The organism is Cupriavidus sp. 05N40, assembly GCF_056397305.1.
The window spans coordinates 1-55294 of the sequence record NZ_JBFTND010000010.1 but is presented as its reverse complement, the minus strand read 5'-3'; the positions used below and the strand labels follow the sequence as shown (position 1 = coordinate 55294).

The 55294-nt window shown below is 67.7% G+C and carries 55 protein-coding genes and 1 pseudogene (1 of these 56 cut by a window edge); 25 read left to right on the top strand and 31 right to left on the bottom strand.

Annotation, left to right across the window (positions count from 1 at the left end):
- The 4 genes from AC1DO7_RS04095 to ubiA all read left to right on the top strand — a co-directional run.
- Window positions 1-823, top strand: partial view of a catalase gene (locus AC1DO7_RS04095; RefSeq protein WP_441618720.1) — the 3' portion only. 623 nt of this gene lie to the left of the window's left edge; only the last 823 of its 1446 coding nucleotides appear in the window; the start codon falls outside the window, past its left edge; it ends in the stop codon at window positions 821-823.
- A 68-nt stretch (window positions 824-891) separates the two neighbouring features.
- Window positions 892-1098 (top strand): hypothetical protein, encoded by a 207-nt coding sequence (locus AC1DO7_RS04090; protein WP_441618443.1) that lies wholly within the window; start codon window positions 892-894, stop codon window positions 1096-1098.
- A 77-nt stretch (window positions 1099-1175) separates the two neighbouring features.
- On the top strand, window positions 1176-1661 hold the full coding sequence (locus AC1DO7_RS04085) for a Dps family protein (protein ID WP_477115820.1): 486 nt from the start codon (window positions 1176-1178) through the stop codon (window positions 1659-1661).
- A gap of 160 nt (window positions 1662-1821) precedes the next feature.
- Window positions 1822-2679 carry a 4-hydroxybenzoate octaprenyltransferase gene (ubiA, locus tag AC1DO7_RS04080; RefSeq protein ID WP_441618447.1) on the top strand — a complete coding sequence of 286 codons (858 nt, stop codon included), beginning with the start codon at window positions 1822-1824 and terminating at the stop codon, window positions 2677-2679.
- A 183-nt stretch (window positions 2680-2862) separates the two neighbouring features.
- On the opposite strand, the gene proC is transcribed toward ubiA, so the two are convergent.
- Window positions 2863-3687: a pyrroline-5-carboxylate reductase gene (gene proC, locus AC1DO7_RS04075; protein WP_477115819.1), complete on the bottom strand. Its 825-nt coding sequence runs from the start codon at window positions 3685-3687 to the stop codon at window positions 2863-2865.
- Between the two features lie 46 nt (window positions 3688-3733).
- Window positions 3734-4471 carry a YggS family pyridoxal phosphate-dependent enzyme gene (locus AC1DO7_RS04070; protein ID WP_441618451.1) on the bottom strand — a complete coding sequence of 246 codons (738 nt, stop codon included), beginning with the start codon at window positions 4469-4471 and terminating at the stop codon, window positions 3734-3736.
- A gap of 63 nt (window positions 4472-4534) precedes the next feature.
- On the opposite strand from AC1DO7_RS04070, the gene AC1DO7_RS04065 reads away from it, so the two are divergent.
- From AC1DO7_RS04065 to AC1DO7_RS04055, 3 genes are read left to right on the top strand one after another with little or no spacing between them, the layout of a single operon-like run.
- On the top strand, window positions 4535-5578 hold the full coding sequence (locus AC1DO7_RS04065; RefSeq protein WP_441618453.1) for a type IV pilus twitching motility protein PilT: 1044 nt from the start codon (window positions 4535-4537) through the stop codon (window positions 5576-5578).
- 44 nt (window positions 5579-5622) lie between these two features.
- Window positions 5623-6762 carry a PilT/PilU family type 4a pilus ATPase gene (locus AC1DO7_RS04060; RefSeq protein WP_441618455.1) on the top strand — a complete coding sequence of 380 codons (1140 nt, stop codon included), beginning with the start codon at window positions 5623-5625 and terminating at the stop codon, window positions 6760-6762.
- 41 nt (window positions 6763-6803) lie between these two features.
- Window positions 6804-7295, top strand: coding sequence for a glutathione peroxidase (locus AC1DO7_RS04055; RefSeq protein ID WP_441618457.1), 492 nt, complete (start codon window positions 6804-6806; stop codon window positions 7293-7295).
- A gap of 99 nt (window positions 7296-7394) precedes the next feature.
- Here AC1DO7_RS04055 and AC1DO7_RS04050 read toward each other — a convergent pair whose 3' ends face one another.
- The 9 genes from AC1DO7_RS04050 to AC1DO7_RS04010 all read right to left on the bottom strand — a co-directional run bounded on the left by AC1DO7_RS04050 (window position 7395) and on the right by AC1DO7_RS04010 (window position 16518).
- On the bottom strand, window positions 7395-8081 hold the full coding sequence (locus AC1DO7_RS04050) for a helix-turn-helix transcriptional regulator (protein WP_441618459.1): 687 nt from the start codon (window positions 8079-8081) through the stop codon (window positions 7395-7397).
- Window positions 8082-8157: 76 nt separating this feature from the next.
- Window positions 8158-8523: a VOC family protein gene (locus AC1DO7_RS04045; protein ID WP_441618461.1), complete on the bottom strand. Its 366-nt coding sequence runs from the start codon at window positions 8521-8523 to the stop codon at window positions 8158-8160.
- Between the two features lie 84 nt (window positions 8524-8607).
- Window positions 8608-9333: an LrgB family protein gene (locus tag AC1DO7_RS04040; protein ID WP_477115818.1), complete on the bottom strand. Its 726-nt coding sequence runs from the start codon at window positions 9331-9333 to the stop codon at window positions 8608-8610.
- Entirely contained in the window at window positions 9330-9713 is a 384-nt protein-coding gene (locus AC1DO7_RS04035) for a CidA/LrgA family protein (RefSeq protein WP_441618465.1), read from the bottom strand. Before AC1DO7_RS04035 ends, AC1DO7_RS04040 begins: the two co-directional genes overlap by 4 nt.
- 171 nt (window positions 9714-9884) lie before the next feature.
- Window positions 9885-11132, bottom strand: a complete 1248-nt coding sequence (gene glcF / locus AC1DO7_RS04030; RefSeq protein WP_441618467.1) for a glycolate oxidase subunit GlcF — start codon at window positions 11130-11132, stop codon at window positions 9885-9887.
- A gap of 54 nt (window positions 11133-11186) precedes the next feature.
- Window positions 11187-12287: a glycolate oxidase subunit GlcE gene (gene glcE, locus AC1DO7_RS04025; RefSeq protein WP_441618469.1), complete on the bottom strand. Its 1101-nt coding sequence runs from the start codon at window positions 12285-12287 to the stop codon at window positions 11187-11189.
- A 159-nt stretch (window positions 12288-12446) separates the two neighbouring features.
- A complete protein-coding gene (locus AC1DO7_RS04020; RefSeq protein ID WP_441618471.1) occupies window positions 12447-13940 on the bottom strand; it encodes an FAD-linked oxidase C-terminal domain-containing protein in 1494 nt (497 codons plus the stop codon).
- A 259-nt stretch (window positions 13941-14199) separates the two neighbouring features.
- Window positions 14200-15090, bottom strand: coding sequence for a LysR substrate-binding domain-containing protein (locus AC1DO7_RS04015; RefSeq protein ID WP_477115817.1), 891 nt, complete (start codon window positions 15088-15090; stop codon window positions 14200-14202).
- A gap of 9 nt (window positions 15091-15099) precedes the next feature.
- Window positions 15100-16518, bottom strand: coding sequence for an FAD-binding oxidoreductase (locus AC1DO7_RS04010; protein WP_477115816.1), 1419 nt, complete (start codon window positions 16516-16518; stop codon window positions 15100-15102).
- 253 nt (window positions 16519-16771) lie between these two features.
- Between AC1DO7_RS04010 and AC1DO7_RS04005 the strand changes: the two genes are divergently transcribed.
- The 4 genes from AC1DO7_RS04005 (at window position 16772) to AC1DO7_RS03990 (ending at window position 22922) form a co-directional block, all read left to right on the top strand.
- The gene (locus tag AC1DO7_RS04005) at window positions 16772-17317 is read left to right on the top strand and encodes a cob(I)yrinic acid a,c-diamide adenosyltransferase (RefSeq protein ID WP_441618477.1); all 546 of its coding nucleotides are present in this window, start codon (window positions 16772-16774) and stop codon (window positions 17315-17317) included.
- 241 nt (window positions 17318-17558) lie between these two features.
- Complete coding sequence (gene dnaK, locus AC1DO7_RS04000; RefSeq protein WP_477115815.1) at window positions 17559-19517, top strand: molecular chaperone DnaK; 1959 nt, start codon at window positions 17559-17561, stop codon at window positions 19515-19517.
- 193 nt (window positions 19518-19710) lie between these two features.
- Entirely contained in the window at window positions 19711-20856 is a 1146-nt protein-coding gene (gene dnaJ / locus AC1DO7_RS03995; protein WP_441618481.1) for a molecular chaperone DnaJ, read from the top strand.
- A 143-nt stretch (window positions 20857-20999) separates the two neighbouring features.
- Window positions 21000-22922 (top strand): chorismate-binding protein, encoded by a 1923-nt coding sequence (locus AC1DO7_RS03990; protein ID WP_441618483.1) that lies wholly within the window; start codon window positions 21000-21002, stop codon window positions 22920-22922.
- Between the two features lie 61 nt (window positions 22923-22983).
- Here AC1DO7_RS03990 and panB read toward each other — a convergent pair whose 3' ends face one another.
- The 6 genes from panB to hda all read right to left on the bottom strand — a co-directional run bounded on the left by panB (window position 22984) and on the right by hda (window position 28316).
- Complete coding sequence (panB, locus tag AC1DO7_RS03985; protein WP_477115814.1) at window positions 22984-23805, bottom strand: 3-methyl-2-oxobutanoate hydroxymethyltransferase; 822 nt, start codon at window positions 23803-23805, stop codon at window positions 22984-22986.
- A 140-nt stretch (window positions 23806-23945) separates the two neighbouring features.
- Window positions 23946-24587 carry a deoxynucleoside kinase gene (locus AC1DO7_RS03980; protein WP_441618487.1) on the bottom strand — a complete coding sequence of 214 codons (642 nt, stop codon included), beginning with the start codon at window positions 24585-24587 and terminating at the stop codon, window positions 23946-23948.
- Between the two features lie 95 nt (window positions 24588-24682).
- Entirely contained in the window at window positions 24683-25201 is a 519-nt protein-coding gene (folK, locus tag AC1DO7_RS03975) for a 2-amino-4-hydroxy-6-hydroxymethyldihydropteridine diphosphokinase (RefSeq protein ID WP_441618489.1), read from the bottom strand.
- Window positions 25201-26817 (bottom strand): polynucleotide adenylyltransferase PcnB, encoded by a 1617-nt coding sequence (pcnB, locus tag AC1DO7_RS03970; RefSeq protein ID WP_477115813.1) that lies wholly within the window; start codon window positions 26815-26817, stop codon window positions 25201-25203. Before pcnB ends, folK begins: the two co-directional genes overlap by 1 nt.
- Before the next feature lies 1 nt (window position 26818).
- A complete protein-coding gene (locus tag AC1DO7_RS03965) occupies window positions 26819-27493 on the bottom strand; it encodes a histidinol-phosphatase (RefSeq protein WP_441618493.1) in 675 nt (224 codons plus the stop codon).
- Window positions 27494-27608: 115 nt separating this feature from the next.
- Window positions 27609-28316, bottom strand: a complete 708-nt coding sequence (hda, locus tag AC1DO7_RS03960; RefSeq protein WP_477115812.1) for a DnaA regulatory inactivator Hda — start codon at window positions 28314-28316, stop codon at window positions 27609-27611.
- A 19-nt stretch (window positions 28317-28335) separates the two neighbouring features.
- Here hda and AC1DO7_RS03955 point away from each other — a divergent pair, with 19 nt between their 5' ends.
- The gene (locus AC1DO7_RS03955; protein ID WP_441618497.1) at window positions 28336-28551 is read left to right on the top strand and encodes a hypothetical protein; all 216 of its coding nucleotides are present in this window, start codon (window positions 28336-28338) and stop codon (window positions 28549-28551) included.
- A 43-nt stretch (window positions 28552-28594) separates the two neighbouring features.
- Window positions 28595-29647 carry a phosphoribosylformylglycinamidine cyclo-ligase gene (gene purM, locus AC1DO7_RS03950; protein WP_477115811.1) on the top strand — a complete coding sequence of 351 codons (1053 nt, stop codon included), beginning with the start codon at window positions 28595-28597 and terminating at the stop codon, window positions 29645-29647.
- A 72-nt stretch (window positions 29648-29719) separates the two neighbouring features.
- Here the strand turns inward: purM and AC1DO7_RS03945 are convergent, their stop codons facing one another.
- The 3 genes and pseudogenes from AC1DO7_RS03945 to mutL all read right to left on the bottom strand — a co-directional run bounded on the left by AC1DO7_RS03945 (window position 29720) and on the right by mutL (window position 33236).
- Window positions 29720-30232: a GNAT family N-acetyltransferase gene (locus AC1DO7_RS03945; RefSeq protein WP_441618501.1), complete on the bottom strand. Its 513-nt coding sequence runs from the start codon at window positions 30230-30232 to the stop codon at window positions 29720-29722.
- Window positions 30233-30350: 118 nt separating this feature from the next.
- On the bottom strand, window positions 30351-31319 hold the full coding sequence (miaA, locus tag AC1DO7_RS03940; protein WP_441618503.1) for a tRNA (adenosine(37)-N6)-dimethylallyltransferase MiaA: 969 nt from the start codon (window positions 31317-31319) through the stop codon (window positions 30351-30353).
- A 34-nt stretch (window positions 31320-31353) separates the two neighbouring features.
- Window positions 31354-33236, bottom strand: a pseudogene (gene mutL / locus AC1DO7_RS03935) (DNA mismatch repair endonuclease MutL).
- A 159-nt stretch (window positions 33237-33395) separates the two neighbouring features.
- On the opposite strand from mutL, the gene AC1DO7_RS03930 reads away from it, so the two are divergent.
- Window positions 33396-34022, top strand: coding sequence for a VTT domain-containing protein (locus AC1DO7_RS03930; protein WP_441618722.1), 627 nt, complete (start codon window positions 33396-33398; stop codon window positions 34020-34022).
- A gap of 42 nt (window positions 34023-34064) precedes the next feature.
- Here AC1DO7_RS03930 and AC1DO7_RS03925 read toward each other — a convergent pair whose 3' ends face one another.
- The gene (locus tag AC1DO7_RS03925) at window positions 34065-34913 is read right to left on the bottom strand and encodes a SirB1 family protein (RefSeq protein WP_477115810.1); all 849 of its coding nucleotides are present in this window, start codon (window positions 34911-34913) and stop codon (window positions 34065-34067) included.
- 151 nt (window positions 34914-35064) lie between these two features.
- Window positions 35065-36618 carry a murein biosynthesis integral membrane protein MurJ gene (gene murJ, locus AC1DO7_RS03920; RefSeq protein WP_441618509.1) on the bottom strand — a complete coding sequence of 518 codons (1554 nt, stop codon included), beginning with the start codon at window positions 36616-36618 and terminating at the stop codon, window positions 35065-35067.
- Between the two features lie 362 nt (window positions 36619-36980).
- On the opposite strand from murJ, the gene rpsT reads away from it, so the two are divergent.
- Window positions 36981-37247: a 30S ribosomal protein S20 gene (gene rpsT, locus AC1DO7_RS03915; RefSeq protein WP_006157537.1), complete on the top strand. Its 267-nt coding sequence runs from the start codon at window positions 36981-36983 to the stop codon at window positions 37245-37247.
- 296 nt (window positions 37248-37543) lie between these two features.
- Here the strand turns inward: rpsT and AC1DO7_RS03910 are convergent, their stop codons facing one another.
- Window positions 37544-37843, bottom strand: a complete 300-nt coding sequence (locus AC1DO7_RS03910; protein WP_441618511.1) for a DUF3579 domain-containing protein — start codon at window positions 37841-37843, stop codon at window positions 37544-37546.
- Window positions 37844-38243: 400 nt separating this feature from the next.
- Here AC1DO7_RS03910 and argF point away from each other — a divergent pair, with 400 nt between their 5' ends.
- The 3 genes from argF to ppnP all read left to right on the top strand — a co-directional run bounded on the left by argF (window position 38244) and on the right by ppnP (window position 41042).
- Window positions 38244-39167, top strand: a complete 924-nt coding sequence (argF, locus tag AC1DO7_RS03905; protein ID WP_441618513.1) for an ornithine carbamoyltransferase — start codon at window positions 38244-38246, stop codon at window positions 39165-39167.
- Window positions 39168-39362: 195 nt separating this feature from the next.
- Window positions 39363-40592 (top strand): argininosuccinate synthase, encoded by a 1230-nt coding sequence (locus AC1DO7_RS03900; RefSeq protein ID WP_477115809.1) that lies wholly within the window; start codon window positions 39363-39365, stop codon window positions 40590-40592.
- 138 nt (window positions 40593-40730) lie between these two features.
- Window positions 40731-41042 (top strand): pyrimidine/purine nucleoside phosphorylase, encoded by a 312-nt coding sequence (gene ppnP / locus AC1DO7_RS03895; RefSeq protein ID WP_441618515.1) that lies wholly within the window; start codon window positions 40731-40733, stop codon window positions 41040-41042.
- Window positions 41043-41078: 36 nt separating this feature from the next.
- Here the strand turns inward: ppnP and murB are convergent, their stop codons facing one another.
- On the bottom strand, window positions 41079-42095 hold the full coding sequence (murB, locus tag AC1DO7_RS03890; RefSeq protein WP_441618517.1) for a UDP-N-acetylmuramate dehydrogenase: 1017 nt from the start codon (window positions 42093-42095) through the stop codon (window positions 41079-41081).
- A gap of 156 nt (window positions 42096-42251) precedes the next feature.
- Here murB and AC1DO7_RS03885 point away from each other — a divergent pair, with 156 nt between their 5' ends.
- Window positions 42252-42737, top strand: coding sequence for a YajQ family cyclic di-GMP-binding protein (locus tag AC1DO7_RS03885; protein WP_441618519.1), 486 nt, complete (start codon window positions 42252-42254; stop codon window positions 42735-42737).
- A gap of 44 nt (window positions 42738-42781) precedes the next feature.
- On the opposite strand, the gene AC1DO7_RS03880 is transcribed toward AC1DO7_RS03885, so the two are convergent.
- The 3 genes from AC1DO7_RS03880 to AC1DO7_RS03870 form a co-directional block, all read right to left on the bottom strand.
- The gene (locus tag AC1DO7_RS03880) at window positions 42782-43231 is read right to left on the bottom strand and encodes a DUF192 domain-containing protein (RefSeq protein ID WP_441618521.1); all 450 of its coding nucleotides are present in this window, start codon (window positions 43229-43231) and stop codon (window positions 42782-42784) included.
- 207 nt (window positions 43232-43438) lie between these two features.
- A complete protein-coding gene (locus AC1DO7_RS03875) occupies window positions 43439-43660 on the bottom strand; it encodes a hypothetical protein (protein WP_441618523.1) in 222 nt (73 codons plus the stop codon).
- A 104-nt stretch (window positions 43661-43764) separates the two neighbouring features.
- Window positions 43765-44421, bottom strand: a complete 657-nt coding sequence (locus AC1DO7_RS03870) for a pseudouridine synthase (protein ID WP_441618525.1) — start codon at window positions 44419-44421, stop codon at window positions 43765-43767.
- 350 nt (window positions 44422-44771) lie between these two features.
- On the opposite strand from AC1DO7_RS03870, the gene icd reads away from it, so the two are divergent.
- Window positions 44772-46022: an NADP-dependent isocitrate dehydrogenase gene (icd, locus tag AC1DO7_RS03865; RefSeq protein WP_441618527.1), complete on the top strand. Its 1251-nt coding sequence runs from the start codon at window positions 44772-44774 to the stop codon at window positions 46020-46022.
- A 168-nt stretch (window positions 46023-46190) separates the two neighbouring features.
- On the top strand, window positions 46191-46652 hold the full coding sequence (locus AC1DO7_RS03860; protein WP_441618724.1) for a VOC family protein: 462 nt from the start codon (window positions 46191-46193) through the stop codon (window positions 46650-46652).
- Window positions 46653-46877: 225 nt separating this feature from the next.
- On the opposite strand, the gene AC1DO7_RS03855 is transcribed toward AC1DO7_RS03860, so the two are convergent.
- On the bottom strand, window positions 46878-47084 hold the full coding sequence (locus tag AC1DO7_RS03855) for a cold-shock protein (RefSeq protein WP_441618726.1): 207 nt from the start codon (window positions 47082-47084) through the stop codon (window positions 46878-46880).
- 499 nt (window positions 47085-47583) lie between these two features.
- Between AC1DO7_RS03855 and clpS the strand changes: the two genes are divergently transcribed.
- The 4 genes from clpS (at window position 47584) to AC1DO7_RS03835 (ending at window position 52247) form a co-directional block, all read left to right on the top strand.
- Complete coding sequence (gene clpS, locus AC1DO7_RS03850) at window positions 47584-47910, top strand: ATP-dependent Clp protease adapter ClpS (RefSeq protein WP_006157525.1); 327 nt, start codon at window positions 47584-47586, stop codon at window positions 47908-47910.
- Window positions 47907-50210: an ATP-dependent Clp protease ATP-binding subunit ClpA gene (clpA, locus tag AC1DO7_RS03845; protein WP_477115808.1), complete on the top strand. Its 2304-nt coding sequence runs from the start codon at window positions 47907-47909 to the stop codon at window positions 50208-50210. Before clpS ends, clpA begins: the two co-directional genes overlap by 4 nt.
- 146 nt (window positions 50211-50356) lie before the next feature.
- A complete protein-coding gene (locus tag AC1DO7_RS03840; RefSeq protein ID WP_441618531.1) occupies window positions 50357-51370 on the top strand; it encodes a Bug family tripartite tricarboxylate transporter substrate binding protein in 1014 nt (337 codons plus the stop codon).
- A 34-nt stretch (window positions 51371-51404) separates the two neighbouring features.
- Entirely contained in the window at window positions 51405-52247 is an 843-nt protein-coding gene (locus tag AC1DO7_RS03835; RefSeq protein ID WP_441618533.1) for a VOC family protein, read from the top strand.
- 25 nt (window positions 52248-52272) lie between these two features.
- Here AC1DO7_RS03835 and dut read toward each other — a convergent pair whose 3' ends face one another.
- From dut to coaBC, 3 genes are all read right to left on the bottom strand, one after another.
- Complete coding sequence (gene dut / locus AC1DO7_RS03830; RefSeq protein ID WP_441618535.1) at window positions 52273-52773, bottom strand: dUTP diphosphatase; 501 nt, start codon at window positions 52771-52773, stop codon at window positions 52273-52275.
- Window positions 52774-52849: 76 nt separating this feature from the next.
- Window positions 52850-53872: an LLM class flavin-dependent oxidoreductase gene (locus tag AC1DO7_RS03825; RefSeq protein WP_477115807.1), complete on the bottom strand. Its 1023-nt coding sequence runs from the start codon at window positions 53870-53872 to the stop codon at window positions 52850-52852.
- 23 nt (window positions 53873-53895) lie between these two features.
- Window positions 53896-55092, bottom strand: coding sequence for a bifunctional phosphopantothenoylcysteine decarboxylase/phosphopantothenate--cysteine ligase CoaBC (coaBC, locus tag AC1DO7_RS03820; RefSeq protein ID WP_441618539.1), 1197 nt, complete (start codon window positions 55090-55092; stop codon window positions 53896-53898).
- Window positions 55093-55294 lie beyond the last annotated feature (202 nt).

The window sequence follows — 55294 nt, the reverse complement described above, 5'->3', positions numbered from 1 at the left end:
CGAGCGCTTCTGGGTCAAGTTCCACTTCAAGTCGGCGCAGGGCATCGCCAACTGGACCAATGAAGAGGCGGCCAAGGTAGTCGCGGGCGATCGCGAGAGCGCGCAGCGCGACCTGTTCGAGAACATCGAGCGCGGCAACTTCCCGCGCTGGAACGTGCGCGTGCAGGTCATGCCGGAGGCCGACGCCGCCAAGTACCACCTCAACCCGTTCGATCTCACCAAGGTGTGGCCGCACAAGGACTACCCGCTGATCGACGTCGGCGTGCTGGAGCTCAACCGCAACCCGGACAACTACTTCGCCGAAGTGGAGCAGGTGGCGATGAATCCCGCCAACGTGGTGCCCGGCATCAGCTTCTCGCCCGACAAGATGCTGCAGGGCCGGCTGTTCTCGTACGGTGACACGCAGCGCTATCGCCTGGGCGTGAACCACAACCAGATCCCGGTCAACGCGCCGCGCAACCCGTCGGTCAACAGCTTCCACCGCGACGGCGCGATGCGGGTGGACGGCAACCAGGGCGCCAAGATCAACTACGAGCCGAACCGCCAGGGCGCCTATGCCGCCAGCGAGCGCGCGGCCGAGCCGCCGCTGGCCGTGGGCGGGGACGCGGACCGCTTCGACCACCGCGAGGACAGCGACTACTACAGCCAGCCAGGTGCCCTGTTCCGCCTGTTCGACGAGGCGCAGCGCCAGCGCCTGTATTCGAATATCGCGGCCGCGATGCGGGGCGTGCCCGAAGAGATCGTGCGCGTGCAGCTGGAGCACTTCGCCAAGGCCGATCCGGCCTACGCGGAAGGCGTCAGGCGCGCACTCGACCTGAAGTAAACCGCGTCCGCGCCGGCGCCCCGGATGGCGCCGGCGCAGCGCGGCAACCCAAGGCAAGGAGGACCATCATGGCCATGATCGATATGTTCGTCAGCGAGCTGCAGCAACTGCGGCATGATGCGCACGACCGCGCCGGCCACGCCGATGCCGCGCGCCTGCAACGCAAGCTGTGGCGCAAGGAAATCGGCATGGCGGTGATCGCGCTGGGCGCGGCCGCGGTGCTCTTCAATGCCGCGCGGGGTTTGCTGGCCGGTTTGTCGGCCTTCGGCGGGTGATGCGATAATGTGCGGGTTGTGCCGCGTTGCATGGCGCGGCAGTTATCGTGGCCACCCCAGATTGGAGCGTACCTATCATGGCAAAGAAGAATGAGATGAGCGTGAACATCGGCATTTCCGACAAAGAGCGCAAGAAAATCGCGGAAGGCCTCTCGAAGCTGCTGGCGGATACCTACACGCTCTATCTCAAGACCCATAACTTTCACTGGAACGTGACGGGTCCGATGTTCAACACGCTGCACCTGATGTTCGAGGCGCAGTACACCGAGCTGGCGCTGGCCGTGGACTCCATCGCGGAGCGCATCCGCGCGCTGGGCTACCCGGCACCGGGCACCTACAAGGAGTACGCCCGCCTGTCGTCGATCGCCGAGGAAGAGGGCGTGYCCGAAGCCACCGACATGATCCGCAAGCTGGTCGAAGGCCAGGAAGCCGTGGTGCGCACCGCGCGCTCGCTGTTCCCGGTGATCGACGCGGCCGGCGACGAACCCTCGGCCGACCTGCTGACCCAGCGCATGCAGACGCACGAAAAGACCGCATGGATGCTGCGCTCGATGCTGGCCTGAGCGCCGTCCCGGTGTCGTGCGCGCGCCCCTCCGGCGCCAGCTGACGGCACCGTGCCCCGCGCGCCGCGCCCTGACCGGGTCGCGGCGCGTTTCCGTTTCATGTCCCGCTGTCCGGGACCCCGCATTCCCCTGTCCGCAGTCCGCATCGCGGGCCTCTGCCATGTTCGAACGCCTCGCCCTGTACGCGCGCCTCGTGCGCATCGACAAGCCCATCGGCACGCTGCTGCTGCTCTGGCCCACGCTATGGGCGCTCTGGATGGCCGCGGGCGGCCCGCCGGCGTGGAGCCTGTTCTGGATCTTTTTCGCCGGCACCTTCCTGATGCGCTCCGCCGGCTGCGCCATGAACGACTGGGCCGACCGCGACTTCGACAAGCACGTCAAGCGCACCAGGGAGCGTCCGCTCACGGCCGGCAAGATCAAGGCGTGGGAAGCCATCGCGGTGGCGGTGGTGCTGGCCTTGCTGGCTTTCATGCTGATCCTGCCGCTCAATGCGCTGACCAAGTGGCTGGCGGTGGCGGCCGCCTTTATCGCGGCCACCTATCCCTTCTTCAAGCGCTTCTTCGCCATCCCGCAGGCCTATCTCGGCATTGCCTTCGGCTTCGGCATCCCGATGGCGTTCGCCGCCGTGCAGGGCGAGGTGCCCGCGGCGGCGTGGATCATGCTGCTGGCCAATGTGTTCTGGGCCGTCGCCTACGACACCGCGTATGCGATGGTGGACCGCGACGATGACCTGCTGCTCGGCATGAAGACCTCGGCGATCACCTTCGGCCGCTACGACGTGGCTGCCATCATGCTGTGCTACGCGGCCTTTCTCGGCCTGATGGGATGGGCGGGCGCGCGGTTCGGGCTCGGCTGGCCCTACTGGGCGGGCCTGGCGGCCGCGGCCGGCTGCGCGGTCTATCACTACACGCTGATCCGCGGCCGGGACCGCATGCAGTGCTTTGCCGCGTTCCGGCACAACAACTGGCTGGGCGCGTGCGTGTTCGCCGGGACGGCGGTGGCCTACGCGATTCGTTGAAGGCGTGGCCTGGCCGGGCCTTCGAGCGGCGCATATCCCGATGGTTTGCTCCCCTCTCCCGCCTGCGGGAGAGGGCGCCAGGGCAGCGGGTGCCAGGACGGCGGGCACCAGGACAGCGGGCAGCGCCGCCGGTGCGGGCGCATCTCGCCGGCTTCGTTTCGGCTCCGGGGGCTATGCTCCCGTTCAGTCCTTGCCGAACTCCGCGCCCATTTCGGTGGCGCGTGCCGCCGCCGCATGCATGGCCTTCACGAAGGACTCGCCGATGCCGGCGTCCTGCATTGCGGTGAGCGCCGCGTAGGTCGTGCCGCCCTTCGATGTCACGCGCTCGCGCAGCAGGCTGACCGGCTCGTCCGACTGCGCCGCCAGCGCGGCGGCGCCGCGGAAGGTCTCCACCGCCAGCGCACGCCCCTGCTCGGGCGTCAGGCCGAGTTCGGCGGCCGCCTTTTCCATCGCCTCGATGAAATAGAAGACATAGGCCGGGCCGCTGCCGGAAATCGCCGTGACGGCGTCGATCCGGGCGTCGTCCGCCACCCATTCGCATTTGCCCACCGCACTGGCCAGCGCGCCGGCGATCTCGCGGTCGCGTTCGCCCAGCCCGGGTGCCGCGGCCAGGCCGGTCATGCCCATGCCGGCCAGCGCCGGGGTGTTCGGCATGGCGCGCACCAGGCGCTGGTGGCCGCCGAACCAGCGCTGCATGTCGGACAGGCGGATGYCGGCGGCCACGCTGACGATCAGGTTGTCGGCGAGATGCGGCGCCAGCGATGCCGCCRCTGCGTGGAACTGCTGCGGCTTGACCGCGAGCACCAGTACGTCGCTGGCGCCGAAGGCGGCGTCGGGCGTGCCGGACGCATGCACGCCGTGGTCGCGCCGCAGGCGCGCCTGGRCATCCTCGAAGGGATCGACCACGCGGATCGAGCTGGCGGGTACGCCGCGGGCGATCAGGCCGCCGATCAGGGCAGTCGCCATATTGCCGCCGCCGAGGAAGCCGAAGGTGAGGGTGTCGAGCATGGGTTTTCTTTGTCTCTTGCTGGAGTTCGTTTTGGGGAGCGCGCGGTCAGCCGTGCGCGACGGGGGCCGCATGGCCGGTTCCGGCCGCCGCGCCATAGTCGCGCGCGCCGAAGATGGCGGTACCGATGCGCACGATGGTGGCCCCTTCGGCGATGGCGGCGTCCATGTCGGCGGACATGCCCATCGACAGGGTGTCCAGGTCCAGGCCCTGCGCGCGCAACTCGCCCAGCAGCGCGCGCATGGCGGCGAACGGACGGCGCTGCGCGGCCATGTCGCCGGCCGGTTCGGGAATTGCCATCAGCCCGCGCAGCCGCAGCCCGGGCAGTGCGGCCACGGCGTGCGCCAGCGCGGGCGCTTCTGCCGGCGTCACGCCGCTTTTGCTGGCTTCGCCGCTGATATTGACCTGCAGGCAGACCTGCAGCGGCGGCAGCGCGGCCGGACGCTGCGCCGACAGGCGCTCGGCGATGCGCAGGCGGTCGATGGCATGGACCCAGTCGAAATGCTCGGCCACGATGCGTGTCTTGTTGCTTTGCAGGGGGCCGATGAAGTGCCAGCAGATGGCGTCGCGCAGGGCGGCCAGCCGGGCGATCTTGTCCACGCCTTCCTGCACGTAGTTCTCGCCGAAGGCGCGCTGGCCGGCGTCGAAGGCGTCCTGCACGGCGGCGGCGGGGAAGGTCTTGGAAACCGCCAGGAGGCTGACGTCACCGTCCGCCCGTCCGGCCTGTTGTGCGGCTGCCGCGACGCGCCGGTGCACGGCTTGCAAGTTGGCGGCGATTACAGACATAATCCGGCGAACATATCAAGAAGTACAACAAAGTACGACAAAAATAGGGTGGGGTCATTATAGATGGACATCGCGCAGCTATTGGCTTTCGCCGTCAAGAACAAGGCGTCCGATCTCCATCTCTCGGCAGACATGCCGCCGATGGTACGTATCCACGGCGACATGCGCCGCATCAACGTGGCCGCAATGGCGCACAAGGATGTCCACGCCATGGTGTACGACATCATGGGCGACACCCAGCGCAAGCAATATGAAGAACGCCTGGAGATCGACTTCTCGTTCGAGATTTCCGGCCTTTCCCGCTTCCGGGTCAACGCGTACAACACGCAGCGCGGCGCGGCCGCGGTGTTCCGGACCATTCCTTCCAAGGTACTGACGCTCGAGGACCTCAAGACGCCGGCGGTGTTCGCCGACCTGTGCATGAAGCCGCGCGGCCTGGTGCTGGTGACCGGGCCCACCGGCTCGGGCAAGTCCACCACGCTGGCGGCGATGGTGGACCACCGCAACGATCACGACATGGGCCACATCCTCACGGTGGAAGACCCGATCGAATTCGTGCACACCTCGAAGAAGAGCCTGATCAACCAGCGCGAACTGGGGCCGCACACGCACTCGTTCGCCAACGCGCTGCGCTCGGCCCTGCGCGAAGACCCGGACGTGGTGCTGGTGGGTGAGTTGCGCGACCTGGAAACCATTCGCCTGGCGCTGACCGCCGCGGAAACCGGTCACCTGGTGTTCGCCACGCTGCACACCAGCTCCGCGGCCAAGACCATCGACCGTGTGGTCGACGTGTTCCCGCCGGAGGAAAAGGACATGGTGCGCACCATGTTGTCCGAATCGCTCGAGGCGGTGATTTCGCAGACGCTGCTCAAGACGCGCGACGGCAACGGCCGTACCGCCGCGCATGAGATCATGATCGCCACGCCGGCCATCCGCCACCTGATCCGCGAGAACAAGATCGCGCAGATGTACTCGATGATGCAGACCAGCAGCGGGCTGGGCATGCAGACGCTGGACCAGTGCCTGTCGGACCTGATCAAGCGCGGCGTGATCGGCTACAACGACGCGCGCGCCATCGCCAAGAATCCCGACTCCTTCGCGGGCTGAGGCCCACCGCGGAACCAACACCGCACCCGAACCAGGTGACCGCCATGCTCGACCGCGAATCCGCTGCCAAGTACATCAATGACCTGCTCGAGCTGATGGTGAACAACCGCGGCTCGGACCTCTTCATCACCGCCGATTTCCCGCCGGCCATCAAGGTCGACGGCAAGATCACGCCGGTTTCGCAGCAGCCGCTGATCCCGGCCCAGGCCCTGGGCCTGGTGCGCTCGATCATGAACGAGCGCCAGACCACCGAGTTCGACGGCAGCCGCGAATGCAATTTCGCCATCTCGGTGCCCAACGCCGGGCGCTTCCGCGTCTCCGCCTTCATCCAGCAGGGCAAGGCCGGCATGGTGGTACGGACCATCAACACGCGCATCCCGTCGGTGGGCGATCTCGACCTGCCGCAGACACTGCACGAAATCGTGATGGCCAAGCGCGGCCTGGTGATCGTCACCGGCGCCACCGGCTCGGGCAAGTCGACCTCGCTGGCGGCCATGCTCGATCACCGCAACGCGCATTCGTACGGGCATATCATTACCATCGAGGACCCGATCGAATACGTGCACGCGCACCAGAACTGCATCGTCACGCAGCGCGAGGTGGGCATCGATACGGATTCCTGGCACATTGCGCTGAAGAACACGCTGCGCCAGGCGCCCGACGTGATCCTGATCGGCGAGATCCGCGACCGCGAGACCATGGAGTACGCCATGCAGTACGCCGAGACCGGCCACCTGTGCCTGGCCACGCTGCACGCCAACAACGCCAACCAGGCCATCGACCGTATCGTCAACTTCTTCCCCGAGGAAAAGCGCCAGCAGTTGCTGATCGACCTGTCGCTCAACCTGAAGGCGATGATCTCGCAGCGCCTGCTGCCGCGCCAGGGCCAGAAGGGCCGGGTGCCGGCGGTGGAAATCATGATCGGCACGCCGCTGGTGGCCGACCTGATCTTCAAGGGCGAGATCCATGCGCTCAAGGAGGTCATCAAGAAATCGCGCGAGCAAGGCATGGTTTCGTTCGACCAGGCGCTGTTCGATCTCTACGAGTCCGGCAAGATCAGCTACGAAGATGCGCTGAAGAATGCCGACTCGCTCAACGACCTGCGGCTGATGATCAAGCTGCACGGCAGCCGGGCCCGCGAGAGCGACCTTGGCGCCGGCACCGAACATCTCAACGTGATCTGACCTGCCGCGCCAGGCCAAGCAAGTCAACCAAGGAAGCCGCCATGAGCAACGTCTATCAGTTCGAAGCCAGCTCGCTTGCCGGACAGCCGGTGCCGCTGTCCCGGTTCAGCGGCAAGGTGCTGCTGATCGTCAATACCGCCAGCGAGTGCGGTTTCACGCCGCAGTACGCCGGCCTGCAGGCGCTGCAGGAGCAGTACGCGCAGGGCGGCCTGGAAGTGCTGGGCTTTCCGTGCAACCAGTTCGGCAAGCAGGAGCCGGGCGACGCCACGCAGATCGGCCAGTTCTGCGAAGCGCGTTTCCACGTCACCTTCCCGATGTTCGCCAAGATCGACGTCAACGGCGCCAACGCGCATCCGCTGTATCGCTGGCTGACCTCCGAGAAGCCCGGCGTGCTGGGCCTGGAAGCCATCAAGTGGAACTTCACCAAGTTCCTGCTGCGCCGCGACGGCACGGTGTTCAAGCGCTACGCGCCCACCACCAAGCCGGAGGACATCAAGGGCGACATCGATAAGCTGCTGGCCGAGGCGGCCTGAGGCAGGCACCGGGCCAGCGCTGGCCCGGCCGGACATGACAAGGGCGCAGCCGCGGCTGCGCCCTTGTCGCTTGCGGCATCGGCCGACCCGCGCGCCGGCTCAGCCGCCGGCCTGCACGGCCCGCAGGAAGCCGTTGAGCGAGCGGTCGGGAGTTTCATGGAAGCGCTCGTCGAGCATGACGATGCTGCGGCAACGGTCCAGGCGGAAGCTGCGGTAATCCGTGCGCGTGGTGCACCATGCCGCCAGCAGCCAGCTATTGCCCCAGAAGAACAATCCCAGCGGCTGCACCACGCGGTCGGTGGCGCGCTGCTGCGCGTCGGTGTAGTCCAGGTGCAGCAGGCGCTGCGCGTTCATGGCGCCGTGCACCACGTCGAAGGCACTGCGCACCTGCGGGTGGTTGACGAATTCGGGCGCGAACACGCGGCTTTGCTGCGCCGCGAGGCGCCGCGCCGGCGGCAGCGCCGCCACCAGTTTCTCGAGCGCCGGATCGGCCGCGGCGGCGAGCGCGCCACCGCCCCAGGCCTTGAGCAGACGCAGTCCGGCCACCAGCGCCTCGACTTCCATGGCGGTGAACATCAGCGGGGGAACGTCGTAGTCCGCGCGCAGCCGGTAGCCGATGCCCGCCTCGCCCTCGACCGGCACGCCCGACAGCGACAGCGCCTGGATGTCCCGGTACACCGTGCGCTCGGACACGCCGAGCCGCTGCGCCAGCAGCGCCGCCGTGGTGAGGCGGCGCCCCCGCAGGACCTGGACGATCTGGAAAAGGCGGTCGGCGCGGCGGCTCATCGGGCTTGGTTCATGTCTCGGGCGGCGGGTGGGTTGGCTACGGTCAGGCTGCCTGCGGATCTTCCGGCAAGCCTGCTCAGGCCGCCAGCGGCTGGTGCAGGCCGATCCGGTTGCCTTCGCTGTCGATGATATGCGCGATATGGCCGATATCGCCAGGCAGCTGCAGCGGGCCGAACACGGTCTTGCCGCCCGCGGCCTGCACGCGCGCCAGCAGCCCGGCGAGCCCCGGGGCGTGCAGGTAAGGCACGCAGCCGTCGGCCGAGGGGCGGTATGACTCGCCCGCCACCAGCGCGCCGCCGGGTTCCATCTCGCCGAACACCGCCATGTCGACCTGCTGCATGGCCTCGCGCTTCAGGCTGGTCTGGAACACCTGCTCGTAGAAGCGGATGGCACGGTTCATGTCGGCGACGGGGATTTCAAGCCAGTTGATCAGTCCACTCATGATGACCTCTGCGGTTGGGGTTGGAGAGGCCGATCATGCGCGGGGGCTCCTGACAACGTCCTGTCAGCAGCGATGCGCGGGAATTCAGCGCGGCATCCAGGTCGCCAGCACCGGCACCATCACCGCCGTCAGCACGCCGTTCAGGCCCATGCCCAGCGCGGCGAAGGCGCCGGCCTCCTGGTTGACCTGGAACGCGCGCGCGGTGCCGATGCCGTGCGCCGCCAGCCCGGTGGCGAAGCCGCGCACGGTGTAGTCGGTGATGCGCAGCAGGTTGAGCAGCTTGGTGGCGCTGACCGCGCCGATGATGCCGGTCACCATCACCAGCACGGCGGTGAGCGAAGGCAGGCCGCCGATCTTTTCCGCCACGCCCATGGCGWTGGGGATGGTGACCGACTTCGGCGCGARCGAGCGCACGGTTTCCGGCGAAGCGCCCAGCAGCCAGGCGATGCCCACCGCCGAGACCACCGCCACCAGCGAGCCCGCCAGCAGCCCGCCCAGCAACGGCAGCACGTGCCGGCGCAGCTTGGGCAGTTGCAGGTAGAGCGGCACCGCCAGCGCCACCGTGGCCGGGCCGAGCAGGAAGTGGACGAACTGCGCGCCGTCGAAATACGTCTTGTAGGGCGTGCCGGTCACCGTCAGCAGCGTGACCAGGATGGCCACCGCGATCATCACCGGGTTGGCCAGCGGCGAGAAGCGCGCGCGCTCGTAGATGCGAAAAGCGAACACGTACGCCAGCAGCGTGGCGGTCAGGCCCAGCAGCGGGCTGGCGGCCAGGTAGACCCAGATCTCGTTCAGGCGCGGCGTCATCATGCGCGCTCTCCCTTGCCGGCCGGTGCATCGGCCGCGGGCGGCCGCGCGCGGCCCATCAGCGCGCGTGCCACCAGCGCCGTGGTGGCGATGGCCAGCCAGGTCGACAGCACCAGCGCGACCACGATCGGCAGCCACTCGCCGCCGATGCGGTGCGCATGGACCATGATGCCCACGCCGGCCGGCACGAACAGCAGCGACAGGTGCTTGAGCAACTCGGAGGTGGTGCCCTGGATCACCGGCAGGATCCGGTCGTCGATGGCGAGCCAGCAGAACAGCAGGATCATGCCGATCACCGGGCCGGGCACCGGCAGGCGCAGGGAGTAGCTGAGCGCCTCCCCGACGGATTGGAAAACCAGCAGGATGGCGAAGGTCTGGAGCATTGCGGAGGGCGCGGGAGAAAGCGGTTCTGGAGCCACCGCATGGTAACCCGCAGCGGACCGGTTTGGCAGCGGGATGCGCCAGCGCCGCCCGCGGTGCCCGATATTTTTTCACTCCCTCTCCCCTCATGGCCCGAGGGGAGCAAACCTGCGCGTCGCCGCCCGACGGCCGCTTCAGCCGACCAGCCGGTCCACCAGCTCGACCCAGTGCAGCACCGGCGTCTGCGTGCCGCTCTGCAGGTGTGTGATGCAGCCGATATTGGCCGAGACGATCGCGTCCGGCTTCGAGGCATGGAGGTTGGCGAGCTTGTCGTCGCGCAGGCGGTAGGACAGTTCAGGCTGCAGCACCGAGTAGGTGCCCGCCGAGCCGCAGCACAGGTGGCTGTCGGCGCAGAGTTTCACGTCCACGCCGAGCGAGGTCAGCAGCGCTTCCACCTTGCCGCGGATCTGCTGGCCGTGCTGCAGCGTGCAGGGCGGATGGTAGGCCACGCGCTTGGCGTCGCCGCCGGTACGCTGCCCGGCCATGTCCTTCAGGTTGTCGGCAAAGTCCGGCAGCAGCTCGGACAGGTCGCGCGTCAGCGCCGAGATCCGGCGCGCGCGCTCCGCATAGCGCGCATCGTTGCGCAGCAGGTGGCCGTATTCCTTGACCATCACGCCGCAGCCCGAGGCCGTCATCACGATGGCTTCCGCGCCGGCTTCCACCAGCGGCCACCAGGCGTCGATATTGCGGCGCGCATTGTCGAGGCCGCCGTCGTGGTCGCCGGTGTGGTACCGCACCGCGCCGCAGCAGCCGGCCTCGCGCGCCACCAGCAACTGCACGCCGAGGCGGTCGAACACGCGCGCGGTGGCGGCATTGATGTTGGGCGACATCGACGGCTGCACGCAACCGTCGAGCAACACCATCTTGCGCGCGTGCGTGTTGCGCGGCCACGCGCCGGCGGCGGCCGGCTTCGGCACCTTGTTGCGCAGCGCCTGCGGCAGCAGCGGGCGCACGCGCTGGCCCAGGCGCATGGCGGTGCCGAACAGCGCCGGGCGCGTCATGCTTTCGCGCAGGGCCCAGCGTGCGAGACGTTCTCCAGCCGGGCGGTGCACCCCCTGGGCTGCAAGGCGGTCATCCACCACCTTGCGGCCGATATCCACCAGCCGGCCGTAGCGCACGCCGGAAGGGCAGGTCGATTCGCAGTTGCGGCAGGTCAGGCAGCGGTCCAGGTGCAGGCGCGTGCTTTCCGTGACGGGGTGGCCTTCGAGCACCTGCTTCATCAGGTAGATGCGCCCGCGCGGGCCGTCCAGCTCGTCGCCGAGCAGCTGGTAGGTGGGGCAGGTGGCGGTGCAGAAGCCGCAGTGCACGCATTTGCCGACGATCGACTTGGCTTCTTCGCCTTCGGGTGTGTCGCGCAGGAATTCGGCCAGGGTGGTTTGCATGGTCGGGGACTCTCCGGTGCCTTTGCTGGATGTGGGTGGGGCCTGGCTCGCGGCTCAGAGGCCAGCGTACATGCGATGCGGATTGAAGATGCCGGCGGGATCGAAGCTGGCCTTGAGGCGCTGGTGGATCGCGGCCAGCGGCGCCGCCAGCGGCGTGAACACGCCCGCTGCCTTGTCGCCGTTGCGGAACAGCGTGGCGTGGCCGCCGGCCGCGCTGGCCACGGCACGCACGACGGCGGCATCGGCCGCGCTGTCGGCGCCGCCCAGCCACCAGCGCTGGCCCCCGCCCCATTCGATCAGCTGGCTGCCCGGCAGCGCCAGCGGCGCGGCGGTGGTGGGCACGGCGATGCGCCACAGCGCGCGCCCGGCCTGTACCGGCGCAAAGAAGGGATGTTGCTGGTCGCGCAGCGCGCGCCACAGCGCATCGGCTTGGTCCGGCGCCACGGCCTCGCCGCCCAGGCGCTCGCGCGCGGCGCGCAAGGCCGCCGCCGCGCCCGACAGGCGCAGGTGCAGCACGCCGTCGTGCCAGGCCGAGGCCGCGATGGGCAGCGGCTGGCCGCCCCACTCGTTGAGGTGGTCGAGCGCATCCGGCTCGCTCAGTGCAAAGCGCAGCGTTGCGTCGTCGAAGGGCACGGGCAGCACCTTGAGCGAGACCTCGAGAATCAGCCCGAGCGTGCCCAGCGATCCGGCCATCAGGCGCGACACGTCATAGCCGGCCACGTTCTTCATCACCTGGCCGCCGAAGTTCAGGATGTCGCCGCGGCCGTCCATCACTTGCGTGCCCAGCACGAAGTCGCGCAGCGCGCCCACCGCCTGCCGGCGCGGGCCGGACAGGCCGGCCGCTACCGCGCCGCCGATGGTGGTGGCGCCGTCGCCGAAATACGGCGGCTCGAAGGCCAGCATCTGGCGGCGCTCCGCCAGCGCTGCCTCGATCTGCGCCAGCGGCGTGCCGCAGCGCGCGGTGATCACCAGCTCGGGCGGGTCGTAGTCGACGATGCCGCTGTAGGCGCGCGTATCGAGCACCTCGCCCTGCAGTTGCTGGCCATAGAAATCCTTGCTGCCGCCGCCGCGCAGGCGCAGTGGCGCGCGCGTGTCGGTGGCGCGCCGGATGGTGTCGCGAAAGGCGTCGAGGGTGGCTTGCTGGTCGGCTGGCATGGGTGCTGGCTCGTTCTGGTTTGTGTGGGCCCGGGTCGCCCCGGGTCGGCTTGAGCCGGCCCGGGCGCGGTAGGGGTCAGGCCGGCGCGGGCTTGCCCAGGCGCCGGCGCGTCCGTGCGTTCTGCCGGGCGCGCGGCGCGGCGTCGTGGCCTGCCATGCTCAGAAGCGCGGCAGGTCGGGGTGCGGCAGCACGCCGCGCTTGACATGCATGCGGCCGTATTCCGCGCAGCGTGCCAGCGTGGGAATGGCCTTGTCGGGATTGAGCAGGCGCGCCGGGTCGAAGGCCGCCTTGACGCCGAAGAACATCTCGCGCTCCTCCGGCGCGAACTGCACGCACATGGAATTGAGCTTCTCCACGCCCACGCCGTGCTCGCCGGTGACGGTGCCGCCCAGCTCCACGCAGCTCTCCAGGATGTCGGAGCCGAACAGCTCGGCACGGTGCCATTCGTCCTGATCGGCACCGTCGAACAGGATCAGCGGATGCATATTGCCGTCGCCGGCGTGGAACACGTTCATGCAGCGCAGGCCGTACTTGCGCTCCATCTCCTCGATGCGCTTGAGCAGCGTGCCGATATGCTTGCGCGGGATGGTGCCGTCCATGCAGTAGTAGTCCGGCGAGATGCGGCCAGCGGCGGGGAAGGCATTCTTGCGCCCGCTCCAGAAGCGCAGCCGCTCGGCCTCGCTCTGCGACACGGCGATGCGCGTGGCGCCCGAGGCGCGCAGCACCTCGCTCATGCGCTCGATCTCCTCGGCCACTTCTTCGGTCGTGCCGTCGGATTCGCACAGCAGGATGGCGGCGGCGTCGAGGTCGTAGCCGGCGCGCACGAATTCCTCCACGGCGACGGTGGCGGGCTTGTCCATCATCTCCAGCCCGGCCGGGATGATGCCGGCGCCGATCACGTCGGCCACGGCGTCGCCGCCCTTGGCCACGTCGTCGAAGCTGGCCATGATCACCTGCGCCAGCTGCGGCTTCGGGATCAGCTTGACCGTCACCTCGGTCACCACCGCCAGCATGCCTTCGGAGCCGATCAGCACGGCCAGCAGGTCCAGCCCCGGCGCGTCGGGCGCCTCCGAGCCGAACTCCACCACCTCGCCTTCCATGGTGACGGCGCGCACGCGCAGCACGTTGTGCACCGTGAGGCCGTATTTCAGGCAATGCACGCCGCCCGAGTTCTCGCTGACGTTGCCGCCGATGGTGCAGGCGATCTGCGAGGACGGGTCGGGCGCGTAATAGAGATTGAACGGCGCGGCGGCCTCGGAGATGGCCAGGTTGCGCACGCCCGGCTGGACGATCGCGGTGCGCGAGCGCGCATCCACGCTGACGATGCGCTTGAACTTGGCCAGCGACAGCACCAGCCCGGTGGCGATCGGCATGGCGCCGCCCGACAGGCTGGTGCCCGCGCCGCGCGGCACCACCGGCACCTGCAGCGCGTGGCACAGGCGCAGGATGGCGCAGACCTGTTCTTCCTTGTCGGGCAGCGCCACCGCCATGGGCAGCTGGCGGTAGGCGGCCAGGCCGTCGCATTCGTACGGCGCGGTGTCTTCGGGTTTCCACAACAGGGCCGCATCGGGCAGGATTTTCGCCAGGCCTTCGAGCAGCGCCGCGCGGCGGCTGTCGTCGGTGACCTGGGAGACTTCGTGCGGGGCGTTCATGGCAACTCCTGTAGTGGCCGCAAGCAGGCGCCATGGCGGCGCGCAAGCGGGTGGGGAGCAAGGACTATAGCGCAGCGCGGTCGCCGCGCAGCCATGCGGCGACGTGAATTCCGCATGGCAGGCCGATCAAAATCGCTCATGTCGGCGGCGGGCCGGAACATGGCAGGCGCGGGGCAGGTGCGCGATTCCAGCTTAGCACCGGCGGCCGGCGCCGGACGTCACCGCCGCGGTACGCCGGCGCCACATGCCTGCCGCGCCGCTACCACTCCAGGCCCAGCAGCCAGTCGACGAAATAGCGCGCCTCGGGCTTGAGCGGCGCCTGCTCGCGCTCGACGATGTAGTAGCCGTGCGGCGAAACCGACTCGATATCGAGCAGGCGCACCATCTGGCCCAGCGCCAGCCACTGGCGGGCCATGCGCTGGCGCACCAGCGCCACGCCCTGGTTGGAGGCGATGGCCTCCAGCATCAGGCCGATGTCGTTGAACTGCGGGCCGGTCTGCGGCTCGGGCCAGTCCAGCCCGGCGGTCTCGAACCACGGCTTCCACGGCTCCAGCGGGCTGCGCAGCAGCACCAGGTTGTGCAGGTGTTCGGGCCTGGTAATGGAGCGGCCATCGATGCGCTCGTAGTATTCGCGCCCGCAGGCCGGGAACACCGGCTCGACCAGCAGTTTCGTCGTCTTCAGGTCCGGGTAGCGCCCGGTGCCGTAGCGGATCTCGACGTCGGTGTCCTCCGCCTTCACGTCGAGGAAGGGGATGGCCAGGTGCAGCTCGGTGTCGATATGCGGGTACAGCGCGGTGAACTCGGGCAGGCGCGGCACCAGGTGCTGGCGGCCGAAGGTGGGCGGGATCGCCACGCGCAGGCGCGTGCGCTGCTTGTTGTACTCGGGCCGCRCCAGCTCGTTGAGGGACTTGAGCGCGTCCTGCACGTTACGCAGGTAGCGCGTGCCGGCGGAGGTCAGGCGCAGCGCGGCATTGGAGCGCACGAACAGGTCCTCGCCCCACAGTTCCTCGAGGTTCTTGATGCGGTGCGATACGGCGCTGGGCGTGACCGACAACTCCTCCGCCGCGCGCGCGAAGCTGCCCAGGCGGGCGGCGGCCTCGAACGCGATCAGCAGGTGCAGCGGCGGTACGCGGTTGAACACGGCGGCCATGGACGGCCTTTAGCGCGAGGCGCGGAAGATCTTGCCCGGGTTGAGGATGTGGTTGGGATCGAGCGCGTTCTTGATGGCGCGCATCAGGTCCAGCGCGTCCTCGCCGTGCTCGCTGACCAGGAAGTCCATCTTGTGCAGGCCCACGCCGTGCTCGCCGGTGCAGGTGCCGCCCATGGCCAGCGCGCGCTCCACGATGCGCCGGTTGATGGTCTCGGCCTCGGCCAGTTCCTCGGGCCGGGCCGGATCGGTCAGGATCGCGACGTGGAAATTGCCGTCGCCCACGTGGCCCACGATGGGGCAGGGCAGGCTGGAGGCGTTGAGGTCGTGCTCGGTCTCGGTCACGCAGTCAGCCAGGCGCGAGATCGGCACGCACACGTCGGTGGTGACGGCGCGGCAGCCCGGCTTGAGCTGCAGTATGGCGAAGTAGGCGGTATGGCGGGCGTTCCACAGGCGGCTGCGGTCTTCCGGCCGGGTGGCCCATTCGAAGCCCTGGCCGCCATGCTCGGCGGCGATCTGCTGGACGGTCTCGGCTTGCTCCTTGACGCCGGCCTCGGTGCCGTGGAACTCGAAGAACAGGTGCGGCATCTCCGGCATGGCGAGGCTGTCGTGCCGGTTGATGGCGCGGATGGCCAGCGCGTCGACGAACTCCGCGCGCGCGACCGGCACGCCGAGCTGGATGGTGTCGATCACCGCCTGCACCGCGCTGCCCATGCTGGGGAAGGCGCAGATGGCGGCGGAGACGGCCTCCGGCTGCGGGTAGAGCCGCACCGTGACCTCGGTGATGATGCCGAGCGTGCCTTCGCTGCCGATCATCAGGCGGGTCAGGTCGTAGCCGGCGGAAGACTTGCGCGCGTGGGTGCCGGTCTTGACGACGCGGCCGTCGGCCATGACCACGGTCAGCGCCAGCACGTTCTCGCGCATGGTGCCGTAGCGCACCGCGTTGGTCCCGGAGGCGCGCGTGGCGCACATGCCGCCCAGCGACGCATCGGCGCCCGGGTCGATCGGGAAGAACAGGCCGGTGTCCTTGATTTCCAGGTTGAGCTGCTTGCGGGTGACGCCCGGCTGCACCGTCACGTTCAGGTCCTCGGCCTGCACCGACAGCACGCGGTTCATCTGTGACAGGTCCAGGCTGATGCCGCCGGCCACCGCCAGCAGGTGGCCTTCGAGCGAGGAGCCGGCGCCGTAGGGAATCAGCGGCACGCGGTATTCATTGCACAGCCGGGCCACCTCGGCCACTTCCTCGGTGGTGTGGGCGAAGACCACGCCGTCCGGCGCGGCAGGCGGGAATGGCGATTCGTCGCGCCCGTGGTGCTCGCACACGCCCGAAGAGGTGGAAAAACGTTCGCCGAAACGGGCCTGCAAGGCATCGCGCACGGCTGCCGGCAGCGGCTGGCGCACCAGCGCCGTAAGGGGGGTGGGATGGTTCATGGTGTCTCCGGCGGGACTGCGGCGGCGGGCTGCCGTGCGGCGCCCGCCATCGGGGGAGGCGCGCGCGACGGTGCCGGCACTGGCGCCCGACAGCGTATTGGGCGAATCCCGTATTCTACGCCGCGCCTGTGCCGTCCAGCGCATCAGGCGCCGCAACGCGCACCCCGGGCCGGATGGCGGGCAGGCCGGCGCCGGCCGCCGCCGCGGCCCCCGATGGGCGCCATAATGCTGGATTGCCAACGAGGAGACCCCCATGGGCAACCGCCTGACCAAGATCGCCACCCGCACCGGGGACGGCGGCACCACCGGCCTCGGTGACGGCAGCCGCACCGGCAAGGACAGCCTGCGCATCGCCGCCATCGGCGATGTCGACGAACTCAATTCGAATATCGGCGTGCTGCTGACCGAGACGCTGCCCGACGAGGTACGCGCGGCGCTGCTGCATATCCAGCACGACCTGTTCGACCTCGGCGGCGAGCTGTCCATCCCCGGCTACGTGCTCGTCAAGCCGGAACAGGTGCTGCAGCTCGACGAATGGCTGGCGCACTACAACGCCGCCTTGCCGCGGCTGGCCGAGTTCATCCTGCCCGGCGGCAGCCGCGCGGCGGCCGTGGCCCATGTCTGCCGCACGGTCTGCCGGCGTGCCGAGCGGGCCCTGGTGGCGCTGGGCGCGCAGGAAGCGCTCAACGAAGCGCCGCGCCAGTACCTGAACCGGCTCTCGGACCTGCTGTTCGTGCTGGCGCGGGTGCTCAACCGCGCCGCTGGCGGCAGCGATGTCCTGTGGCAGCGCGGGCGCTGAGGCAGCCCCGGTCTTGCGTCTCAAATAAAGTATGGCAAGGCGCACAAAATGCGGCTTGCCGGCGGGTTTGGCGTGGCGGTGCTCAAGTCATCGCGCCGGCTTGCCGTTGAACACCCGGAAAAACCGAGAAATTTACTCGGAATTGCGCCTGCGGCACTTGAAATGGCCCCGGACGGCCACATTTCGGCTTCAGGACGAATTGCAGCGCCCACGGATAGTGGGGCTCAAGAGGAGAGAATAAATGGGTAAGATCATCGGTATCGACCTCGGTACCACCAATAGCTGTGTCGCGATCATGGAAGGCAATACGCCGAAGGTGATCGAAAACGCCGAAGGTACGCGTACCACCCCGTCGATCATCGCCTACATGGAAGACGGCGAGATCCTGGTGGGTGCGCCGGCCAAGCGCCAGGCGGTGACCAATCCGCGCAACACCCTGTATGCGGTGAAGCGCCTGATCGGCCGCAAGTTCGAAGAAAAGGAAGTACAGAAGGACATCGGCCTGATGCCGTATTCCATCGTCAAGGCCGACAACGGCGACGCATGGGTGTCGGTGCGCGACCAGAAGCTGGCGCCGCCGCAGGTGTCGGCCGAAGTGCTGCGCAAGATGAAGAAGACCGCGGAGGACTACCTCGGCGAGCCGGTGACCGAAGCSGTGATCACSGTGCCGGCCTACTTCAACGACWSSCAGCGCCAGGCCACCAAGGACGCCGGGCGCATCGCCGGCCTCGACGTCAAGCGCATCATCAACGAGCCGACCGCGGCCGCGCTGGCGTTCGGCCTGGACAAGAACGAGAAGGGCGACCGCAAGATCGCCGTGTATGACCTCGGCGGCGGCACCTTCGACATCTCGATCATCGAGATCGCGGACGTGGACGGCGAGAAGCAGTTCGAAGTGCTGTCGACCAACGGCGACACCTTCCTGGGCGGCGAAGACTTCGACCAGCGCATCATCGACTACATCATCGGCGAGTTCAAGAAGGACCAGGGCGTCGACCTGTCCAAGGACGTGCTCGCGCTGCAGCGCCTGAAGGAAGCGGCCGAAAAGGCCAAGATCGAACTGTCGAGCTCGCAGCAGACCGAAATCAACCTGCCGTACATCACGGCGGATGCCTCGGGTCCGAAGCACTTGAACCTGAAGATGACGCGCGCCAAGCTCGAAGCGCTGGTGGAAGAACTGATCACCCGCACCATCGAGCCGTGCCGCATCGCGATCAAGGACGCCGGCGTCAAGGTCAGCGAGATCGACGACGTGATCCTGGTCGGCGGCATGACCCGCATGCCCAAGGTGCAGGAACAGGTCAAGGAATTCTTCGGCAAGGAAGCGCGCAAGGACGTGAACCCTGATGAAGCCGTGGCCGTGGGTGCCGCGATCCAGGGCTCGGTGCTGTCGGGCGACCGCAAGGACGTGCTGCTGCTGGACGTGACGCCGCTGTCGCTGGGTATCGAAACCCTGGGTGGCGTGATGACCAAGATGATCACCAAGAACACCACCATCCCGACCAAGCATGCGCAGGTGTTCTCGACCGCCGACGACAACCAGCCGGCCGTGACCATCAAGGTGTTCCAGGGCGAGCGTGAAATGGCCACCGGCAACAAGCTGCTGGGCGAGTTCAACCTCGAAGGCATCGCACCGGCGCCGCGCGGCCTGCCGCAGATCGAAGTCTCGTTCGACATCGACGCCAACGGCATCCTGCACGTGGGCGCCAAGGACAAGGCGACCGGCAAGGAAAACCGCATCACCATCAAGGCGAACTCGGGCCTGTCGGAAGACGAGATCCAGCGCATGGTGAAGGACGCCGAGGCCAACGCCGAGGAAGACAAGAAAGCCCGCGAGCTGGCTGACGCCCGCAACCAGGCCGACGCGCTGATCCACTCGACCAAGAAGGCGGTCACCGAATACGGCGACAAGCTCGAAGCGGGCGAGAAGGAAAAGATCGAAGCCGCGATCAAGGAACTGGAAGACGCCGCGCGCGGCGGTGACAAGGCCGAGATCGACGCCAAGGTCAGCGCGCTGTCCGACGCCAGCCAGAAGCTGGGCGAGCGTGTCTATGCCGACATGCAGGCCAAGGCCGGCGAGGCAGGCGGCGCGGGCGCGGCCGGTGCCGCCGGTGCTGCAGGCGCGGGCCAGCAGCAGGCCCATCCGCAGGACGACAATGTCGTGGACGCCGAGTTCAAGGAAGTCAACGACAAGAAGTAATGGATGAGCGGGGGAGGGGCGCGCAGCACAGGACCGCCGCCAACCCCTGTCCCGACGCCGGGCGACGGACATCTGACAAAGCGGGGAACCGCCGTCGGATGCCGCGCTCGGCTTTTTTGCTATCTTCTTTGCTATTTATTTGCCCCGGGCGGGTCTCGCACGCTCCACAGGGCCAATCAGGTAACCAGCCACCATGGCAAAACGTGACTACTACGAAGTGCTCGGGGTGGGCAAGAACGCCAGCGACGACGATATCAAGAAGGCGTATCGCAAGCTGGCGATGAAGCACCACCCGGACCGCAATCCGGACAGCAAGGATTCGGAAGAGAAGTTCAAGGAGGTCAAAGAGGCCTACGAGATGCTCTCCGACTCCGAGAAGAAGGCGGCCTACGACCAGTACGGCCACGCCGGCGTCGACCCCAACATGGCGGGCGGCTTCGGCGGCGGCGGCCAGGGCTACGGCGGCTTCGCCGAAGCCTTCGGCGACATCTTCGGCGATATCTTCGGCCAGCAGGGCCAGGCCGGCGGACGCCGCGCCGGCGGCGGCCCGCAGGTGTACCGCGGGGCCGACCTGCGCTACAGCATGGAGATCTCGCTCGAGCAGGCCGCGCACGGCCACGAGGCGCAGATCCGCGTGCCGCACTGGGACGAGTGCGAACACTGCCACGGCAACGGCGCCGAGCCCGGCAGCAATGTCGAGACCTGCCCGACCTGCCACGGCGCGGGCCAGGTGCGCGTCTCGCAGGGCTTCTTCTCGATGCAGCAGACTTGCCCGAAGTGCCACGGCACCGGCAAGCATATTCCCAAGCCATGCACCAAGTGCCACGGCCAGGGCAAGATCAAGTCGCAGAAGACGCTGGAGGTGAAGATTCCCGCCGGCATCGACGAGGGCATGCGCATCCGTTCGTCGGGCAACGGCGAGCCGGGCATCAACGGCGGCCCCCCGGGCGACCTGTACGTCGAAGTCCACATCAAGCAGCACGCGGTGTTCGAGCGCGACGGCGACGACCTGCACTGCCAGATGCCGATCTCCTTCGCCACGGCGGCGCTGGGCGGCGACCTGGAAGTGCCCACGCTGGGCGGCAAGGCCAGCTTCCCGGTGCCCGAAGGCACCCAGCCCGGCAAGACCTTCCGCCTGCGCGGCAAGGGCATCAAGGGCGTGCGCTCGGGCTATCCCGGCGACCTCTACGTGCATGTGAACGTGGAAACGCCGGTCAAGCTGACCGAGTCGCAGAAGGACATCCTGCGCCAGTTCGACCGCTCGGTGCATGAAGGCGGCTCGCGCCACAGCCCGCAGGAGCAATCCTGGCTGGACAAGGTGAAGAGCTTCTTCAGCTGATCCGGCTCGCGGCATGCGGCCGGCCACGCGTGAATGCGTGGCCGGCCTTTTTGTTTTGTGGCGCGCGATAATGACAAGTCGCCCGCCTGCAGGCGGCGCCAACCGACGCTGGTGATTTTCCCGTGGCAGTTTCCCCATTTCCCATGCCTTCCCTTTCCGGCCAGGCACCCGGCACGCTTCGCAGGCCCGCCGCCGGCAACGATCCCTTCGTCCTGCTCGACGATGCCACCGCCGCCCCCGGCGAGGCGGTATCGCGCCTGTACACCGGATTCGTCCGCGAGGATGTGCTGCCCGATGCCACCGCGCTCGACGCGCTCGATGCCATGCTGGCCGAAGGCTGGCGTCAGGGCTGGCACGCCACGCTGTTCGCGCCCTATGAATTCGGCGGGCCGCTGGTCGGCGTCGCCGTGCATCCAGGCCAGGCCCTGCCGTTCCACGACGGCGCGCTGCGGCTGCTGTGGTTCCGGGCGCTGCAGAAGCTGGACAGCGAGGCCGTCGCGCAATGGCTGGCGGGCCGGCAAGCCGGGCAAACCGAACAAGGCGGGCAACCGGCCGGCGTGCTGGACGTCGCGGCCGATACGCCGGAGCCAGCCTTCCATGCGGCGATCGCCCGCATCCACGCTTGGATCGAGGCCGGCGACACTTACCAGGTCAACTTCACCCAGCGCCTGCGCTTCGGTGCCTTCGGCGAGCCGCCCGCGCTCTATGCGGCGCTGCGCGCGGCGCAACCCGTGCCCTACGCCGTGCTGGCGCGGCTGCCCGGCGATGGCTGGGTGCTGTCGCTGTCGCCCGAACTGTTCGTGCGCCATGACGGGCAGGGCCATCTGCTGACGCGGCCGATGAAAGGCACCGCGCCGCGCAGCGGCGACCGGGCACGGGATGCCGAGGCTGCCGCCGGGCTGGCCGCCGACGCCAAGAACCGCGCCGAGAACGTGATGATCGTGGACCTGCTGCGCAACGACCTCGGGCGGGTGGCGGTGCCGGGCACGGTGGCCGTGCCGGAGCGCTTCGTGGTGGAGCCGTTCGGCCAGGTGCTGCAGATGACGTCGACCGTGACCGCCACCGCGCGTGCGGGCACGAACGTGGCCGGGCTGCTGCGCGCGCTGTTTCCGTGCGGCTCGATCACCGGCGCGCCCAAGCGCCGCACCATGGAGATCATCGCCGAACTGGAGTCCTCGCCGCGCGGCCTCTACACCGGCTCGATCGGCTGGATCGACGCGCCGGCGGCACCGGCACAAGCCTTTCCCGGCGCATTCGCGCTATCCGTGGCGATCCGCACGCTGGTGCTGGGCGCGCCGGGTGCCGACGGCCTGCGGGCAGGCGAGATGGGCGTGGGCGGCGGCATCGTCCACGACAGCGACGCCGCCGGCGAGTACGCGGAATGCGGCTGGAAGGCCCGCTTCCTGACCGCGCACGACCCGGGCTTCACACTGTTCGAGACGATGCGCGTGGAGGATGGCGCATGCCAGCGGCTGGACCAGCATCTGGCACGGCTCGGCGCATCGGCGGCCTGTCTTGGCTTTCGTTTCGAATCCGCCAGCGCGCGGGCGGCGGTGCGCGAAGCGGTGGCCGGGCTCGCTGCCGGCTGCTGGCGCCTGCGCCTGGCGCTGGACAAGACCGGCGGCCTGGCCGTGACCCATGGCGCGCTGGCGCCCCTGGCCGCGCAGCCCGCCTCGTTGCTGCTGGCCGCGCAGGCACTTCCCGATGCGGATGTGCTGCGTTGCCACAAGACCAGCGCGCGCGCAATCTACGACGCGGGCTGGCAGGCGGCCGAACGTGCCGGCGCCTTCGACAGCCTGTTCTTCAACACGCGCGGCGAACTGCTCGAAGGCGGGCGCAGCTCGGTGTTCGTCAAGGTGGATGGCGAGTGGCTGACGCCGCCGCTGGCGGCGCATATCCTGCCCGGCGTGATGCGCGCCGCCGTGCTGGCCGATGGCAGGCGCTACCTGGGCGGGCCGGTGCGCGAGGCGGTGGTCACGCGCGCCATGCTGCGGCGCTGCGAGGCGCTGGCGGTTGCCAACTCGCTGCGCGGCGTGCTGCCCGCGGCGCTCTCTGCCGGCGGGTAAGGTCAGGAAAGCACAGGCAGGGACCCGCAGCCGGCCGGCGCCGCGGGTCCGCGGCGGCGGATCAGGCGGAGAAGGTGTGCTCGGCAGCCGGGAAGCTGCCGTCCTTGACGGCCGCCACATAGGCCCGCACGGCGGCCTCGATCGAGCCCGCGCCGTCCATGAAATTGCGCACGAACTTGGCCTTGCGGCCCGGGTAGACGTTGATCATGTCCTGCAGCACGAGCACTTGCCCGGAGCAATCCGCGCCCGCGCCGATGCCGATGGTCGGAATGGCCAGCAGGCCGGTCACCACGCCCGCCACCGCCGCCGGCACGGCTTCCATCACGATCAGCTGGGCGCCGGCGGCCTGCAGCGCGAGCGCGTCGCGCTTGAGTTGCGCGGCGCTTTCGTCAGTCTTGCCCTGCACCTTGAAACCGCCCAGCGCGTGCACCGACTGCGGGGTCAGGCCGATATGCGCGCACACCGGGATGCTGCGCTCGACCAGGAACTTGACGGTGGGCGCGAGCCAGTCGCCGCCTTCGAGCTTGACCATGTGCGCGCCCGCGCGCATGAGCGCGGCGGYGCTGGCGAAGGCCGTCTCGGGCGTGGGGTAGGTGCCGAACGGCAGGTCCGCCACCAGCAGTGCGCTCTGGTTGCCGCGCGCCACGCATTCGGTGTGGTAGATCACCTGCTCCAGCGTCACGGGCAGCGTGGTCTGCTGGCCCTGCATGACGTTGCCTAGGGAATCGCCGACCAGCAGCACCTCGACGCCGCAGTAGTCGAGCAGCGCGGCGAAGCTGGAGTCGTAGGCGGTCAGCATGGCGATTTTCTCGCCGGTGGCGCGCATCGCCTGCAGCTTGGGGATGGTGACGGTCTTGCGGGAGGGGTCGAGGAGGTAGCTCATGACGTTGGGCCGGTAGAGAGACGGGAGGCGGGCCGGCCGCCATCGGGCGTGCGGCGTTGCGCGGTCCCCTGCAATCCGCTTTGCCGCGGTGCGCGGCAGCGGCTGCTGTCGTTATGGTCAGGCTGGCAGGCGGGTACCTGTCAGGGCGCAGCGAGATTGAGAAAGGCCTTGCGGCCGCGCATGTTTTCGATGCGCGACATTAGTGTACGGAAATCACCGTCATTGTCCACCGGACTGAAGTGGGCGGTGTCGACGATCATCACCGGCGCTTCGTCATAGCGGTGGAACAGCTCGCCGTAGGCGTCGCACAGACGATCGAGATAGGCCTCGTCGATGCTGGACTCGCCGGGCGCGTTGCGGCGCGCGATGCGCTCGCGCAACAGCGCGGGCGAGGCCTGCAGCACGATCACCAGGTCCACGCGCTGGCTTTGCGCAGGCAGGCGCGCGGCGAGGGCATCGTACAGCGCCAGTTCGTCCTCGGGCAGCGTGAGCCCGGCGTAGAGGCGGTCCCTCGCGTAGAGGAAGTTGCCCACCATGCGCTGGCCGGCCAGCAGGGCCGCCTGCCATGCCGCCAGCTGCTGCGCGCGCCGGTTCATCAGCGACAGTTGCAGGGGCAGGGCGTAGCGCGCCGGCTCGCGGTAGTAGCGTTCGAGGAAGGGGTTGTCGCGCGCGGTGTCGAGCAGTTCGCCGGTGCGCAGGGTTTGCGCCAGGCGCTGCGCCAGCGCCGTCTTGCCGGCGCCGATGGGGCCTTCCACCACGATTCTGCGCAAGTGTTCGAGCATGGGCGGATCCGGTGGCTAGAGAAGCGGGTCAGGGGAGTGGTGCAGGGGGGCGCGGGGCAGACAGCGGCGTGCCCGTTCGCTGCGCTGGCGCGGCGTCAGGAAGCGCCGCGCGCCTCGGCTTGCCGCGTGCACTGGCAGAACGAGATCTTTTCCACGCGCTGCGCATTGACCGCGGGCAGGAAACCGGCGGCGGGGCCCAGCCCCGGGATCACCAGCGCGGCGTCCAGCTCGAGCAGCGGCACCAGCGTGAAGGCGCGCTCGGCCACGCGCGGGTGCGGCACCGAGAGATGCTCGCCGCGATGGATCTCGTCGCCGAACAGCAGCAGGTCCAGGTCGAGCGTGCGCGGCGCGTTGTGGAACGGCCGTTCGCGGCCGAACTGGTCTTCGATGTGGTGGCAGATGCGCAATAGCTGGGCGGCGGTGAACGAGGCTTCCACCTTGACCACCGCATTGAAGTAGTCGTCGCCGCCCGCATCGACCGGGGCCGTGCGGTACAGCGACGATCGCGCCAGCACCGTGATGCCGACCTGCTGGGCCAGGCACACGATGGCATCCTTGAGGGCCTGCCGGGCATCGCCCAGGTTGGCCCCGATGCCGATAAAGGCAACTGTCATTACGATTCCTCCGGCTGGACGCGCACCTTGCCGGTTTTCCGGTCTTCACTGGAGCCGGCTTCCTGGCTCGCATCCATATCGCTCCGGGAGGAAACTTTATCCGATTTCCGCGGACTGCGCCGGCGGCGCTTCTTGCGTGCCGGGCCGCCGCCTTCGCCGCTGTCACCGCCGCCTTCCCAGTCGGTGGGCTGATCGCCGCTGTCGGTRCTGCCGCCGCCGCCACCGCCACCCTGCTTGCCGCCGCGCGCCGGGCGCACAGCGTCGATCAGGGCTTCGCGGCCCTCGCCGTCGGCGTTCTGGAAGTCCTGCCACCAGCGCGCCAGCTCGGCCGGCTGCTCGCCGGAATCGCAGCGCAGCTGGAGGAAGTCGAAGCCGGCGCGGAAACGCGGCGACTCGATCAGGCGGAACGGCATGCGGCCCACGCGCTTCTCGAAGCGCGGCTGCATGCCCCAGATATCGCGCATGTCGGTGACGAAGCGGCGCTGGATGGCAAGCTGGCCGGTCTGGCGTTCCAGCACGTCGTCCATCRCGATATTGAGCGCGGCGATGGCGTGCTCGCCTTCCTCGCGCAGCGCGGTCCAGCGCTGCAGCACGTGGTGCCACAGCAGCGCGGCGAACAGGAAGCCCGGCGAGACCGGCTTGCCGACCTGCACGCGCTGGTCGGTGTTGTCCAGCGCCAGCTGCACGAAGCGCTGGCCCATCGGCTGCTCGATCGCCACGTCCAGCAGAGGCAGCAGGCCCTTGTGCAGGCCGGCCTTGCGCAGCTCCTGCAGCGAGGCCCAGGCATGGCCGGACATCAGCAGCTTGAGCATCTCGTCGAACAGGCGCGCGCTCGGCACGTTGTGGATCAGCGAGGCCAGGTCGGCGATCGGCTGGCGCGTGTCCTCGTCGATGCCGAAGCCGGTCTTGGCAGCGAAGCGCACCACGCGCAGCATGCGGATCGGGTCCTCGCGGTAGCGCGTGACCGGGTCGCCGATCATGCGCAGGGTGCGCGCGCGGATGTCTTCCATGCCGTGGTGGTAGTCATACACCGTCTGCTCGGCCGGGTCGTAGTACATCGCGTTGATGGTGAAGTCGCGGCGTTCCGCGTCTTCGGCCTGCGAGCCCCACACGTTGTCGCGCAGCACGCGGCCCGAGGCGTCGATCGCATGGGTCTTGCTGTCGAGCTCGGCGCGCTTGAGGCGACGCCCTTCGGGAAGCGTCTCGCTGGCGATGGCGTCGACCAGCGCGCGGAAGGTGGAGACCTCGATGATCTCCTGCTCGCGCCCGCCGTAGAAGGTCACGTGCACGATCTGGAAGCGCCGCCCGATGATGCGCGAGYGGCGGAACAGCGCCTGCACCTGGTCGGGCGTGGCGTTGGTGGCGACGTCGAAGTCCTTGGGCTTGATGCCGAGCAGCAGGTCGCGCACCGCGCCGCCGACGATGAAGGCCTGGTAGCCGGCCTGCTGCAGCGTGGAGGTGACCTTGATGGCGTTGCGCGAGATCAGCGTCTGGTCGATCTGGTGCTCGTCATGCGCCACGATGCGCGGCGTATGGGCACGCTGGCCACGGCGCTTGGCCGGGCGCTGCTGGGGGCCCGGCTTGCCGAGCAGCCGGTTGATTAGCTTCTTGATCACGTCAGAACAGATCCATGATGCGCCAGCCGGCCGCGGCGGCGTGGTGACGCAGGCGATCGTCCGGGTTGGCGGCGATCGGTTCGCTGACCTTTTCCAGTAGCGGCAGGTCGTTGGCCGAATCGCTGTAGAAGGTGGTGGTTTCGAAGGCATCCCACTGGGTGCCCATGCTCTTTAGCCAGGCCTCGACGCGGGCGATCTTGCCCTCGCGGAAGCTGGGGATGCCCGCCACTTCGCCGGTGAAGGCGCCGTCCGGCTGCCCGTTGGCGGTGGCCGGCTCGGTGGCGATCAGGTGCTTGATGCCGAAGGCGGCCGTGATCGGCGCGGTGACGAAGCTGTTGGTGGCGGTGACCACCGCGCACAGGTCGCCGGCGTCGAGGTGCTTGTACACCAGCGCGCGCGCCTGGGGCGTGATGACCGGATCGATCACTTCGCGCATGAATTGCTTGCGCCATGCTTCCAGGCGGTCGCGCGGATTGGCGGCCAGCGGCGCCAGCGCAAAACGCAGGAAGGCCTGGATATCCAGGGTGCCTGCCTTGTACTGCCCGTAGAACTCGTCGTTCTTGCGGCGGTAGGCTTCCTCGTCGACAACGCCGAGGCGCACCAGGAAGCGCCCCCATTCGTGGTCGCTGTCGGTCGGGAGCAGGGTGTGGTCGAGGTCGAACAATGCCAGATTCATGGGCGGCGATTTTACATTAACGTGATTGTTGCCGGTTTCTTGGCGTCACTGCACCGCGGTACATGCAAGCACGGGGCATGCCAGTGGCCGCGGGCACCGTGCCGGTAGCCTGCGCTCACTCGCGCAGCTCCGCAAACATTTCCCGCAGCAGCGGCAGGGTGACGGCGCGCTTGCGCTCGAGCGAATAGGTGTCGAGCGCGTCCAGCAAGGCCATCAGGCTGGGCATGTCGCGGTAGTGGCGCGTGACCAGCCAGTGCGGGATTTCGGGCGAAAGCTGCAGGCCGCGCTCGCGCGCCGCCTGCACCAGCGCCGTCATCTTGTCTTCGTCCGACAGCGGTGCAAGCTGGTAGACCAGGCCCCAGCCCAGGCGCGTGCGCAGGTCCTCGCGCACCGGCATGGCCAGCGGCGCCACGCTGCCGGCCACCACGATGGCGGTGCGCACGTGGGCGCGCACCTCGTTGTAGAGCGAGAACACCGCGATCTGGCGCGCTTCGTCAAGCAGTTCCACGTCGTCGACGGTGTAGAGTTGGCAACTGGGATCGAAGATGAAGTCCGACAGGGCATGGTGCGGGCTCAGGTAGCGGCAGCCGATGCCGGCCTGGTAGCCGCTTTCGCAGATCGCGTGCAGCAGGTGGGTGCGGCCCGAGCCCGTTTCACCCCACAGGTAGATCAGGCGGTCGGACGCGCGCTCCTGCGCGACGGCCGTGGCCAGGTCGCTCAGGCGCTGCACCGGCTCGCGGTTGGCGGCCACGAAGAAATTCTCGAAGGTCGACGGCGGCGGACTGCCAAGTTCAAGCGAAAGCTGCTTGGGACGCGCATACATGACGTTTCGGTTACTTGGGATGAAAGCCAGCTACCGGGTAAACGCGTCGCGGCATGCTTGCGCCGACCGCCCGCAGGGCGCATGCGCGCTGGCCGGGGGCCGCCTGATTGATGTGCATCGGCATGGTGTGGGGGCAAGACTTCATGACGCGGGAAACCGGAAACTGGAAGCCGGAAGCCTGTATCCGTTAAAATTGCGATTCTACTGGACTCGCGGCCGCAAATCGCCGTCGTGAGCGCCGCATTCCTCACTTCACACCCCCAGGACGAGCAGGTTCTATGAGCGCATCCCCCACTTCCGGCCAGGCAGGCCTTTCCTACCGCGATGCCGGCGTCGATATCGATGCGGGCGACGCGCTCGTAGACCGCATCAAGCCGTTCGCCAAGCGCACCATGCGCGAAGGCGTGATGGCCGGCATCGGGGGCTTCGGCGCGCTGTTCGAGCTGTCGAAGAAATACAAGGAGCCGGTGCTGGTTTCCGGCACCGACGGCGTGGGCACCAAGCTCAAGCTGGCGTTCCAGCTCAACCGCCACGACACCGTGGGCCAGGATCTGGTCGCGATGAGCGTCAACGACATCCTGGTGCAGGGCGCCGAGCCGCTGTTCTTCCTSGACTACTTCGCCWSCGGCAAGCTCGACGTGGAAACCGCGGCCACCGTGATCCAGGGCATCGCCCACGGCTGCGAGCTGTCCGGCTGCGCGCTGATCGGCGGCGAGACCGCCGAAATGCCGAGCATGTACCCCGACGGCGAATACGACCTGGCCGGCTTCGCCGTCGGCGCGGTCGAGAAAAGCCGCATCATCGACGGCAGCACCATCGTCCCGGGCGACGTGGTGCTGGGCCTGGCCTCGTCGGGCGCGCACTCCAACGGCTACTCGCTGGTGCGCAAGATCATCGAGGTGGCCAAGCCGGACCTGAACGCCGATTTCCACGGCCAGCGCCTGCAGGACGCCATCATGGCGCCGACCCGCATCTACGTGAAGCCGCTGCTGTCGCTGATCGAGACCCTGCCGGTCAAGGGCATGGCCCACATCACCGGCGGCGGCCTGACCGAGAACGTGCCGCGCGTGCTGGCGCAGAACGTGACCGCCGTGCTGCAGCGCGATGCGTGGACCCTGCCGCCGCTGTTCCAGTGGCTGCAGGCGCAAGGCAACGTGGCCGACGACGAAATGCACCGCGTGTTCAATTGCGGCATCGGCATGGTGGTGATCGTGGCCAAGGAAGACGCCGAGCGCGCCATCCGCCATCTGCAGGCAGCCGGCGAAGCTGTGTGGCAGATCGGCGAAATCCGCGAGCGCGCGGAAGGCCAGGCGCAGACCGTGGTGGTCTGAGCGTCAGCGCCCCGGCAGCAAAAACGGCACATGCGAGCATGTGCCGTTTTTTTTTTGCGCGCGCCAATCCGCCTATTCAGCCCCACCCATCTTGGTCAGTGCCTCTCCCGTCACCCGGCAGATGCGCCAGTCCGGCAGCACGTCCGCGCCCATGGCCCGGTAGAAATCGATCGACGGCGTGTTCCAGTCGAGCACGGTCCACTCGAAGCGGCCGCAGCCCCGCTCGACCGCCAGCGCCGCCAGGTGCTTGAGCAGCGCCTTGCCCATGCCGTGGCCGCGCCAGGCCGGTTCCACGTAGAGGTCTTCCAGGTAGAGGCCGCGCCTGGACAGGAACGTCGAGAAGTTGTGGAAGAACAGCGCGAAGCCGACCGCCTGCGGCCCTTGCGCACCGGGCACCTCCACCAGTACCGCCTCGGCCAGCGGGCGCGGGCTGAACAGCGCCTCATGCAGCTTCTGCGGGGTGGCTTCGAGGAGGTGGGTCAGCTTTTCGTACTCCGCCAGCGCCGAGATCAGCTGGAGCAGCGTGTCGCAGTCGGCGGCGGTGGCGGGGCGCAGGACAAAACGGGGAGCGGCGGCGGTGGTCATGGCAGTGCGCGGGGCGAGTCGAGAAACGCGGATTATCGCCCAGGCATCACTTTGGCCGGCGCTTCTGGTGCAATTGTTGCGAATGCCTGCGCCGGTCCAGGCGCGGCTGCCGGGCCGCTCAGGCCTGCCCGATGCGGGCCAGCTCCGCCACCCGCGCCACATAGCCGGGCGCGAGGCAGTCCACCACCTCGCGCTCGGGCGTGCTGCGCAGCCACGTGAGCTGGCGCTTGCAGAGCTGGCGCGTGGCGGCCAGTCCGCGCTCGCGCATGGTGGCGAAGTCGGTCTCGCCGTCGAGGTATTCCCACACTTGCCGGTAGCCCACGCAGCGGATCGAGGGTAGCGTGGGCTGCAGGTCGCCGCGCGCGCGCAGGCGTTCCACTTCCTCGATGAAGCCACCGGCCAGCATGGCGTCGTAGCGGGATTCGATGCGCGCATGCAGCGCCGCGCGGTCCGATGGCTCCAGCGCGATCACGCGAAAGCGGCGATCGGCCGTGCCGGCAAACGTGCGCTCGTCCGCCTGCCGCGCCAGCAGCGTGGACATCGGCTGGCCGCTGAGCCGGTGGATTTCCAGCGCGCGCTGGATGCGCTGCGCGTCGTTGGGCGCCAGCCGCGCGGCGGTGACCGGGTCGACCTCGGCCAGCATCGCGTGCAGGGCCGGCCAGCCGCGCTCGGCGGCCAGCGCGTCGAGTTCCGCGCGCACTGCGGGGTCGGCCTGCGGCAGGTCGTTCAGGCCCTGCGTCAACGCTTTGTAGTAGAGCATGGTGCCGCCGACGATCAGCGGCTCGCGGCCGCGCGCGCGGATCTCGCCGGTCAGGCGTTCGGCGTCCGCCACGAACTGCGCGGCCGAATAGCTCTCGGCCGGGTCGATGATGTCGATCAGGTGGTGCGGCACCGAGGCGAGCTCGGCCGCGGACGGCTTGGCGGTGCCGATATCCATCCCGCGATAGACCAGGGCCGAATCGAGGCTGATGATCTCGACAGGTGTCTGCGCCGCCAGCGCGAGCGCGGCGGCGGTCTTGCCCGATGCGGTGGGGCCGAGCAGGCAGACGACGGGCGCGGCGTGGCCGGGGGGAGCGGAGGCTGTCAAGGCGATGCGATGCTATGCGATGCGATCGGCCGGCTTACTGGCCGCGCAGGAACAACCGGTCCAGTTCCGCCACCGACAGCTGCACCCAGGTGGGCCGGCCGTGATTGCACTGGTCGGCGCGCTCGGTCTGCTCCATCTGGCGCAGCAGCGCGTTCATTTCTTCCACGGTGAGCTTGCGGTTGGCGCGCACCGCGTTGTGGCAGGCCAGCGTGGCGAGCAGCTCGTTTTGCCGCTCGGCCAGCACGCGCGAGCCGCCGAACGATTGCAGGTCGCGCAGGACGTCGCGCGCCAGCGCCTCGGTGTCGGCCTGCTTGAGCAGCGCGGGGATGGCGCGCACCGCAAGCGTGGTGGGCGAGACCGGCGCGATATCGAAGCCCAGCAGCGCGAGCGTTTCCTGGTGTTCCTCGGCGGCGCCGATCTCCATCGGGCTGGCGGTCAGCGTGACCGGGATCAGCAGCGGCTGCACCGCCAGCTCGCGCGTCTCGAGGGCGGTCTTGATCTGCTCGTAGAGGATGCGTTCGTGGGCGGCGTGCATGTCCACCAGCACCAGGCCGCGCGCGTTCTGCGCGAGCACGTAGATGCCGTGCAGTTGCGCGATGGCGAAGCCAAGCGGGTTGGCGTCGCCGGCTGCCGGTTCCTGCCGCACGGGGGCGTCGAGCAGTCCGGGCGGGTCGTTTTCGCGCGCGGCCTGGGCGTCGGCCAGCCAGGCCGGAGGCGTGGACGAGCCGCCCGCGTAGCCGGCCGATGCCGGCGCGGCGGGGCGCGGGAAGCCGCCGCCGGGCTGGATCGCGTCGCGCACCATGCCGAGGTAGGCCTGGCGCGGCTGGGCGATGCCGAGCTCGGTCTGGCGCGCGGCGGCGGTGTAGTCGACCCAGGGGCGCGCGCCGGCGCCGCCGCCCATGCCACCGCCCGTGCCGCCACCCATGCCGCCACCCGGCGCGCTGCCTCGTGCCGCGGCGGCGCTGCCGAAGCTGCCGGGGCCGGCGCGCGGCACCATGGCGGGCGCGCCTTCGTCGACCGCGCTGCTATGCAGGCTGTCGCCCTGTTCGCCGGCCTGGCGGGCCAGGCAGCGCTGCACCGCGTGGTAGACGAACTGGTGCACCGCGCGCGATTCGCGGAAGCGCACTTCGATCTTGGACGGGTGCACGTTCACGTCCACCATTTCCGGCGGCAGGTCCATGCACAGCACGTAGGACGGAAAGCGGTCGCCGTGCAGCACGTCCTGGTAGGCGCTGCGCACCGCGTGGTTCAGCAGCTTGTCGCGCACGTAGCGGCCGTTGACGAAGAAGAACTGCTGGTCAGGGCGGCCGCGCGAGGCGGTCGGCAGGCCGGCGAAGCCGTACAGGTGCAGGGTGTCGGCTTCCTCGTCGAGCGGCAGGCGGGCCCGCGCAAAGTCGGCGCCGAGCACCTGCGCCGTGCGCGTGGCCACGTCGCCGCTGTTCCAGTGCTCCATCGGGCGGCCGTTGTGATGGACCGTGATGCTCACGTCCGCACGCTGCCAGTATCGGCGGCGACCTGCGTGGCATGGGCGTCGTCGGCGGTGCGGCTGGTCAGGGTCAGCTCGGAAACCGAGGCGATCGAGGCCAGCGCTTCGCCGCGAAAGCCCAGCGTGAGCACGGACTCCAGCTCGTCGAGCGAGGCGATCTTGCTGGTGGCGTGCCGCATCAGCGCGACCGGCAGTTCGGCGGCGGGGATGCCGCAGCCGTTGTCGGCGATCACGATGCGGCGCACGCCGCCTTCCTCGAGACGGATATTGAGCTGGGTGGCGCCCGCGTCGAGCGCGTTCTCCAGCAGCTCCTTGACCACGGAGGCGGGGCGTTCCACCACCTCGCCGGCAGCGATCTGGCTGATCAGCTGGTCGGGCAGGGGGCGGATGGGGCGGGGCGGCTGGGCGGGGCGTGTGGCTTCGGCAGGCATGGGCGGAATTATACGTGGGCGGCGCGCCCGGCCGGCAGGTCAGCGCGGCGGCTGCGGAAGCGAACGGATCGGGTGACTTTGAAGCCGGTCCGCTCTTGTATGATGTGGGCTGAATCTAGAACGGGGATCGAATTGGATATCGCTTTGCAGTTCATCGACATGTTGCTGCACGTCGACAAATACCTTGGCACCGTCATCCAGAACTATGGCGCGTGGGTCTATGCCATTCTTTTCGCGATCGTCTTCGCGGAAACCGGGCTGGTGGTGCTGCCGTTCCTGCCGGGCGATTCCCTGCTGTTCATCGCCGGCGCCTTCTGCGCCACGGGCGCCATGAACGAGTGGGCCCTGGTGGGCCTGCTGCTGGTGGCGGCCATCGGCGGCAATACCGTCAACTACATGGTGGGAAGCTGGGTGGGGCCGAAGGTGTTCGACGGCCATTGGCGCTTCCTCGACCAGACTGCCCTGCGCAAGACGCACAATTTCTATGAACGGCACGGCGGCAAGACCCTGGTGATGGCCCGCTTCCTGCCGATCGTGCGCACCTTCGCGCCGTTCGTCGCCGGCGTGTCGCAGATGACCTTCGCCAAGTTCCAGCTCTTCAACGTGCTGGGCGCGGCGGCCTGGGTGCTGGGCCTGGTGTTCGCGGGCTATTTCTTCGGCAACCTGCCCTTCATCAAGCAATACCTGAACCTGATCGTGCTGGCAGGCATCGGCGCGGCCGTCGTGCCGCTGGTGCTGGGCGGGCTGTGGAAGCTGGTGCGCGGCGGCAAGCGCCGGCCTTCCTGAGGGTGGCAATGGGCGGGCTGCGCGGCGCGCGGCCCGCCTGGCTCAGTTCACGCTGCGGCTCATCATSCGCAGCGCCGGCATGCGGTCSCGGATCTGGGTCGTGTCGGCCGCATCGGGGCGCGCTATCACATAGGCTTCCAGGTCTTCCAGCGCCGGGCGGAAACACTCCAGGTTGGCATAGGCCAGGCCCCGGTCGCGCACCTCCTCGATCGAGCCCGGCAACAGGATCACCAGGCGGTTCTGCACCGCCAGCAGGCGCTGCCAGCGCRACTCCTGCAGATAGATCGACTTGAGGTTGCGCAGCACGCGCGCCACGATCTCGCGGTGGCTGGCCACCTGCAGGAACAGGCCCAGCGGCACTTCGTTGGGATCGGCGATGCCCTCGCGTTCGAGATGCGGGTCCAGCATCTCCTGCAATTGCTCCTTCGACAGCGTCTCGCCCGTGAGCGGGTCCACCACCACCTCGCCCGCCGGGATCGACATCCGCACCAGGAAATGATTGGGGAAGGACACGCCCTTGAGTGGCAGGCCGATATGCTGCCCCAGCTCCATATAGAGCACCGCCAGCGAGATGGGGATGCCGCGGCGCTGCTTGAGCACCACGTTCAGGTAGGAGTTGTCGGGGTCGTAGTAATCGTTCGCGTTGGCGCCGAAGCCCAGGTCGCGGTAGAAGAAATGATTGAGCAGGCGCAGGCGCTGGATGGCCGGCGTGCCCTCCGCGACGCGGCGCTTGAGCCGTGCCGCGATCACGTCCAGGGCGGCCAGCTCGGCCTGCAGGTCCAGGTCCGGATAGGCATCCTGGGCGAGCGAGAGCACGGCCTCGGTCAGTGGGATACCGTGCTCGTCTGCCACGAGGCTGGCGAAGTAATCCAGGACTTTCGTGGTTGTCATTGCGGCTTTCCTGAATACGGCGTGTTGGCCATGCCTGCCGGCACGACCTCGACTGCCTTGACCCTGTACCGCGCGCTGTCTCCCGGTTCTGTGCGGCGCGTACGCACGCATACGGCGCCGCTGCATCCGGCCGATAGACAGGCGGGGCTTCCTAGCCGGCTCTCCGCTTGAATGCGGAGTATCTCAGCCCCATGAGCCACAGTGTACCGAAGTAGACGACCGCTGCAAGTACCAGGCAGGAAGCGAGCAGCGCGATGCGCAACAGCGGCGTGGCACCCAGGGCCACCCAGTCGAAGGTACGCGCGAACCACAGCAGCATGCCGGCCAGCAACAGGACCGCAGTCAGCAGCTGGGCCAGGAACAGCAGCCAGCCCTTGGCCGGCGTGTAGAAACCGCGTTTGCGCAGGCCCAGGAACAGCAGCAGCGCGTTGACCGTGGCGCCGAAGCTGATCGACAGCGCCAGCCCGGCATGGCCGAAGCGCGGCACGAACACATAGTTGGACAGCTGCGTGATCACCAGCACCAGCAAGGCGATCTTGACCGGCGTGCGGATATCCTGGCGCGCGTAGAAGCCCGGCGCCAGGATCTTGATCAGGATCAGTCCGAGCAGGCCCGTGCCGTAGGAAACCAGCGCCTGGCGCGTCATTTCCACCGCGTGGGCGTCGAACTTGCCGTAGTTGAACAGCACCGCGGTCAGCGGCGCGCCGAACACGAACAGCCCCACCGCGCACGGCACGGCCAGCAGGAAGGTCAGGCGCAGGCCCCAGTCGAGCAGGCCGGAGTATTCGGCGCGGTTGTCGTCTGCGCTGGCCTTGGACAGGCTGGGCAGCAGGATGGTCCCCAGCGCCACGCCCAGCAGCGCGGTGGGAAACTCCATCAGGCGGTCGGCGTAGGTCAGGTAGGACACGCTGCCCGCGGCCAGGCGCGAGGCGATATTGGTATTGATGATCAGGCTGATCTGCGCCACCGAGACCGCCAGCAGCGCCGGTGCCATCTGCCGCATGACGCGGCGCACGCCGGGGTCCGACCAGGCCGCGCGCAGGTCGAAGGTCAGGCGCGGCATGACGCCGAGCCGCCGCAGCGCGGGGACCTGCACCGCCAGCTGCAGGATGCCGCCCACCAGCACGCCCCACGCCTGCGCGTAGATCGGCTGCGCCATGTGCGGCCCGACGAACAGCGCGGCCACGATCAGGCACAGGTTGAGCAGCACCGGCGTGAAGGCCGGCATGGCAAAGCGGCGCCAGGTATTGAGGATGCCCGAGGCCAGCGCCACCAGCGAGATCAGGCCGATGTACGGGAACATCACCCGGGTCATGAAGACCGCCGCGTCGTAGGTCTCGCCGCCTTGCCGGTGGAAGCCGGTAGCGACCACCAGCATCACCAGCGGCGCGCCGATCACGCCGAGCAGCGACACGCCCATCAGCACCCAGGTCATCACCGTGGCGACTGCGTCGATCAGGGCGCGGGTCTCGCCTTCGCCGCGCTTGCTGTGATATTCGCCCAGGATCGGCACGAAGGCCTGCGAGAACGCGCCTTCGCCGAAAATGCGCCGCAGCAGGTTGGGGATGCGGAACGCCACATTGAAGGCGTCGGTCATGTCCGAGGCACCGAAGGCCCGGGCGATCAGGATCTCGCGCACGAGGCCGGTGATGCGCGACAGCATCGTCAGGCTGCTGATGGTGGCGAGCGCTTTGAGCAGGTTCAAGATGGGTCGGCGGCAAGGGGAGAGGCGGCGGTGGCATGCTGCGTGCCACCGGGCGGACCGGCTTGAGACGCCGGGCGCGCGCCAAAGTTGCATCGGGGCCACGCGGGGCGGGGCCGGTGTGGCGCGTATTATACGGTTTGGCCCGGCGGCTCCCCGTCCGCGGCCGTTTGCGTCACCCCGCCAGTGTTCGGACGTGGTCCGGCTTGCCAGCTGCTTTTTCTTCTGTGTATAATTGCCGATTCACAAGGATAGTTGCGTTCCGGATTCGTGTGCCAGTGCATCCCGGGTCGCTTGATGTGCACTTAATTGTGTCTGCGGTTTTGTCCGTGGGGCACGCATCTGAATTCAGGATATCTACTTAAATGGCAAATTCCGCACAAGCCCGTAAGCGCGCTCGCCAGGCCGTCGCCCAAAACGCTCACAACTCCAGCCTGCGCTCGCGTCTGCGCACCGCCGTGAAGGCCGTCCGCAAGGCGATCGAAGCTGGCGACAAGGCCGCCGCCGCCGAGATCTTCAAGAACTCGCAATCGATCATCGACGCCATCGCCGACAAGAAGATCGTGCACAAGAACAAGGCTGCACGCCACAAGTCGCGCCTGTCGTCGGCCATCAAGTCGATGGCTGCCTGATAGCAGCCGCTGCGCCCGGCGCATGCCAGGCGCCTTCCGGCACCACGCCGGCCATCGTGTTCCATACCGGCCTTCTGGTGGGTACGTAGCGCGGCGGTCCGGTGGCAAGCCGGGAGCGCGAATCGCATTGCGCGATTCCGCACGATAAAAAAGCTCGTCATTCGACGAGCTTTTTTATTTTCCGCTTCTCTTTGCCGTTGCCGCGCCTTTCCTTGTCGCTTCGCTATCCCTTCGCCGGGCGCATCGCCGTTCACGCCGGTGCCGCCGCTGCGGGGCGACCGGCCGGCCCCGCCCGCTTACTCGAGCGAGCAGGCCTCGACCAGTTGCAGGTCGTTGTCGCGCGCGAAGTTGAGCACGAAGTCTAGCGCCTTGGGTTCGATGTCGCGCAGGCGCGCGTCCACCACCACGGTCTTCACGTTGCTGGTCATCACGGGCCGCACGTAAGGGGAGTAGGTGAGGCGTGGATCCCCGGTGTCCCCTTCGGGGCGGAATTGCGCCATCACGCCACACAGCCGTTCAGCCCAGTCGCTTGGACGGAAGGTCTTGCCTTCCTTGGTAATGCCTTGGATGAAATATTCGCGAACGATGGGCTTCATTGGACTGCGGGGATAAGACGGGTGACTCGACGGTAAACCCGCCAGACTTGACCAGACGGAAGCCCTTTTGACGCGGCCAGGAAACGTTTGGTTCGTTTCTTTTCCGGCCAGGGGCAGCGGGGGCGTCGGTGTCGGCGGGGGCACTTTTGATGCCGGCAGCGGGCGGGGGCATGGGTATGCCKGGCCCCGCGTGAATCAGCCAGTATTATATCTTATATAAGACTGGCGCATAAGCTCCGGCGCCGGTCCTCCGCGCGCCGCAGGCTCGCCAAAGCAGAAATAATCCCTTATGATTCTTACAGTTAAATTGCGCAAGCGACGCGAAAGGCGGCTCCGCGGCATGCTCGGGTCATGAATCCTTCATGACGGTGTGCCCCAACCGAGCCGCCTTCTTTGTTTTATGAGCCCAACTTCGATCAAGCATTACCTCCAGTTCAGCGACCTGACTCCCGACGAGTATGAGTACCTGCTGGACCGCGCGCGGATTCTGAAGGCCAAGTTCAAGAATTACGAGACATGGCACCCGTTGCACGACCGCACGCTGTCCATGATCTTCGAGAAGAATTCGACGCGCACGCGCCTGTCGTTCGAGGCCGGCATCCACCAGTTGGGTGGCCATGCGGTCTTCCTGAACACCCGCGATTCCCAGCTCGGGCGCGGCGAGCCGATCGAGGATGCGGCGCAGGTGATCTCGCGCATGGTCGACATCATCATGATCCGCACCTTCGGCCAGGAGATCATCGAGCGTTTCGCCGCGCATTCGCGCGTGCCGGTGATCAACGGCCTGACCAACGAATACCATCCCTGCCAGGTGCTGGCGGATGTGTTCACCTATATAGAGCAGCGCGGCAGTATCCGCGGCAAGATCGTGGCCTGGATCGGCGACGCCAACAACATGGCCTACACCTGGATCCAGGCGGCCGAGCGGCTTGGCTTCACCTTCCATTTCTCGGCGCCGCCGGGCTACCAGCTCGACCCGGCCATGGTGCCGCCTTCGGCCGCGCACCTGGTCAAGGTATTTGCCGATCCGCTGGCCGCCTGCCAGGGCGCGGACCTGGTCACCACCGACGTGTGGACCAGCATGGGCTTCGAGGCCGAGAACGACGTGCGCAAGCGCGCCTTCCAGGACTGGATGGTGACCACGGCCATGATGGACCGCGCCGGCCCCGACGCGCTGTTCATGCACTGCCTGCCCGCCCACCGCGGCGAGGAAGTCGAAGCGGCGGTGATCGACGGGCCCAAGAGCGTGGTGTGGGAAGAGGCCGAGAACCGCCTGCACGTGCAGAAGGCCCTGATGGAATACCTGCTCTGCGGCCGTTACTGAGCAGGGCCGGCCGGAGGCGCCGTGCGCAGCGCATGGCGCACATCGGTCACGCCGGGGCGGCGACCCCGCGCCGCCTGAGGGCCGCAAGTGCCGCCCAAGCCCGGGCGGACGTGTCAAAATAGCGGTTTTCCGCATCAATCTCTCGCGTGTCCGGCAACCATGCCGGCCGCGCTTACTTTGCGCATCGAGTCGAACATGAGCGATATCAAGAAAGTCGTGCTTGCCTACTCCGGCGGGCTGGACACTTCGGTGATCCTGAAGTGGCTGCAAGACACCTATCAATGCGAGGTCGTGACCTTCACCGCCGACATCGGCCAGGGCGAGGAACTCGAACCTGCCCGCCAGAAGGCGCTCAAGTTCGGCATCAAGCCGGAAAACATTTTCATCGACGACCTGCGTGAAGAGTTCGTGCGCGACTTCGTCTTCCCGATGTTCCGCGCCAACGCGGTCTACGAAGGCGAATACCTGCTGGGCACCTCGATCGCGCGTCCGCTGATCGCCAAGCGCCAGATCGAGATCCTGCGCAGCACCGGCGCGGATGCCGTGTCGCACGGCGCCACCGGCAAGGGCAACGACCAGGTCCGCTTCGAACTGGGCTATTACGGCCTCGAGCCGGGCGTGAAGGTCATCGCCCCGTGGCGCGAATGGGACCTGCKSTCGCGCGAAAAGCTGCTGGCCTACGCTGAAAAGGCCGGCATCGACATCGACATGAAGCACAAGAAGGGCGGYGCGCCGTACTCGATGGACGCCAACCTGCTGCATATCTCCTTCGAAGGCCGCCACCTGGAAGATCCCAAGGCCGAGGCCGAGGAAGACATGTGGCGCTGGACCGTGTCGCCGGAGAACGCACCGGACGCGGCCGAATACCTGGACGTCGAGTTTGAGGGCGGCGACATCGTCGGCCTGAACGGCAAGCGCATGACCCCGGCCGAAGTGCTGACCGAGCTGAACCGCCTGGGCGGCAAGCACGGCATCGGCCGCCTGGACCTGGTGGAAAACCGCTACGTCGGCATGAAGAGCCGCGGCTGCTACGAAACCCCCGGCGGCACCATCATCCTGAAGGCCCACCGCGCCATCGAGTCGATCACGCTCGACCGCGAAGTCGCGCACCTGAAGGACGACCTGATGCCGCGCTACGCCAGCCTGATCTACAACGGCTACTGGTGGAGCCCGGAGCGCCGCGCGCTGCAGGTCCTGATCGACCATACCCAGGCCAAGGTCAACGGCTGGGTTCGCGTGAAGCTGTACAAGGGCAACGTGATCGTGGTCGCGCGCGATTCGAAGGACACGCTGTTCGACAAGACCATCGCGACCTTCGACGACGACGGCGGCGCCTACAACCAGGCCGACGCCGGCGGCTTCATCAAGCTCAATGCGCTGCGCATGCGCATCGCTGAAAACGCCCGTCGCCAGCGTGGCGAATAAGGCGAGTTGATCCCGCCCCGGCACGGTCCGGGCGTGGCAGCAAGGAAGAGGGGCCGTCACGGCCCCTTTTTTGCGCCGCGCCCGCGTCGCCGTGCCGCCCATCCAGACACCCAGAACCCGCATCAAAGGAGAAAAAGCATGAGCCAGTTCGACAACGTTTCCGTCGTCAAGAAAGCCAACCTCTACTTCGACGGCAAGTGCGTCAGCCACACCGTGCTGTTCCCGGATGGCACCCGCAAGACGCTGGGCGTGATCTTCCCCGCCACGCTGACCTTCGGCACGGGCGCGCCGGAAATCATGGAAATCAACGCGGGCAGCTGCCGCGTGCGCCTGGCGGGCGAGGAGCAATGGAACACGTACGGCGCAGGCCAGCAGTTCAATGTGCCGGGCAACAGCAGCTTCGACATCGACGTGCAGGAAACCCTGGACTACGTCTGCCACTTCGCCTGAAGAACGGCAGCGCAGCCGGGCCCGGCTGCGCCGCTCTTACAGGACGACCGGCTCGGGCTCGATGCGCACGCCAAAGCGCGCCGCCACGGTATCGGCGATGCGGCTTGCCAGCGCCAGCAGTTCCTGCCCGCTGCCGCCGCCGTGGTGCACCAGCACCAGGGCCTGTTTGCCGTAGACGCCGACCGCGCCGTCGCTCAGGCCCTTGAACCCGCACTGGTCGATCAGCCAGCCGGCTGCCAGCTTGTAGCTGCCGTCCGGCTGGGCATGGCTGACCAGGCCGGGGTGCTGCGCCAGCAGCGCATCGCGTTGCCCGGCGCCGACCACCGGATTCTTGAAGAAGCTGCCCGCGTTGCCGATTTCGGCCGGGTCGGGCAGCTTGCGCGAGCGGATGGCGATGACGGCATCGCGGATGCGGCTGGCCGTGGCCGGCGCGGCCGGATCCTGCGCGACTTCCCGCGCGAGCTCCGCGTAGCCGAGCACCGGCTGCCACGGTCGCGGCAGGCGCAGCGTGACGGCGGTGATGATGTAGCGGTCGCGGCCCTCGCCCTTGAACAGGCTGTCGCGATAGGCGAAACGGCACTGGTCCAGCGTCAGGTCGACGAATTCGCCGGCGCGGCGGTCCCATGCGCGCAGGCGCTCGAAGCGCTCGCGCAGTTCCACGCCGTAGGCGCCGATGTTCTGGATCGGCGCGGCGCCCGCCGTGCCGGGAATCAGCGCCAGGTTTTCCAGGCCGGGCATGCCGTCGGCGACCGTGCGGCAGACCAGCGCGTGCCAGTTCTCGCCGGCGCCGGCGGTCACCAGGAAGGTATCGTCGGCCGCGCTCACGGTGTAGCCGGGGATTTCCATCAGCAGGACCAGGGCATCCAGGTCCTGCGTCAGCACCACATTGCTGCCGCCGCCCAGCACCACCAGCGGCAAGCCATGCGCGCGGGGATCCGCCAGCGCATGCAGCAGGTCGGCTTCGCTGCGCACATGGACGGCGAAGCGCGCGCGCACGTCGAATCCGAATGTATTGTGGCGGCGCAGGGGATAAAATTCGTGGAAATCTGCCATGCAAGGGAAAGGTGAAGCGGCGGCCGCGCGGCGGCGCCGGACTGCAGGGTAGGCTGGATTATACGTAAGCGCCGCCATCGGCCTGCCGCTGCGGGCGAACGGCGCTACACCGCAACATCAGCAACATCAGCAACACGCAAGACAAAGGAGAATGCAATGCCGTCGTTTGACGTAGTGTGCGAAGCGAATATGGTCGAGGTGAAGAACTCGGTCGAACAGGCCAACAAGGAGATCACCACCCGTTTCGACTTCAAGGGATCGGACGCCCGGGTCGAGCACAAGGAAAACGAGCTGACCGCCTTCGCCGATGACGATTTCAAGCTCGGCCAGGTCAAGGACGTGCTCATCAGCAAGATGGCCAAGCGCAATGTGGACGTGCGCTTCCTCGACTACGGCAAGACCGACAAGATCAGTGGCGACAAGGTCAAGCAGGTCATCACCATCAAGAAGGGCGTCACCGGCGACCTGGCCAAGAAGATCGTGCGGATGATCAAGGACAGCAAGATCAAGGTGCAGGCCAGCATCCAGGGCGATGCGGTGCGCGTGTCCGGCACCAAGCGCGACGACCTGCAGAGCGTGATCGCCCTGCTGCGCAAGGACGTTCCCGAGGCGCCGCTGGACTTCAACAACTTCCGCGACTGATCTCGTCGCAGGGCGCGGCGGCCGGACCGCCGCGCCCTGCGCCTTCAGCGCGGCTGCGGCAGGCCGCCGATCTTCGCGCCGGCCTTCAGGCCCTTCTGCGCAAACCATCCCTTGTTCATTTCCAGCGCATAGCGCACGGCTGCGCGCGGGCAATGGTTGTCTTCCGTCTGCGGCGCCATGTCCTCGATATTGACGATGGCGCCATCATCGGCGAGGAAGGCGATCGACAGCGGCAGGTCGGTGTTCTTCATCCAGAAGCAATGCCCTGCCTTCTCCTCGAAGACAAAGAGCATGCCCTCGTTGGCGGGCATGGTCTTGCGGTACATCAGCCCGAGTTCGCGGGATTCCGGCGTGGCGGCAATCTCCGCCTTGATCGCGTACATGCCTGCGGTGAGCTGCCTGACCGGCAGGCTGGCCTGCGCCTGGGCAAACGCGGAAGTCAGGGCGGCAACGGCGCAGCCGCCGGCGAGAAGTAACGGGAGGACAGGGCGCATGAAAGGGAGGCGGCGTATGACGGGTTCAGGACAGCCGCCAGCATAACGCAGCTGCGAGGCGGGCGGCTGGCTCGCATATTTCGCCGCGTTGCACGGGCGTGCCACGCGCGCGGCACGCCGGGGCGGACAACAAAAAAGGCAGGCACCCGACGGGCAGCCTGCCTCTCTCATGCCGGACCCAAAGGACCCGGCGTGCCAGCAATGCGCTTACTGGGGAGCAGCTTCGGTCTTGGCAGCCGGAGCAGCCTTGGTCTTGTTGTGAGCGTGCTTCTTGTGGGTCTTCTTGGTGCTCTTGGTCGCGGGCTTTGCGGCCGGAGCTTCAGCTGCCGGTGCTGCGGCAGCCGGTGCTGCCGGTGCGGGAGCGGCGGCTTGGGCGAAAGCGCCGGTGGCGAACAGGCCGGCAACCAGAGCAGCGATCAGTTTGTTCATGCTATCTACCTTGGAAGGTTGAATTCGATTCGAAAGAGTGACTCGTATGCGACGCGTCAGTGTCAAAAACGAAACCGAGTGGTGAGTCGTTGACCTTCTCTCTGTTAATTTTTGTAACTTCCTGGGCGGGGGCGCGCGGGGCGCCGTCCCTGAGGGGCGGCGGACCCGCCTGGTGCGCCTGCGCGTGGCGAGCCCGGGGTGTCGAGGCCAAGGTCCGCGGGCGCGATTTCGCGCCATTGTCCCGGCGCCAGCCCGAGCGTGCGCAGGTCGAGCGCGCCGATCTTCAGCCGCACCAGCCGCAGGGTGGGAAAGCCCACCGCCGCCGTCATGCGCCGCACCTGCCGGTTTTTCCCTTCGCGGATCTCCAGCTCCAGCCACTGCGTCGGGATGGCGGCGCGAAACCGCACCGGCGGATTGCGCGGCCACAGGAAGACGGGCTCCTCGATGCAGCGCGCCCGTGCCGGCAGCGTGCGGAAATCGCCAAGATCGACGCCCTCGCGCAGGCGCGCGAGCGCTTGGTCTTGCGGAATGTTCTCCACCTGGGCCAGGTAGGTCTTCGGCAACTTATGGTGTGGATCCGCGATACGCGCCTGCAGGGCGCCATCATCGGTCAGTAGCAGCAGGCCCTCGCTGTCGGCGTCGAGCCGGCCCGCCGGATACACGCCGGGCAGCGCCACGCAGTCGGCCAGCGTCGGCCGCGTGGGGTGGGCGGAAAACTGGCTCATGGTGCCGAAGGGCTTGTTCAGGGCAATCAGGGTCATGCGGATACGAGGAAACGGTGCAGGCCGGGCGCCCGCCGGCGCCAGTATGCCGCAGCCGGGCGCCCGGTTGCGGGGCGGTGGCAGGATTCGGGGGTGCCGCGGAGATGGCGGATCATGAAATTTTGCTGCATAATACAAAACGGTCTTATGTCTTATATAAGACCAAATTTTGCACATAGGGATAGAGGATTTGCGCGCACCGGGGTGCGCGCGGACGCTCCGTCGTGATGCGACGCAGCATCGTGGCCATGCCGTTCCCCGTTAAAATGCCCCCGCGCGTCACCCACATCTCGCCGTCCGGTCACGGGCCTGGCGGCAGTTTCAATCCCCCGTTCCGCACTGGAGACGTCATGTATCAACACATCAAGGTTCCGGCCGGCGAAAAGATCACGGTCAACCAGGATTTTTCGCTGAATGTTCCGGACAATCCGATCATTCCCTTTATCGAGGGTGACGGGACGGGCCTGGACATCACCCCGGTGATGATCAAGGTGGTTGACGCTGCCGTGGCCAAGGCCTACGCAGGCAAGCGCAAGATTTCCTGGATGGAGATCTACGCCGGCGAGAAGTCCACCAAGGTGTACGGTCCCGATGTCTGGCTGCCGGAAGAAACCCTCGCGGCCCTGAAGGAATACGTGGTGTCGATCAAGGGCCCGCTGACAACGCCGGTCGGCGGCGGCATCCGTTCGCTGAACGTAGCGCTGCGCCAGCAACTGGACCTGTACGTCTGTCTGCGCCCGGTCGCCTATTTCAAGGGCGTGCCTTCGCCGGTGCGCGAGCCGCAGAAGATCGACATGGTCATCTTCCGCGAGAACTCGGAAGACATCTACGCCGGCATCGAATGGGAAGCCGAAAGCGACCAGGCCAAGAAGCTGATCGCCTTCCTGCAGAATGAAATGGGCGTCAAGAAGATCCGTTTCCCGGACACCTCCGGGATCGGCGTCAAGCCGGTTTCCCGCCAGGGCACCCAGCGCCTGGTGCGCAAGGCGATCCAGTACGCGATCGACAACGACAAGCCGTCGGTGACCATCGTGCACAAGGGCAACATCATGAAGTTCACCGAAGGTGGCTTCCGTGACTGGGCCTACGAACTGGCGCAGAAGGAGTTCGGTGCGGAACTGATCGACGGCGGCCCGTGGTGCAAGTTCAAGAACCCGAAGACCGGCCGCGAGATCGTGATCAAGGACGCCATTGCCGACGCCTTCCTGCAGCAGATCCTGCTGCGCCCGGCCGAGTACTCGGTGATCGCCACGCTGAACCTGAACGGCGACTACATCTCCGACGCGCTGGCCGCGCAGGTCGGCGGCATCGGCATTGCCCCCGGCGCCAATCTGTCGGACTCCGTGGCCATGTTCGAAGCGACCCACGGCACCGCGCCGAAGTATGCCGGCAAGGACTACGTGAACCCGGGTTCCGAAATCCTTTCCGCCGAAATGATGCTGCGCCACATGGGCTGGACCGAAGCTGCCGACCTGATCATCGCGTCGATGGAGAAATCGATCCTGTCGAAAAAGGTCACTTATGACTTCGCCCGCCTGCTGGAAGGCGCGACCCAGGTGTCGTGCTCGGGCTTTGGCCAGGTCTTGATCGACAATATGTAAGCGGCTGCCGGCCTCCGCGCCGCCCAGGCGCCGCCGCACACCGACCAACCCCGGTCCCGCGCAAGCAGGCCCGGGGTTTTTTCATGAGGCCGCGCCGGGCCGCCTTGCAATCGGGCAGGGCGTTACCTAGCTTGTTCAGTGTCGAGGGAAACTGCCCGGGGAGGCATGATGGAAGATCCGTTCCGGCGCGCGGCCTTCGGCTCCGCGCTCTATTACCGCGACCCGCTCGCGGCCCTGGACTGGCTGGAAAAGGCGTTCGGCTTCGAGCGCGCCATGGTCATCACCGACCGCGAAGGCAAGCTGGTCCATTCCGAGATGCGCTTCGGCGGCGGCTATATCATGATCGGCAGCGCCTGGACGGATTACACCGCCAGTCCCGCCGCGGCAGGCGGCATGAACACGCAGTCGGTCCATGTTCACTTGCTGGAGGGGATCGATGCCCACTGCGAGCGGGCGCGGGCCGCCGGCGCGGAAATCGTCAGGGAACCGGCAGACCAGTTCTACGGCGACCGGGTCTATGGCGCGCGGGATCCCGAAGGCCATGTCTGGACCTTTGGCCAGACCGTGCGCGCGGTCACGCGGGAGGCGGCCGAGCAGGCCAGCGGGCTGCACATCGAGGGCTGGGTGTAGCGCGGCGCATGGCAAACAAAAAGCCCGGCATTGACCTGACCGGGCTTTTTGACGGATGCGTTGCGTACTGCTGTTCAGCCTGCTTTTCCGTCCATGGCGCGCTGGCTGTCTAGGCCAGGCGATGTCCGGGGGGCGCGGACCGATCCCGTTCCGGGGAGAGCTTCCCCCGCATCCTTTCGTGGCCGCCTCGCGCTCTGTCGGCGGGTGCGGCCGCGCACAGAGGCCTCAGGCGCCGTCCTGGATATTGGTGGCTTGTTTGCCCTTGGGCCCCTGGATGACTTCGAAGGACACGCGCTGACCCTCTTTCAGGGTCTTGAAGCCACTCATCTGGATGGCCGAAAAGTGCGCAAACAGTTCCTCTTCGCCGTCGTCCGGCTTGATGAACCCAAAGCCCTTGGCGTCATTGAACCATTTGACGATACCGCTTGCCATAAACTCCCCCAACAGAAAAAGCAGGATACGAGCGGGGGAAAGCGCCGCGGCCAGCCGGGCACCCGGCATGCGGCCTCGCGCTCGGACCGGTCAGACCGGGCCGGGCACGATGGCACGACTTGCGGGTACCGCGTGGCGGCCAGTTTCTGTATCTGACTCGCCGCCGCCGGATTCGTGGGCCTCCCTGCTCACGGATCACCCAGGTCCGGCTTGTTGCTTTGGCTCGCGTAACCAGACGTGAATGTGCGAACGATTCTTCTGTCAAACCTGACCCCTGTCAAGTTGGCAGATTCCCCACTCCCCGTAGGGTGTGGCGGGAAAGGAACGGCGGTCGGTGGTATTTTGGAGGGGACTGGAGCCCGGCAGCGCCGCGGCTCCCGCGAGGTGTACCCGGATGCATTCGGCATCTCCGGAATTTCGACGGTCGCTGCATCGGCCTCTTGAATCCGGCGTCTTTTCCCCAAATTGCAGAGTTGTGCGTAAGGGTTAGAATAAAGCCATGGCTACACGGCTGGCAAATGTCCCACAACGCGAAGCAGGCACCGTACTGGAGCGGAAAGAGCAGGCGCTCAAGCCGCCCGCGATGTACAAGGTCCTGCTGCTGAATGACGACTTCACCCCGATGGAGTTCGTCGTGATGATCCTGCAGCAGTATTTCAGCAGGGACCGGGAGACGGCGACGCAGATCATGCTGACCGTCCACCGGGAAGGCAAGGGGGTTTGCGGTATCTATACCAGGGATATCGCGGCGACGAAGGTCGAGCTGGTGTCAACGCACGCGCGGCAGGCGGGTCATCCGTTGCAGTGCGTGATGGAGGAAGCATGATTGCGCAAGAATTGGAAGTCAGCCTGCACATGGCGTTTGTTGAAGCGCGGCAGGCACGCCACGAGTTCATTACCGTGGAGCACCTGCTATTGGCGTTGCTTGACAACCCCACGGCAGCGGAAGTCTTGCGCGCCTGCGCAGCCAATATCGAGGATCTGCGCACCAGTCTGAAGAATTTCATCGCGGACAACACCCCGGTGGTGCCCGGCACCGACGAGGTGGATACCCAGCCCACGCTGGGTTTCCAGCGCGTGATCCAGCGCGCCATCATGCACGTTCAGTCCACTTCGAACGGCAAGAAGGAAGTGACCGGCGCCAATGTGCTGGTCGCGATCTTCGGCGAGAAGGACTCGCACGCGGTGTACTACCTCCAGCAGCAGGGCGTGACGCGGCTGGATGTGGTCAATTTCATCAGCCATGGTATCCGCAAGGACCAGGCCGAGCCGGCCAAGCATGGCGACGGCACGGCCGAGGGCGAGGGCGGCGATGGCAAGGAAAGCCCGCTGGAGCAGTTCACCCAGAACCTGAACGTGCTGGCCAAGGCCGGCAAGATCGATCCGCTGATCGGCCGCGAGAGCGAAGTCGAGCGCGTGGTTCAGGTGCTGTGCCGCCGGCGCAAGAACAACCCGCTGCTGGTGGGCGAGGCCGGCGTAGGCAAGACCGCCATCGCGGAAGGCCTGGCGTGGCGCATCACCAAGAACGAAGTGCCCGACATCCTGGAAAAGGCGGTCGTGTACTCGCTCGACATGGGCGCGCTGCTGGCCGGCACCAAGTACCGCGGCGATTTCGAGCAGCGCCTCAAGGGCGTGCTCAAGTCGCTCAAGGACAATCCGAACGCGATCCTGTTCATCGACGAGATCCACACGCTGATCGGCGCRGGCGCCGCYTCGGGCGGCACGCTGGACGCCAGCAACCTGCTCAAGCCGGCGCTGTCGTCGGGCCAGCTCAAGTGCATCGGCGCGACCACCTTCACGGAATACCGCGGCATCTTCGAGAAAGACGCGGCACTGTCGCGCCGCTTCCAGAAGATCGACGTGGTGGAGCCGTCGGTCGACCAGACCGTGCAGATCCTGCGCGGCCTGAAGTCGCGCTTCGAGGAGCACCACGGCGTCAAGTACGCGGCGGCGGCGCTGACTGCCGCAGCCGAGCTGTCGGCCCGCTTCATCACCGACCGCCACCTGCCGGACAAGGCCATCGAYGTGATCGAYGAGGCWGGCGCCGCGCAGCGCATCCTGCCGAARTCCAAGCAGAAGAAGACCATCGGCAAGASCGARATCGAGGACATCGTTTCGCGCATCGCCCGCATCCCGCCGCAGAGCGTCAACCAGGACGACCGCAGCAAGCTGCAGACCCTGGACCGCGACCTGAAGTCGGTGGTGTTCGGCCAGGATCCCGCCATCGAGGCACTGGCTTCGGCCATCAAGATGTCGCGCGCTGGCCTGGGCAAGACCGACAAGCCGATCGGCTCCTTCCTGTTCTCGGGCCCGACCGGCGTCGGCAAGACCGAAGTCGCCAAGCAGCTCGCCTTCATCATGGGCATCGAGCTGCTGCGCTTCGACATGTCCGAATACATGGAGCGCCATGCGGTGAGCCGGCTGATCGGCGCGCCCCCGGGCTACGTCGGCTTCGACCAGGGCGGCCTGCTGACCGAGGCCGTCACCAAGAAGCCGCACTGCGTGCTGCTGCTGGACGAAATCGAGAAGGCGCATCCGGATATCTTCAATATCCTGCTGCAGGTGATGGACCATGGCGCGCTGACCGACAACAACGGTCGCCGAGCCGACTTCCGCAACGTGATCATCATCATGACCACCAATGCGGGAGCCGAGACCATGAACCGCGCCACCATCGGCTTCACCTCGTCGCGCGAGCAAGGCGACGAGATGGCCGACATCAAGCGCATGTTCACGCCGGAGTTCCGCAACCGCCTGGACGCCATGATCAGCTTCCGCTCGCTGGACGAGGAAATCATCCTGCGCGTGGTCGACAAGTTCCTGATGCAGCTCGAGGAACAGCTCCACGAGAAGAAGGTGGAAGCCAGCTTCAGCGAGAAACTGCGCAAGTTCCKGGCGAAGAAGGGCTTCGATCCGCTGATGGGTGCGCGGCCGATGCAGCGCCTGATCCAGGACCTGATCCGCAAGGCGCTGGCCGACGAACTGCTGTTCGGCAAGCTGGTTTCGGGCGGCAAGGTCGTGGTCGATCTCGACGAGCAGGACCAGATCAAGCTGGACTTCGCGGAGGCTGCGGCCGAACCGCCGGAACCGCCGGAGGCGCCGGAAAACGAGAAGGCAGAAGTCTGAGGCGTGTGGACGGCGGCCGGGCCGTCGTCTGCAATCCGTGCTATCCTCGGGCAAAATACAGGGCGGCAGCAATGCCGCCCTTTTTGTTATGGCCGGGTGCGACTGCCGCTGCAGCCGCGCGAGCCCGCCATTCGCCTGAGTACCCGATGTCCCGACCCGATTGCTCGCGGCTGCGCCGCCTGCTCCTCAAATCGCTGCCGCTGGGCGCGATGCCCCTGATTCCCGTGCCCGGCCTGGCCGCCGCCGGTGGCGAAGCCGCAATCGGCGGTGCCGGCCACCCGATCTCGATGGTGCTGCCTTTCCCCCCGGGCGGCAGCGTCGACATCGTCGCCCGCCAGCTCCAGCCTGGCCTCAAGAGCCTGCTGGGCCAGACCGTGGTGATCGACAACAAGCCAGGCGCGGGTGGCCTGATCGCATCCAGCACGGTGGCGCGCGCCAAGCCGGACGGCACCACCTTGCTGATGGCGTTCGATACCCACGCGATCAACCCGTTTGCCTACAAGCACCTGCCTTACGACACCTTCCGCGATTTCACGCCGATCTCGCAGCTGGTGCGCTTCCCTCTTGTGATTGCGGCCAATCCCTCGCTGCCCGCCTCCAATGTGAAGGAGTTGGTGCAGATGGCGCGCGAGAAGCCGGAGAGCATCCACTATGCGTCGTCGGGCATCGGCAGCCTGAACCAGCTGGCTGCGGAAGCCCTGGCGACGGAAGCCGGGGTGCGTTTCCTCCATGTTCCATACAAAGGGGGTGGCCCGGCGGTACAGGCCGTGCTGTCCAACGAAGTCGACGTCTTTTTCTCGAGCTATGCCGCCGTGCAGGCGCACGTGGCGGCCAAGACGGTCAAGCTGCTGGGCGTGACCGGCACCACGCGCCTGCGCCAGTTCCCGCAACTGCCCACCGTGAGCGAGCAGGGCTACCGTGGCTTCGAGGCCTATTCCTGGATCGGCGTGTTCGGCCCGGCCGGCTTGCCCGAGGCGACGGTGATGCGGCTGCACGATGCGCTGGTGCGCGCGCTGCGCCAGCAGCGCGTGATGGACGCGCTGGCCACGCAGGGGTTCGAGATCGTCGGTGGCAGCCCCGCCGAACTCGCCAGCCTGGTGCGGCACGAGCACGACAAATGGCAGGCCGTGGCGCGCAAGGCCAATATCCAGTTCGATTGATGACAGAGATTTGCAGAGAATTGCCGAGGCAGCGATGACGACGGAACCGCTAGACCATGCCGTGATGGTGTGCCCAGACCTCGATGCCGCGGCGCAGGCGTGGCGCGGGCTCGGCTTTACCTTGACGCCGCGCGGCTACCATACGCTCGGCTCGCAAAACCATTGCGTGATGCTGGGGAGCGACTATCTCGAATTGCTGCATGTCACGGCCCCCAGCCCCACGCGGCAGTATTACTGGGATGCCCAGCAAGCCGGCGGCGGATGCGCGGCGTTGTCCTGCAAGAGCGCCGACAGCTTCGAGGCCTCGGCGCAACTGCGTCGCGGCGGCTGGCACACCTCGGATCCGATCGAATTCTCGCGCCCGGTGCGCCTGGACGACGGCAGCGAGCATCCTGCCACGTTCCGCGTCACCGCCATCGACGACGCTCCCGGCGCCCGCTTTTTCTTGTGCGAGCACCGCACCCCGGAGTTGCTGTGGCGCCCCGAATGGACCACGCACGCCAACGGCGCCACCGGTATCGCCGCGATGTTCCTGGTGGTCGCGCCGGCGCTGGTGGAAGCGGCTGGCCGCGCCTATGCCGAACTCACCGGCGGCGAGATGACGCAGCTCAGCGATCACATCTGCAGCCTGGCGCTGGATGGCGCCACGCTGGTGGTGACCACGCCGCAGGCGCTGCCGGCCGCCACCGGCACGGAGCACGTCCGGCGCGCGGTGCCGGGCTATGCGGCCATCCGGCTGAGCACCGGCGACCTGGCCGCGGCTCGCGCGGGCTGGCGCGCCGCCGGCGTGGGCGCACTGGACCTGGGCCCCGAAGAAAGCCTGATACCGGCCTCGGTGGCCGGCGGCGTGGCGCTGCTGTTCGAACAGGCGCGCTGAGCGCGCCGGATCCCTGCCGGGGCGCTCAGGCGCCCTTGCCGGCGTGATGCACGCCGGTCGAGCCGAATCCGCCCGCGCCGCGCGCGGTGTCGGCGGAGAAATCTTCCACCGTCTTGAACACCGGCCGCAGCACCGGCACGAACATCATCTGCGCGATGCGCTCGCCCGGCTGGATCACGATCGGCTCGGTGCCGGGCGCGTTGCGGTTCCATACGCTGACCATGATCGGGCCCTGGTAGTCTGCATCGATCACACCGATGGAATTGCCCAGCACGAGTCCCTTCTTGTGGCCCAGCCCCGAGCGCGGCGCGATGGTGGCCGCCATATAGGGGTTGGCCATGTGCACGGCAAAGCCGGCCGGCACCAGTTGCGCCGGCGTGCCGGGCTCGATGGCCAGCGGCGCGTCCAGGCAGGCGTGCAGGTCGATCGCCGCCGCCATGTCGCTCTGGTAGGCGGGCAGGCCCCACTCGTGCAGGCGTGCGTCGAGCACCTTGATTTCGACGGTGGGGTTCGCTTCGATGGTCATGGCTGGTCGGTTCCGGAAAACTAAAAACGTTGGCAACCCGAGATGATAGCCGAGCGGACCCGGACGGCCACCGGACTCAGGCCGCCGGGAGCGCGAAGGCCTGCGCCAGCAGCTCGTAGGTGCGCAGCCGCGCCGCATAGCTCGCGGCCACGCTCAGCACCACCAGTTCATCGGCCTCGAAGCGCTCGCGCAGGTCCAGCATGCGCTGCGCCACCTGCTCCGGCGTGCCGCAAATGGTGCGCGGGCGCTCGCGCTCGACGATCAGGCGGTCGCGTTCCGTCAGTTCGTGCTGTGCGGCCTGCGCCAGCGAAGGGATCGGCGCGTTGACGCCATAGGCCATCTGCAGCCGGCGCAGGTCCACGGCGCGCTCCAGCTCCGCGGCCTCGGCTTCGGTGTCGGCGCAGATCACGAAGATCGCCGCCGCGCTGTACGGCCGCTCTTCATAGGCGGGCGCGAAATCCTCGCGGTAATGGCGCGCCACCGCGTGGCCCATATGCGGATTGATGAAATGGGCGAAGGCGAAACGCAGCCCCAGCCGGGCCGCCAGCGCGCCGCCGTAGTCGCTCGAACCCAGCACCCAGAGCTCGGGCCGGGTATCGATCTCCGGCTGCAGCACCACGCCCTCGGCGACATGTCCCGGCGGCACTTCGCCGCGCACCAGCCAGGACAGATCCTGCACCTGCTCGGCAAAGCGGTCGCCGCGGTTGTAGTCGCCCATCGCCACMGCCTGCGCGGTGCGCATGTCGCCGCCCGGYGCGCGGCCCACGCCSAGGTCGATGCGGCYGGGGAACAGGCCCTCCAGCATGCGGAATTGCTCTGCCACCTTGAAGGGACTGTAGTAGGGCAGCATCACGCCGCCCGAGCCCAGCCGGATCCGTTGCGTGACGCTGCCCAGGCGCGCCAGCATGACTTCCGGCGCGGGGTTGCACACGCCGCGCAGGCCGTGGTGCTCGGCGCACCAGTAGCGCGTGTAGCCGAGCGCATCGGCGGCCTGGGCCAGATCCACCGTGGCGGCCAGTGCATCGCGCGCGCTATGGCCCGCGATGACCGGGCTCTGGTCCAGCACCGAGAGGCGCAGCTTGGGTTTGCTTTCTGACATGGTCGGGGCTCGTGCGAGGGGGTTCAGCCGCGGGCGGGCAGGCGCTGGCCGATGGCCGCGACAAGGTCGCGCGCCAGCGTCAGCTTGTCGGCGCGCGGCAGGCGCGTCATGCCCTTGGCATCGAACAGCACGATCTCGTTGTCGTCCAGGCCAAAGGTGTGGTGGCCGATATTGCCTACCAGCAAGGGCACGTTCTTGCGCTGGCGCTTTTGTTCGCCGTACTGCTCGAGCTTCTCGCTCTCGGCGGCGAATCCCACGCAGTAGGGCGCGTCCGGCCGCGCGGCCACGGCGGCGAGGATGTCCGGGTTCTGCACGAATTGCAGCGTCGGCGTGTCGGTGTCGTTGGCTTTCTTGAGCTTCTGCGTGGCCACCTCGGCCGGGCGCCAGTCGGCCACGGCCGCCACGGCGATGAACACGTCGGCGGCGGGCAGGCTCGCCAGCACCGCGTCGTGCATCTGCTGGGCGCTTTCCACGTTGGTGCGCGCCACGCCGCGCGGCGTCGGCTGGGCGGTCGGGCCGGCCACCAGGATCACGTCGGCGCCGGCCTCGCGGGCCGCGCGCGCAATGGCGAAGCCCATCTTGCCGGACGAGCGGTTGGTGATGCCGCGCACCGGGTCGATGGCCTCGAAGGTGGGTCCGGCGGTGATCACCACGCGGCGCCCGGAAAGCGGCTTGGGCTGGAAGAATGCGACGATGTCCTCCACCAGCTCCGCCGGCTCCAGCATGCGGCCGTCGCCGACTTCGCCGCAGGCCTGGTCGCCACTGCCCGGGCCCAGCACCGTCACGCCGTCGGCGCGCAGCTGCGCGGCATTGCGCTGGGTCGCCGGTGCCGCCCACATCTGCCGGTTCATGGCGGGTGCCACCAGCAGCGGGCAGTCGCGCGCGATGCACAGCGTGGACAGCAGGTCGTCGCACAGGCCGTGGGCCAGCCGTGCAAGGAAATCGGTGGAGGCGGGCGCGATCACGATGGCGTCGGCTTCGCGCGAGAGGTCGATATGGGCCATGTTGTTGCCCACGCGCGCGTCCCATTGCGAGGTAAACACCGTGCGGCCGGACAGCGCCTGCATGGTGACCGGGGTGATGAACTGGGTGGCGGCCTCGGTCATGACCACCTGCACGGTGGCGCCGGCCTTGGTCAGCAGGCGGACCAGCTCGGCCGATTTATAGCAGGCGATGCCGCCGGTCATGCCAAGGACGAGATGCTTGCCTCGCAGATCCATGGATATGCTCTTTGCTCGAAGTTGTGATCCGGGTGCCGCGGCCGGGTTGCCCATCGATTGCATTCCGCCGCGCCGGAGAAACGTCAATAATACCGGCTTGCCCGCGTGCGCGTTGGCGGGCGCGCCGTCACCGGCGCTCCCGCCCCCGTTGCCGCCTCTGCCGAGCCACCTCGCCCCCGTTGCCGCCTCTGCCGAGCCACCT

What these genes read in the sequence shown, in the direction of transcription:
- AC1DO7_RS04090 (WP_441618443.1), top strand. Translation starts at nt 892, where the DNA reads ATGGCCATGATCGATATGTTCGTCAGCGAGCTGCAGCAACTGCGGCAT.
- ubiA (WP_441618447.1), top strand. Translation starts at nt 1,822, where the DNA reads ATGTTCGAACGCCTCGCCCTGTACGCGCGCCTCGTGCGCATCGACAAG.
- AC1DO7_RS04070 (WP_441618451.1), bottom strand. Translation starts at nt 4,471, where the DNA reads ATGTCTGTAATCGCCGCCAACTTGCAAGCCGTGCACCGGCGCGTCGCG.
- AC1DO7_RS04065 (WP_441618453.1), top strand. Translation starts at nt 4,535, where the DNA reads ATGGACATCGCGCAGCTATTGGCTTTCGCCGTCAAGAACAAGGCGTCC.
- AC1DO7_RS04060 (WP_441618455.1), top strand. Translation starts at nt 5,623, where the DNA reads ATGCTCGACCGCGAATCCGCTGCCAAGTACATCAATGACCTGCTCGAG.
- AC1DO7_RS04055 (WP_441618457.1), top strand. Translation starts at nt 6,804, where the DNA reads ATGAGCAACGTCTATCAGTTCGAAGCCAGCTCGCTTGCCGGACAGCCG.
- AC1DO7_RS04050 (WP_441618459.1), bottom strand. Translation starts at nt 8,081, where the DNA reads ATGAGCCGCCGCGCCGACCGCCTTTTCCAGATCGTCCAGGTCCTGCGG.
- AC1DO7_RS04045 (WP_441618461.1), bottom strand. Translation starts at nt 8,523, where the DNA reads ATGAGTGGACTGATCAACTGGCTTGAAATCCCCGTCGCCGACATGAAC.
- AC1DO7_RS04035 (WP_441618465.1), bottom strand. Translation starts at nt 9,713, where the DNA reads ATGCTCCAGACCTTCGCCATCCTGCTGGTTTTCCAATCCGTCGGGGAG.
- glcF (WP_441618467.1), bottom strand. Translation starts at nt 11,132, where the DNA reads ATGCAAACCACCCTGGCCGAATTCCTGCGCGACACACCCGAAGGCGAA.
- glcE (WP_441618469.1), bottom strand. Translation starts at nt 12,287, where the DNA reads ATGCCAGCCGACCAGCAAGCCACCCTCGACGCCTTTCGCGACACCATC.
- AC1DO7_RS04020 (WP_441618471.1), bottom strand. Translation starts at nt 13,940, where the DNA reads ATGAACGCCCCGCACGAAGTCTCCCAGGTCACCGACGACAGCCGCCGC.
- AC1DO7_RS04010 (WP_477115816.1), bottom strand. Translation starts at nt 16,518, where the DNA reads ATGAACCATCCCACCCCCCTTACGGCGCTGGTGCGCCAGCCGCTGCCG.
- AC1DO7_RS04005 (WP_441618477.1), top strand. Translation starts at nt 16,772, where the DNA reads ATGGGCAACCGCCTGACCAAGATCGCCACCCGCACCGGGGACGGCGGC.
- dnaJ (WP_441618481.1), top strand. Translation starts at nt 19,711, where the DNA reads ATGGCAAAACGTGACTACTACGAAGTGCTCGGGGTGGGCAAGAACGCC.
- AC1DO7_RS03990 (WP_441618483.1), top strand. Translation starts at nt 21,000, where the DNA reads ATGCCTTCCCTTTCCGGCCAGGCACCCGGCACGCTTCGCAGGCCCGCC.
- AC1DO7_RS03980 (WP_441618487.1), bottom strand. Translation starts at nt 24,587, where the DNA reads ATGCTCGAACACTTGCGCAGAATCGTGGTGGAAGGCCCCATCGGCGCC.
- folK (WP_441618489.1), bottom strand. Translation starts at nt 25,201, where the DNA reads ATGACAGTTGCCTTTATCGGCATCGGGGCCAACCTGGGCGATGCCCGG.
- AC1DO7_RS03965 (WP_441618493.1), bottom strand. Translation starts at nt 27,493, where the DNA reads ATGAATCTGGCATTGTTCGACCTCGACCACACCCTGCTCCCGACCGAC.
- hda (WP_477115812.1), bottom strand. Translation starts at nt 28,316, where the DNA reads ATGTATGCGCGTCCCAAGCAGCTTTCGCTTGAACTTGGCAGTCCGCCG.
- AC1DO7_RS03955 (WP_441618497.1), top strand. Translation starts at nt 28,336, where the DNA reads ATGAAAGCCAGCTACCGGGTAAACGCGTCGCGGCATGCTTGCGCCGAC.
- AC1DO7_RS03945 (WP_441618501.1), bottom strand. Translation starts at nt 30,232, where the DNA reads ATGACCACCGCCGCCGCTCCCCGTTTTGTCCTGCGCCCCGCCACCGCC.
- AC1DO7_RS03930 (WP_441618722.1), top strand. Translation starts at nt 33,396, where the DNA reads ATGTTGCTGCACGTCGACAAATACCTTGGCACCGTCATCCAGAACTAT.
- rpsT (WP_006157537.1), top strand. Translation starts at nt 36,981, where the DNA reads ATGGCAAATTCCGCACAAGCCCGTAAGCGCGCTCGCCAGGCCGTCGCC.
- AC1DO7_RS03910 (WP_441618511.1), bottom strand. Translation starts at nt 37,843, where the DNA reads ATGAAGCCCATCGTTCGCGAATATTTCATCCAAGGCATTACCAAGGAA.
- argF (WP_441618513.1), top strand. Translation starts at nt 38,244, where the DNA reads ATGAGCCCAACTTCGATCAAGCATTACCTCCAGTTCAGCGACCTGACT.
- ppnP (WP_441618515.1), top strand. Translation starts at nt 40,731, where the DNA reads ATGAGCCAGTTCGACAACGTTTCCGTCGTCAAGAAAGCCAACCTCTAC.
- murB (WP_441618517.1), bottom strand. Translation starts at nt 42,095, where the DNA reads ATGGCAGATTTCCACGAATTTTATCCCCTGCGCCGCCACAATACATTC.
- AC1DO7_RS03885 (WP_441618519.1), top strand. Translation starts at nt 42,252, where the DNA reads ATGCCGTCGTTTGACGTAGTGTGCGAAGCGAATATGGTCGAGGTGAAG.
- AC1DO7_RS03880 (WP_441618521.1), bottom strand. Translation starts at nt 43,231, where the DNA reads ATGCGCCCTGTCCTCCCGTTACTTCTCGCCGGCGGCTGCGCCGTTGCC.
- AC1DO7_RS03875 (WP_441618523.1), bottom strand. Translation starts at nt 43,660, where the DNA reads ATGAACAAACTGATCGCTGCTCTGGTTGCCGGCCTGTTCGCCACCGGC.
- AC1DO7_RS03870 (WP_441618525.1), bottom strand. Translation starts at nt 44,421, where the DNA reads ATGACCCTGATTGCCCTGAACAAGCCCTTCGGCACCATGAGCCAGTTT.
- icd (WP_441618527.1), top strand. Translation starts at nt 44,772, where the DNA reads ATGTATCAACACATCAAGGTTCCGGCCGGCGAAAAGATCACGGTCAAC.
- AC1DO7_RS03860 (WP_441618724.1), top strand. Translation starts at nt 46,191, where the DNA reads ATGGAAGATCCGTTCCGGCGCGCGGCCTTCGGCTCCGCGCTCTATTAC.
- AC1DO7_RS03855 (WP_441618726.1), bottom strand. Translation starts at nt 47,084, where the DNA reads ATGGCAAGCGGTATCGTCAAATGGTTCAATGACGCCAAGGGCTTTGGG.
- clpS (WP_006157525.1), top strand. Translation starts at nt 47,584, where the DNA reads ATGGCTACACGGCTGGCAAATGTCCCACAACGCGAAGCAGGCACCGTA.
- AC1DO7_RS03840 (WP_441618531.1), top strand. Translation starts at nt 50,357, where the DNA reads ATGTCCCGACCCGATTGCTCGCGGCTGCGCCGCCTGCTCCTCAAATCG.
- AC1DO7_RS03835 (WP_441618533.1), top strand. Translation starts at nt 51,405, where the DNA reads ATGACGACGGAACCGCTAGACCATGCCGTGATGGTGTGCCCAGACCTC.
- dut (WP_441618535.1), bottom strand. Translation starts at nt 52,773, where the DNA reads ATGACCATCGAAGCGAACCCCACCGTCGAAATCAAGGTGCTCGACGCA.
- coaBC (WP_441618539.1), bottom strand. Translation starts at nt 55,092, where the DNA reads ATGGATCTGCGAGGCAAGCATCTCGTCCTTGGCATGACCGGCGGCATC.